General features: G+C 61.1%; 37 protein-coding genes and 2 pseudogenes. 23 read left to right on the top strand and 16 right to left on the bottom strand.

All coding sequences use genetic code 11. The features are described from left to right. The 15 genes from CBB63_RS13100 to CBB63_RS13170 form a co-directional block, all read left to right on the top strand. On the top strand, positions 1-550 hold a 550-nt coding region (locus CBB63_RS13100; RefSeq protein WP_502695934.1), incomplete at its 5' end, for an aldehyde dehydrogenase family protein. Between the two features lie 167 nt (positions 551-717). Then, positions 718-1,710, top strand: a complete 993-nt coding sequence (locus CBB63_RS13105) for a TRAP transporter substrate-binding protein (RefSeq protein WP_286699465.1) — start codon at positions 718-720, stop codon at positions 1,708-1,710. Between the two features lie 135 nt (positions 1,711-1,845). Beyond that, the gene (locus CBB63_RS13110; protein ID WP_502695935.1) at positions 1,846-2,280 is read left to right on the top strand and encodes a TRAP transporter small permease; all 435 of its coding nucleotides are present in this window, start codon (positions 1,846-1,848) and stop codon (positions 2,278-2,280) included. Further along, positions 2,277-3,629: a TRAP transporter large permease gene (locus CBB63_RS13115; protein WP_286699466.1), complete on the top strand. Its 1,353-nt coding sequence runs from the start codon at positions 2,277-2,279 to the stop codon at positions 3,627-3,629. Before CBB63_RS13110 ends, CBB63_RS13115 begins: the two co-directional genes overlap by 4 nt. Further along, positions 3,626-4,816 (top strand): mannonate dehydratase, encoded by a 1,191-nt coding sequence (gene uxuA, locus CBB63_RS13120; RefSeq protein WP_286699467.1) that lies wholly within the window; start codon positions 3,626-3,628, stop codon positions 4,814-4,816. Before CBB63_RS13115 ends, uxuA begins: the two co-directional genes overlap by 4 nt. A gap of 26 nt (positions 4,817-4,842) precedes the next feature. Then, entirely contained in the window at positions 4,843-5,724 is an 882-nt protein-coding gene (locus CBB63_RS13125; protein WP_502695936.1) for a sugar kinase, read from the top strand. A gap of 130 nt (positions 5,725-5,854) precedes the next feature. After that, a complete protein-coding gene (gene ccoN, locus CBB63_RS13130) occupies positions 5,855-7,465 on the top strand; it encodes a cytochrome-c oxidase, cbb3-type subunit I (protein ID WP_005848932.1) in 1,611 nt (536 codons plus the stop codon). Positions 7,466-7,470: 5 nt separating this feature from the next. Then, positions 7,471-8,307 (top strand): cytochrome-c oxidase, cbb3-type subunit II, encoded by an 837-nt coding sequence (ccoO, locus tag CBB63_RS13135; protein ID WP_286699469.1) that lies wholly within the window; start codon positions 7,471-7,473, stop codon positions 8,305-8,307. Between the two features lie 10 nt (positions 8,308-8,317). Then, positions 8,318-8,506, top strand: coding sequence for a CcoQ/FixQ family Cbb3-type cytochrome c oxidase assembly chaperone (locus CBB63_RS13140; protein ID WP_005848929.1), 189 nt, complete (start codon positions 8,318-8,320; stop codon positions 8,504-8,506). Beyond that, the gene (ccoP, locus tag CBB63_RS13145; RefSeq protein ID WP_286699470.1) at positions 8,503-9,408 is read left to right on the top strand and encodes a cytochrome-c oxidase, cbb3-type subunit III; all 906 of its coding nucleotides are present in this window, start codon (positions 8,503-8,505) and stop codon (positions 9,406-9,408) included. The genes CBB63_RS13140 and ccoP overlap by 4 nt, the downstream gene beginning before the upstream one ends. Positions 9,409-9,504: 96 nt before the next feature. Then, positions 9,505-11,112 carry a cytochrome c oxidase accessory protein CcoG gene (gene ccoG, locus CBB63_RS13150; RefSeq protein ID WP_286699471.1) on the top strand — a complete coding sequence of 536 codons (1,608 nt, stop codon included), beginning with the start codon at positions 9,505-9,507 and terminating at the stop codon, positions 11,110-11,112. Then, positions 11,093-11,563, top strand: coding sequence for a FixH family protein (locus CBB63_RS13155; protein ID WP_286699472.1), 471 nt, complete (start codon positions 11,093-11,095; stop codon positions 11,561-11,563). The genes ccoG and CBB63_RS13155 overlap by 20 nt, the downstream gene beginning before the upstream one ends. Further along, entirely contained in the window at positions 11,560-13,680 is a 2,121-nt protein-coding gene (locus CBB63_RS13160; protein WP_286699473.1) for a heavy metal translocating P-type ATPase, read from the top strand. The genes CBB63_RS13155 and CBB63_RS13160 overlap by 4 nt, the downstream gene beginning before the upstream one ends. Beyond that, on the top strand, positions 13,677-13,841 hold the full coding sequence (gene ccoS / locus CBB63_RS13165) for a cbb3-type cytochrome oxidase assembly protein CcoS (RefSeq protein WP_286699474.1): 165 nt from the start codon (positions 13,677-13,679) through the stop codon (positions 13,839-13,841). Before CBB63_RS13160 ends, ccoS begins: the two co-directional genes overlap by 4 nt. A 190-nt stretch (positions 13,842-14,031) precedes the next feature. After that, positions 14,032-14,817, top strand: a complete 786-nt coding sequence (locus tag CBB63_RS13170) for a glycosyltransferase family 25 protein (protein WP_286699495.1) — start codon at positions 14,032-14,034, stop codon at positions 14,815-14,817. Between the two features lie 759 nt (positions 14,818-15,576). On the opposite strand, the gene CBB63_RS13180 is transcribed toward CBB63_RS13170, so the two are convergent. Then, positions 15,577-16,422: a glycosyltransferase family 25 protein gene (locus CBB63_RS13180; protein WP_286699476.1), complete on the bottom strand. Its 846-nt coding sequence runs from the start codon at positions 16,420-16,422 to the stop codon at positions 15,577-15,579. A 309-nt stretch (positions 16,423-16,731) separates the two neighbouring features. Next, a complete protein-coding gene (locus CBB63_RS13185) occupies positions 16,732-17,787 on the bottom strand; it encodes a glycosyltransferase (RefSeq protein WP_286699477.1) in 1,056 nt (351 codons plus the stop codon). 288 nt (positions 17,788-18,075) lie between these two features. Between CBB63_RS13185 and hmgA the strand changes: the two genes are divergently transcribed. The 4 genes from hmgA to CBB63_RS13205 all read left to right on the top strand — a co-directional run bounded on the left by hmgA (position 18,076) and on the right by CBB63_RS13205 (position 22,360). Then, positions 18,076-19,437 carry a homogentisate 1,2-dioxygenase gene (gene hmgA, locus CBB63_RS13190; protein ID WP_353744270.1) on the top strand — a complete coding sequence of 454 codons (1,362 nt, stop codon included), beginning with the start codon at positions 18,076-18,078 and terminating at the stop codon, positions 19,435-19,437. 138 nt (positions 19,438-19,575) lie between these two features. After that, the gene (locus CBB63_RS13195) at positions 19,576-20,526 is read left to right on the top strand and encodes an MBL fold metallo-hydrolase (protein ID WP_005848911.1); all 951 of its coding nucleotides are present in this window, start codon (positions 19,576-19,578) and stop codon (positions 20,524-20,526) included. 23 nt (positions 20,527-20,549) lie between these two features. After that, positions 20,550-22,175, top strand: coding sequence for an FAD-dependent oxidoreductase (locus CBB63_RS13200; protein WP_286699478.1), 1,626 nt, complete (start codon positions 20,550-20,552; stop codon positions 22,173-22,175). A gap of 2 nt (positions 22,176-22,177) precedes the next feature. Beyond that, on the top strand, positions 22,178-22,360 hold the full coding sequence (locus tag CBB63_RS13205; protein WP_286699479.1) for a DUF2783 domain-containing protein: 183 nt from the start codon (positions 22,178-22,180) through the stop codon (positions 22,358-22,360). A gap of 149 nt (positions 22,361-22,509) precedes the next feature. On the opposite strand, the pseudogene CBB63_RS13210 reads toward CBB63_RS13205, so the two are convergent. Together CBB63_RS13210 and CBB63_RS13215 are read right to left on the bottom strand one after the other, a co-directional pair. Next, positions 22,510-23,501: pseudogene (locus tag CBB63_RS13210) on the bottom strand (IS30 family transposase). A gap of 403 nt (positions 23,502-23,904) precedes the next feature. Beyond that, a complete protein-coding gene (locus CBB63_RS13215; RefSeq protein ID WP_286699481.1) occupies positions 23,905-25,083 on the bottom strand; it encodes a multidrug effflux MFS transporter in 1,179 nt (392 codons plus the stop codon). Positions 25,084-25,225: 142 nt separating this feature from the next. Here CBB63_RS13215 and CBB63_RS13220 point away from each other — a divergent pair, with 142 nt between their 5' ends. Beyond that, complete coding sequence (locus tag CBB63_RS13220; RefSeq protein WP_286699482.1) at positions 25,226-25,798, top strand: TetR/AcrR family transcriptional regulator; 573 nt, start codon at positions 25,226-25,228, stop codon at positions 25,796-25,798. A 28-nt stretch (positions 25,799-25,826) separates the two neighbouring features. Here CBB63_RS13220 and CBB63_RS13225 read toward each other — a convergent pair whose 3' ends face one another. The 5 genes from CBB63_RS13225 to CBB63_RS13245 all read right to left on the bottom strand — a co-directional run bounded on the left by CBB63_RS13225 (position 25,827) and on the right by CBB63_RS13245 (position 31,572). Next, positions 25,827-26,528 carry an ABC transporter ATP-binding protein gene (locus CBB63_RS13225; RefSeq protein WP_286699483.1) on the bottom strand — a complete coding sequence of 234 codons (702 nt, stop codon included), beginning with the start codon at positions 26,526-26,528 and terminating at the stop codon, positions 25,827-25,829. Further along, complete coding sequence (locus tag CBB63_RS13230; protein ID WP_286699484.1) at positions 26,521-27,297, bottom strand: ABC transporter ATP-binding protein; 777 nt, start codon at positions 27,295-27,297, stop codon at positions 26,521-26,523. The genes CBB63_RS13225 and CBB63_RS13230 overlap by 8 nt, the downstream gene beginning before the upstream one ends. After that, positions 27,294-29,156 (bottom strand): ABC transporter permease, encoded by a 1,863-nt coding sequence (locus CBB63_RS13235; RefSeq protein WP_286699485.1) that lies wholly within the window; start codon positions 29,154-29,156, stop codon positions 27,294-27,296. The genes CBB63_RS13230 and CBB63_RS13235 overlap by 4 nt, the downstream gene beginning before the upstream one ends. A gap of 74 nt (positions 29,157-29,230) precedes the next feature. Then, a complete protein-coding gene (locus CBB63_RS13240; protein ID WP_286699486.1) occupies positions 29,231-30,448 on the bottom strand; it encodes an ABC transporter substrate-binding protein in 1,218 nt (405 codons plus the stop codon). A 56-nt stretch (positions 30,449-30,504) separates the two neighbouring features. Continuing rightward, positions 30,505-31,572 carry an aromatic ring-hydroxylating dioxygenase subunit alpha gene (locus CBB63_RS13245; RefSeq protein WP_286699487.1) on the bottom strand — a complete coding sequence of 356 codons (1,068 nt, stop codon included), beginning with the start codon at positions 31,570-31,572 and terminating at the stop codon, positions 30,505-30,507. A gap of 272 nt (positions 31,573-31,844) precedes the next feature. On the opposite strand from CBB63_RS13245, the gene CBB63_RS13250 reads away from it, so the two are divergent. Further along, positions 31,845-32,168 (top strand): MarR family winged helix-turn-helix transcriptional regulator, encoded by a 324-nt coding sequence (locus CBB63_RS13250; RefSeq protein WP_502695937.1) that lies wholly within the window; start codon positions 31,845-31,847, stop codon positions 32,166-32,168. Between the two features lie 3 nt (positions 32,169-32,171). Here CBB63_RS13250 and CBB63_RS13255 read toward each other — a convergent pair whose 3' ends face one another. The 7 genes from CBB63_RS13255 to CBB63_RS13285 all read right to left on the bottom strand — a co-directional run bounded on the left by CBB63_RS13255 (position 32,172) and on the right by CBB63_RS13285 (position 40,134). After that, positions 32,172-32,756, bottom strand: a complete 585-nt coding sequence (locus CBB63_RS13255; RefSeq protein WP_286699489.1) for an amino acid synthesis family protein — start codon at positions 32,754-32,756, stop codon at positions 32,172-32,174. Then, positions 32,753-33,337 carry an amino acid synthesis family protein gene (locus tag CBB63_RS13260; protein WP_286699490.1) on the bottom strand — a complete coding sequence of 195 codons (585 nt, stop codon included), beginning with the start codon at positions 33,335-33,337 and terminating at the stop codon, positions 32,753-32,755. Before CBB63_RS13260 ends, CBB63_RS13255 begins: the two co-directional genes overlap by 4 nt. Then, positions 33,330-34,178 (bottom strand): UPF0280 family protein, encoded by an 849-nt coding sequence (locus CBB63_RS13265; RefSeq protein WP_286699491.1) that lies wholly within the window; start codon positions 34,176-34,178, stop codon positions 33,330-33,332. The genes CBB63_RS13260 and CBB63_RS13265 overlap by 8 nt, the downstream gene beginning before the upstream one ends. Then, the gene (locus tag CBB63_RS13270; RefSeq protein WP_286699492.1) at positions 34,175-35,662 is read right to left on the bottom strand and encodes a 6-hydroxynicotinate reductase; all 1,488 of its coding nucleotides are present in this window, start codon (positions 35,660-35,662) and stop codon (positions 34,175-34,177) included. The genes CBB63_RS13265 and CBB63_RS13270 overlap by 4 nt, the downstream gene beginning before the upstream one ends. Continuing rightward, on the bottom strand, positions 35,655-38,402 hold the full coding sequence (locus tag CBB63_RS13275) for a molybdopterin-dependent oxidoreductase (protein WP_286699493.1): 2,748 nt from the start codon (positions 38,400-38,402) through the stop codon (positions 35,655-35,657). Before CBB63_RS13275 ends, CBB63_RS13270 begins: the two co-directional genes overlap by 8 nt. Then, positions 38,402-39,238, bottom strand: coding sequence for an FAD binding domain-containing protein (locus CBB63_RS13280; protein WP_286699494.1), 837 nt, complete (start codon positions 39,236-39,238; stop codon positions 38,402-38,404). The genes CBB63_RS13275 and CBB63_RS13280 overlap by 1 nt, the downstream gene beginning before the upstream one ends. Positions 39,239-39,327: 89 nt before the next feature. Next, positions 39,328-40,134, bottom strand: a complete 807-nt coding sequence (locus CBB63_RS13285; RefSeq protein ID WP_074636797.1) for a ferredoxin--NADP reductase — start codon at positions 40,132-40,134, stop codon at positions 39,328-39,330. A gap of 133 nt (positions 40,135-40,267) precedes the next feature. Here CBB63_RS13285 and CBB63_RS13290 point away from each other — a divergent pair, with 133 nt between their 5' ends. Both CBB63_RS13290 and CBB63_RS13295 read left to right on the top strand, forming a co-directional pair. After that, positions 40,268-41,458, top strand: a complete 1,191-nt coding sequence (locus tag CBB63_RS13290) for an amidohydrolase family protein (protein ID WP_009824287.1) — start codon at positions 40,268-40,270, stop codon at positions 41,456-41,458. 377 nt (positions 41,459-41,835) lie between these two features. Further along, positions 41,836-42,079, top strand: a pseudogene (locus CBB63_RS13295) (class I adenylate-forming enzyme family protein); the annotation flags it as partial.

The raw sequence follows: 42,079 nt of genomic DNA on the forward strand, positions 1-42,079 counted from the left end.
GGTCGCCGCGTTGCACGAAAGCCCTGTCCAAACAACGCTGACGGCGGGGATCGCCGATGCCTATTTCGACGGCCGTGATCGTATCGCGCGCGCGGGGTGTACGCGCACGCTCGTCTCTTCCGATCGGGGCGAGGCGCGCCGTGTCACCCCCGCTGTCTTCGAGGTCTCTGGCACCGATTGGCTGAACAGCGACGCGCTGGCGCATGAGGTCTTCGGGCCGCTTGGCATTATCGTGCGTGTGGCCGATGCGGATGAGATGGCCGCGGTTGCCAAAGGTCTGGACGGGCAGCTGACCTGCACGTTGCAAATGGATGCAGGCGATACTGCTGCCGCCAAGGCCCTGATGCCGGTGCTAGAGCGTAAGGCGGGGCGGATATTGGCCAACGGCTTTCCCACGGGCGTGGAAGTCAGCGGCGCGATGGTCCACGGCGGGCCCTATCCCGCGTCGACCAACTTTGGCGCGACCTCGGTCGGGACGCTGGCGATCCGCCGTTTCCTGCGCCCTGTCTGCTACCAAGACCTGCCGGCAGAGCTGCTGCCGGTCGTTTGACCCTGTGCGGGGCAGCGGCGCTTGGGGGGGTAAGCCGCTGATAAACTTGAGGTATACAAATAATTACAAATAAACTTGACGCATTACAAATACTAACGACATATTTCACGTCAGGGAGAATCTGGTCAGGCACGTATCTGGTCAGGCAACAATCAGGGAGGACTACCATGTCATTTTTTACCAAGACAGCACAGCTTGTTTCGGGTGCCGCCGTTGCTGCGACGCTCTTTACAGCCACCGCGCAGGCCGAGACGGTTCTGCGGGGGGCCAGCATGTTCGACGAGGAACATGCCTTTACCAAAACCCTGCGTAAATTCGAGGAACTGGTCGACGAGAAATATGACGGCGATGTGACGTTTGACTTACGTCTGAACGGCGAGCTTGGCGTCGAAAGCGATTACGTCACCTTCCTGAACCAGGGTGTGGCGATTGACTATACGATCCTTGCGCCGTCCAATATGGCCAAGTTCGCCCCGTCCATTCCGCTGATGGACATGCCGTTCCTGTTCCGCGATCTGGACCACTGGAATGCGGTCCTGTCCAGCGATGTGCTTGCGCCGCTGGAGGACGAGCTGCTGGAGAAAGCCGATATCAAGATCGTGGGCTACACCGGCGGGGGCACGCGCAATCTGCTGTCCAAAAACCCTGTCGTGACCTTTGATGATCTAAAGGGCCACAAGATGCGGGTCATGGGCGCGCCGATCCAGGCGCAGATCTTCCAGGCGTTGACAGCGGCCCCGTCGGCGATTGCCTATAACGAGGTTTACAACGCCATCCAGACCGGCGTCATCGCAGGGTTCGAGAACGAGGCCGCGAGCATTCAGAACCTCAAGTTCTACGAGGTGGCCCCGAACCTGACGTTGACGCGCCATTCGATCACCGTGCGCCCCATCGTGATGAGCGGCAAGACCTTCAACAGCCTGCCAGCAGACCTGCAGGCCGTCGTGCTTGAAGCGGGCGAAGAGGCAGGGGCCTATGGCCGCGAGCTGGAATCGCGCGAGGACGGCGTAAAACTGCAAGAGATGGTCGATGCGGGTCAGCTGACCGTGTCCGAATTCGAAAACCGCGACAAGATGCTGGAAATGGTCAAGCCGGTGCAGGATGCCTATGCCGCCGAGATCGGTGCATCGGAGCTGCTTGAAGCGGTTCGCGCCAAGTAATCCCTGCGGATGCCCCCCTTGGGTTCTTGTGACCCGAGGGGGATTTTATTTTCACTCAAGTTGATCGGTAAGCACATGATCCTGCGTGGTCTGGAACTGCTCGCATCCTTGCTCCGCTTCGTTGTGGGGGTGCTGATGTTTTCACTGGCGATCCCCGTCGGCCTGCAGGTCATTGCGCGCTACACCGGGGTGATCCCCGTCTACCTATGGACCGAAGAGCTGGCCACGTTCATCTTTGTATGGGTTGTGATGCTCGGGTCTGCCCTGGCGGTGTGGGAGGGGACGCATTTCGATGTTCAGGTCATCCCCGGCGCCAAGCATCCGCTGCTGGCGTTCTTGCAGCAAGCGCTAGTGCTTGGGCTGGTCGCGGGGTTTGCGCTGTTGTTCGCATGGTACGGCATTGATTACGCCAAATTCGGGGGCAACCAGACGTCGGTCATGATGCGGGCAAATCTGATGTTCACGCATATCTCTGTCCCGATCGCCGGNGTGCTTTGGGCGGTCTTTGCCCTTTACCGTTTGTATCAAGCATTTGCGGTCTACCGCACAGAGGGGCGGGCCGTATCATGATCGTTTCAACGGGCCTTGCCTGTCTTATTCTTGTGGGCGGGTTCATCCTGCTGGTGGCGTTGCGGGTGCCGGTCGCCTTTGCCTTGGGTATCGCGACTATCCCGATTGTGATGCTGGATATCCGGCTGACGCCCTTCATCGTCATCGACCGGATGTTCCAGTCGTATAACTCGTTCATCCTGCTTGCCGTGCCGTTCTTTCTGTTGGCGGCGAACCTGATGAATTCGGGGTTGATCACGCAAAAGCTGATTGATTTTGCCCGCGTGCTGACCGGCTGGATGCCCGGNGGNTTGGGGCATGTGAATGTCGCCGTGTCGATGCTGTTTGCCGGTATCTCGGGGTCGTCCACGGCAGATGCGGCGGGCTGCGGCAAGATCCTGATCCCCGCGATGGTCAAAGAAGGCTATGACACCCGTTTTGCCATCGCGATCACGGCCTGTTCGTCCGTGATGGGGGTGATCATTCCNCCCAGTATCCTCATGGTGGTCTGGGGCGGGGTCATGCAGATTTCGGTCGGCGCGCTGTTTCTGGCGGGGGCCATTCCCGGCTTGCTGATCGGTTTTGCCCTGATGGCGACGGTCTATGGCTATGCCAAGAAATACGACTACCCCGTCACCCTGCGGCCCACATTCGCGCANTTCTGGTCGGCGTTCAAAGGCGCGGCNCTGGCGATGCTGACCCCGGTTCTGGTGATCGGCGGCATCGTGGGGGGCATTGTGACCCCCACCGAAAGCGCGATCATNGCGGCGGGCTATGCGTTGATCCTTGGGGTTTTCGTCTATCGTACCGTGTCGGTGCGNGATCTTGGCGGCATCTTCTATGACACGGGCCGTTTTGCGTCGATCTCGCTTTTTGCGATCGGAACGGCTTCGGCTTTTGGCTGGATGCTGGCGTTCTACAACGTGCCGCGTTTGATCGTGGACGTGCTGACCGCGCATGAGCTTGGCGTNATNGGCACGTCGCTGATCATCGCGGCGCTGTTCCTGTTTTTCGGTCTGTTCATCGATGCCATCCCGACCATTATCATTCTGGGTACGGTGCTTTTGCCCGTGGCGCGNGCGGCGGGGATTGATCCGGTGGCCTTTGCGATNATCGGGATCATCTCGCTGGCCTTTGGTNTGGTNACGCCGCCTTACGGCTTGTGTCTGCTGATCTCTGCGTCGATCGGGGGGATGAATGTGGTCAAGGTGCTGCGGGATGTCTGCATCATTCTGGCCCCGATGCTGGTGATCTTGTTGCTGGTCATTCTCTTNCCGCAGATCGCNNTGTGGNTGCCNCGCACGCTNATGCCGATGTCNTTCCAATNACCCTGNCGGCNCAGNCNTCTGANNGAANAGGATANCCNATGAAAGAAACATGGCGCTGGTTTGGCCCCACTGATCCGGTCACGCTTACCCATATCAAGCAGGCCGGCGCGTCGGGCATTGTGACCGCTTTGCACGACTACGNCCCCGGCGAGGTCTGGCCGCTAAGGGATATCACCGCCCTTCAGGCGCGGATCGAGGAGGCGGGCCTGAGCTGGGATGTATGCGAGTCGATCTGGATGCCGGATGCGATCAAGCTGAAGGGTGCCGGTGCCACGGCAGAGATCGCGGCATGGATCGAGACGATGCGCAATCTGGCGCGCGCGGGCGTCCAGACGATCTGCTACAACTTCATGCCGCTGCTGGACTGGACCCGCACCGATCTGCGCTTCGAGATCGACGGGCAGGGGCAGGCCNTGCGNTTTGACATGGTGGATTTCGTGGTGTTCGACGTGCATATTCTTGCGCGCCCGAACGCTCAGGCCGACCACGCCCCCGATCTGCTGGCCGCAGCGCAGATGCGGTGGGGNCATATGACAAAGNCCGAGATCGCCGCGTTAGAGGCGAATATCATCGCCGGGCTCCCCGGNAGCGCGAAAGGGTTTACGCGGGCGGATCTGCTGGCGGGCATNGAAAGTTTCGCNTCCCTGTCGCACCGCGACCTTCAAGCCAATCTGGCCGCGTTCCTGAGCGTCGTCGTGCCAGAGGCAGAGGCCTTGGGGGNGCGGCTTGCCATCCATCCCGATGATCCGCCGTTCCCGCTTTTCGGTTTGCCGCGCTGCGTTTCGACCGCGCAGGATCTGGCGTTTATTCTTGATGCGGTGCCGAGNGCTGCGAACGGGCTGACNTTNTGNACNGGNTCACTNGGGGCCCGTGCGGATAATGATCTGCCGGACATGGCCCGCCGCTTTGGCGCGCATATCCACTTTGCCCATTTGCGCAATGTGCAGCGCGAGGGGGATGGNAGCTTTCATGAAGCCGCAGCGCTTGGGGGGAGCACCGATATGATTGCGGTCCTCGCGGCNNTGCGCGCGGCAGAACAGGGGCAGCCCGCCCGCGCTATCCCCATGCGNCCGGATCACGGTCACCTGCTGGCATTCGAACAGCAGCAGAAAACAAATCCGGGCTATTCCTATCTGGGGCGGCTCAAAGGATTGGCGGAGCTCAGAGGNGCCTTGGCCGCGCTGGANCATTCAGACACCGGATCAAAACACGCAAGGCAGGTGCAATGACCTCACTTCTTGGCATCGGCGAATGTATGATCGAANTGTCGTCGGCGGGCGANGANCTTTGGCGGCAACGATTTTCCGGCGATGTGTTCAACGCCCTGTGGTACGCGCGGGCGCATTCCGCCGATGATGCGGATGTCGCCTTNCACACCGCTGTTGGCACGGACCCTATGTCGGACCAGATGCTGGCCTTTATCCGGTCGGGCGGNATCCGCTGNGCGCAGACGCCGCGCATCGCCGANCGGCGCCCCGGTCTGTATACGATCCAGCTGAACGGGGCAGAGCGCAGNTTTACNTATTGGCGCGATACATCGGCGGCGCAGATGATGGTGCGCCNCCCCGGCCCGCTTTGGGGCGATGTGGCAGGGGCGGATGTGGTCTATTTCTCGGGCATCACGCTGGCGATCCTGCCGCCCGACGACCTAGAGACACTCCTGGCCGGTTTGGTAGAGCATAAAAAGCAAGGCGGGCTTTTGGCGTTTGATCCGAATATCCGGCCTCACCTCTGGGCGGATAAAGACCGGATGCTTGATGTCATATCGCGTGCCGCGGGGCTGAGCGATCTTGTACTGCCAAGTTTCGACGATGAAACAACGGCCTTTGGTGACCGGACCCCGCAGGACAGCGCGAAACGTTATGCCGATCTGGGGGCCGGGCATGTTGTGGTCAAGAACGGGCCTGCGGATACGATCCACCTGCAGGACGGCCAGTTGACGGCTTTCCCCGTGGCGCCGGTCACCGACATTATCGATACAACCGCCGCCGGAGATTCCTTTAACGGTGCCTATATTGCGTGCCTTCTGCGCGGCTTGCCCACCGAGGACGCCATATCGGCCGCGCAGAGATGTGCGGGGCAGGTGATCAGGCATAAGGGTGCCATTATCTCGCGCAATGATCTGGGGCTGGTCTGACAGAGCGCGCGCACCCGCCGATAGATTGATCCGCAGAATTGCCGCCAAGCCCGTGCCGCATTTGATCTAGATCAAGGCGCCGCCCCTGCCGCCATGAGAACCGTGTCCCGAAATAAAGGGGATTCGGGATATGTTCGATACGCTCAAGTTGGTCGTGCTTGCGCTCATTGTGTTTTTCGCAGCTTTGGCGGCCGATTGGGCGCGGGATCCGGCCTATATGGTCCATGCGCTGCTGATCATGGTGATCGCCGCCGGTCTGTTCTTCTGGCAACTGCGCAATATGCCGGTCGACGGTGTCGCCGCGCCCCACGCGCCTGCGCCGCAGGGCTATATGGACGGGCCGATCCGCTATGGCGTGATTGCCACGGCGTTCTGGGGTGTTGTCGGGTTCCTTGCGGGGACATACATCGCCTTTCAACTCGCGTTTCCCGCGCTGAATATCGAATGGGCGCAACCCTATGCCAACTTTGGCCGTCTGCGTCCGCTGCACACCAGCGCGGTGATCTTCGCCTTCGGCGGCAATGCCCTGATCGCCTCTTCTTTTTACATCGTGCAACGCACGTCGGCGGCACGGCTTTGGGGCGGCAACGCCGCTTGGTTTGTTTTCTGGGGCTATCAGTTGTTCATCGTGCTGGCAGCGACGGGCTATCTGCTGGGGGCGACCCAATCGAAGGAATATGCCGAGCCAGAATGGTATGTCGACATCTGGCTGACCATCGTCTGGCTGACCTACCTCGCCGTGTTCTTCGGTACGATCCTGAACCGGCGCGAGCGGCATATCTATGTGGCGAACTGGTTCTTTCTGGCCTTCATCATCACCGTGGCCATGCTGCATGTGGTCAACAACCTCGCCATTCCGGTGTCGATCTGGGGCTCCAAATCGGTGCAGGTCTTTGCGGGCGTGCAGGATGCGATGACTCAGTGGTGGTACGGGCATAACGCCGTGGGCTTCTTCCTGACCGCCGGTTTTCTGGGCATGATGTACTACTTTGTGCCGAAACAGGCGGGCCGTCCGGTCTATAGCTACAAACTGTCGATCATCCACTTCTGGGCGCTGATCTTTCTGTATATCTGGGCGGGTCCGCACCACCTGCACTATACCGCCTTGCCCGATTGGGCGGCGACGCTGGGGATGGTGTTCTCGATCATCCTGTGGATGCCCAGTTGGGGCGGCATGATCAACGGTCTGATGACGCTCGAAGGCGCATGGGACAAGATCCGCACCGATCCGATCATCCGCATGTTTGTCGCCTCGCTCGCCTTCTACGGGATGTCGACCTTCGAGGGGCCGATGATGTCGATCCGCGCGGTGAACAGCCTTAGCCACTACACCGACTGGACCATCGGGCACGTGCATTCCGGTGCGCTTGGCTGGAACGGGCTGATCACCTTCGGCGCGCTGTACTTCCTGACACCGCGGCTTTGGGGGCGGGCGCAGATGCATTCGCTGTCGGCGATCAACCTGCACTTCTGGCTCGCGACCGTGGGCATCGTTCTTTACGCGGCGTCGATGTGGGTTTCGGGCATTATGGAGGGGCTGATGTGGCGCGAGGTCGATGCCAACGGCTTCCTCGTCAACAGCTTTGCCGACACCGTCGAAGCCAAATTCCTGATGTATGTGGTCCGTGGTCTGGGCGGGGTGCTCTACCTCGCGGGGGGTGCGGTGATGGTCTGGAACATGTGGATGACCATCCGCGCCCCGCAAGCCCGCCCCGTCACCGTCGCCCTGCCAGCGGAGTAAGATCAATGGCCAAGAACCCCCAAAGCCCCAACTATGACCCCGCTGACGATCCCAAGGTGGTGACCACCAGCGAAGGGATGAAAAAGGGCAAAATCCCCAACGAGCTGCCGCCCGAGACGCAGACGATCACCTTTCACCAGCGGTTTGAACGCAATGCGACGCTGCTGCTGATCGCCTCTCTCGGGGTGGTGAGCATTGGCGGCATCATCGAAATCGCGCCGCTGTTCTGGCTGGAAAACACGATCGAGAAGGTCGAAGGCATGCGCCCCTATTCGCCGCTGGAACTGGCGGGGCGCGAGATCTACGTGCGCGAGGGCTGCTATGTCTGCCACAGCCAGATGATCCGCCCCATGCGCGACGAGACGGAGCGTTATGGCCATTACAGCCTCGCCGCCGAATCCATGTATGACCACCCGTTTCAATGGGGCTCCAAGCGCACGGGGCCGGATCTGGCGCGGGTCGGTGGGCGCTATTCGGACGAGTGGCACGTGGATCACCTGATGGACCCGCAGTCGGTCGTGCCCGAAAGCGTGATGCCGAAATACGCCTTTCTGATGGAAGCCAAGCTGGAAAGCGAGGATGTGACCGATCTGCTGGCAACCCACCGCATGGTTGGCGTGCCCTACACCGACGAGATGATCGCCAGCGCGAGCGGAGATTTCCGCATGCAGGTTGACCCGATGGGGGATTATGACGCGCTGCTTGACCGCTACCCCGGTGCGCAGGTGCGCGACTTTGACGGGCAGCCCGGTGTCAGCGAGATGGACGCCCTGATCGCCTATCTGCAAATGCTCGGGACGTTGGTCGATTTCTCGACCTTTGTGCCCGATGCCACCCGCTGAGGAGCCCGCCATGGACACCTATTCCTTCCTGCGTGAACTGGCCGACAGCTGGGCCTTGCTGATCCTGACGCTGATCTTTCTGGGGGTCATTGCTTGGGCCTATCGCCCCGGATCGCGCGCGCTGCATGATGACGCGGCGGATGTGCCGTTTCGCAACGATGACCCCGACCAAGCCCGCCAAGACGGAGCCCGCCAATGACCGACAACCGCAAGATCGACCCCACCACCGGCACCGAAACCACGGGCCACAGCTGGGATGGTATTGAAGAGCTGAACACACCCCTGCCGCGGTGGTGGCTTTGGACATTCTACGCCACCATCGTTTGGGGCGTGATCTATACCATCCTCTATCCCGCGTGGCCGATGGTTTCGGGGGCGACGGCGGGGCTGTTGGGCTATTCCACCCGTGGCGAGGTCGCGGCCGAGATCGCGCGTGTCGATCTGTCGAATGCCGATCTGACGGAAAGCCTGATCAACGTCGATATGGGGGTTCTGAAAGACAACGAAGAACTGCACCGTTTCGCCGTGCAGGCGGGGCGTTCGGTCTTTGCGGCGAATTGTTCGCAATGTCATGGCGCGGGGGCAGGGGGTGTGGTGGCCTCGGGCTACCCGAACCTTCTGGACGACGACTGGCTTTGGGGCGGTACGATGGCCGAGATCGCCTATACCGTGCGCCACGGCATCCGCAACGAGGATGACGCCGACGCGCGGGTGTCGCAGATGCCGTCCTTTGACTGGCTGGGCGCTGCGGAACTGGACGCCACGGCCCATTTCGTGCGCAGCCTTTCGGGGCTCGCGCATGACGAGGTAGCGGCCCAAGCGGGTGCGGATATCTTCGCCACGAATTGCAGCGCGTGCCACGGTGAAACGGGCCTTGGGGATCGCGAGATCGGCGCGCCAAACCTTGCCGATGCGATCTGGCTGCGCGGCGGCAGTCACGAGGCGATCATCCAACAGCTGAAAACGCCGCGCATGGGGGTCATGCCGCCGTGGCAGGCGCGTTTGGGCGAAGCCGATGTGCGCGCTGTAACGGCCTACGTGCACGGTCTGGGCGGGGGGGAGGCCGCGATGGACACCGCCCAAGATACGCCTGCTGACTGAGCCGCCGCACGACAAGACCTGTTGTTTGATGCAGATCAAAGCGGCCTGCGCCCCACGGGTGTAGGCCGCAAGACGTAACCCCGGAGCCCCCCGCCCATGTCCAACGCCGCCCCCCCGCTTTTCGCCGCGCGCGAGCCGATCTTCCCCCGCCGGGTCAACGGGTTCTTTCGCCGGCTGAAATGGGTGATCCTGATCCTCACGCTGGGGGTCTATTACGTCACCCCGTGGCTCCGTTGGGACCGCGGGCCGAACCTGCCGGATCAAGCGGTTCTGGTCGATCTTGCGAACCGCCGTTTCCATTTCTTCTGGATCGAGATCTGGCCGCATGAGTTCTATTTCGTCGCCGGGTTGCTGATCATGGCGGGGCTGGGGCTGTTCCTGTTTACCTCTGCCTTGGGGCGGGTCTGGTGTGGCTATGCCTGCCCGCAAACCGTCTGGTCTGACCTCTTCATGACTGTGGAGCGCTGGATCGAGGGCGACCGTAACGCGCGTATCCGCCTGCACAATGCGCCGTGGAGCCTGCGCAAGGCGCGGTTGCGGGGGGCGAAATGGGCGGTCTGGCTGCTGATCGCGGTGGCGACGGGCGGGGCTTGGGTCTTTTACTTTGCCGATGCGCCCACACTGGCGCGCGACCTCGTAACCCTGCAAGCCGCGCCCGTGGCCTATGCCACCGTCGCCGTACTGACGGCCACGACCTTTATCTTTGGCGGCTTCATGCGCGAACAGATCTGCATTTACATGTGCCCCTGGCCCCGCATCCAAGGCGCGATGATGGACCCCGGCACGCTGACGGTCGGCTACCGCAAATGGCGGGGGGAGCCGCGCGGGAAGGGTGGAGTGAAACGCCAGCAAGCCGCCGCCGCCGCGATTGGGAGCGGCGATGCCGTGGCGCGCTATGGTGCCGCGCTGGATATAAACTCTGCCGGAGACCGCCAGTCGCGCAGCGGCGACATGCTGGGGGATTGTATCGATTGCAACGCCTGTGTCGCCGTCTGCCCGATGGGGATCGATATCCGCGAGGGTCAACAGATGGAGTGTATTACCTGCGCCCTCTGCATCGACGCCTGTGACGATGTGATGGCCAAGATCGGGCGGCCACGGGGGCTGATCGACTATCTCGCACTGGATGACGAACCGCCAACCGCCCCGCAACAAAGCGCCGTAGTCGCGGGGTATGCCGAAGCCCCCGCCGGTGACGTTGCTGGTGCCACGTTGCCCCCGTGGCAGCCCAAGCCGCTTTGGCAGCATATATTTCGACTCCGCACGATTGTGTACACGACGGCATGGGCCGCCATCGGTGTGGCGCTGGTCGTAGCACTTTTCATCCGGCCCGAAATCGACATGACCATCGCGCCGGTGCGCAACCCGACCTTTGTCACCCTGTCGGACGGGTCCATCCGCAACGCCTATGACATCCGCCTGCGCAACAAACACACCGAAGCGCGGGATTTCAGAGTGTCGCTGGTGGCCGACAGCCCCTTGGAACTGGCGGTAGAGGGCGCAAGTAACGCCGTGGTCAACGTGCCCGCTGACACCAGCCGGTTGCAACGCGTCTATGTGATCGCCCCTCCGCAGACCCCCGCCGCCCGCGCGCAGCGCAGTGATCTGCGCCTTTGGGTCGAAGATGTCACCTCGGGCGAGCGGGCCTACGGCAATACAATTTTCAACGGAAAGGAAGGATCTGATGAGCGCAGTACAGACTGAACGCCCGCTAACCGGCTGGCACGTGCTGGCGATGTTTATCGGCGGCTTTTCTATTATCATCTCGGTGAACCTGGCGCTGGCGTTCAACGCGGTGCGGACTTTCCCCGGCAAAGAGACCGAGTCGAGCTATGTCGCCTCGCAGAACTTCGACACCGACCGCGCTGCACAGGAAGCTTTGGGCTGGACCGTGCGGACGGAGCTGACCGACACGACGCTTACGCTCTCTGTGACAGATGCGGGCAATCGCGTGGTAAGGCCCGAGATCATCTTTGCCACATTGGGACGCGCAACAACGGTAGCGGATGACATCACGCCGGAATTCAGCTGGGACGGCACCGCATGGGTCGCCCCCGTCACGTCGGGCCCCGGCAACTGGAACCTCCGGATAGAGATGCGGGCCGCTGACGGCACGCTCTTTCGGCGCCGCATCCCGCTGCGGGGCCTGCGATGACTGTCGCTGCCTGTCCGGGCTGTATCGCGCTGGCCCCATCGGTCGACACCGCGAGGAAGGGCGTGCCCGATACCGAGGCGGCAGTCTACCTTGCGCTGCCGCAGATCCGCTGTGCCGCCTGTATTGCTGGGGTCGAAGGGGTTTTGGCCAAGCTGCCGTCTGTGAAAGCGGCCAGAGTAAACCTGAGCGCCAAGCGGGTTCGCCTTGTGCTCGCCCCCGGGTGTGACGCCAGCACCGCCCTTCAGGCCTTGAACGACGCAGGCTTTGACGCGCATGAACTGGACGCGACCGCCCTGCGCCCCGCCAATGACGACGCGGGGCGGCGCCTGCTGGCCCGTGCTGCGGTGGCGGGCTTTGCGATGATGAATGTGATGGCGATCTCTGTCGCGGTCTGGTCGGGGGCCGGAGATGTGACACGGGTGATGTTCCACTGGGTCTCGGCCGCGATAGCACTGCCCGCCCTCGCGTTTTCTGCAGTGCCTTTCTTTGCCTCGGCATGGGGGGCCTTGCGGGCGGGGCGGATGAACATGGATGTCCCCATTGCGCTGGCGATCCTGCTGGCCGCTGCGACATCGCTTTATGAAACCTTTGCGGCCCGCGGGGCGCATACGTGGTTTGATGCCGCGCTGTCTTTGACGTTTTTCTTGCTGGTGGGGCGGTATCTTGAACACCGCGCGCGGGCGACGGCGCGTTCTGCCGCAGCAGAGCTGACGGCGCTGGAGCTGCCGCGCGCCACCCGACTGACCGCGACAGGGCGCGAAACCGTGGATGTCGCCGTGCTGATGCCAGACGACCGGATCGCGCTGGCCGCAGGGGCTCGTGCGCCTGTGGACGGCATAGCTGAAACCGCCGCAATGGTGGACCGCTCTGCCCTGACCGGAGAGGCGGACCCCGTCGCTTTGGCGGCAGGGGATCTGGTTTGCGCGGGCGAAGTGATCCTTGGCGCACCGCTGACATTGCGGGCCACGCATCGTGCCGAAGACAGCACCCTGCGCCGTTTGGCGGCGCTCGTCGAGGTCGCAGAGACCGGCAAGCACCGCTACAGCGGGATCGCGGACCGCGCCGCACGGCTTTATGCGCCGGTGGTGCATGGTTTGGCCGCGGTGGCTTTCGCGATCTGGTGGGCACTGACGGGGGATCTGCATCACGCCATTGCGGTGGCCACCGCAACGTTGATCATTACCTGCCCCTGCGCCTTGGCGCTTGCCATTCCGGCAGTGACGGCGGCGATGACGGGGCGGCTGTTCCGCGCGGGCGTGCTGCTGAAATCGCCCACGGCGCTGGAACGGCTGGCTGACATCGACACGGTCGTTTTTGACAAAACCGGCACGCTGACCGAAGGGGTGGCTGTTCTTCCCGCGCTTGATCCCGACGCCGCGTCAGTTGCCTTGAGCTTGGCCCAAGCGTCGCACCACCCCGCGTCCCGTGCGCTGGCGGCGTCCCTTGCGGGGCAGGCTCCTGCCGACTTGCGCGACGTGGTCGAGGTCGCAGGGAAGGGGGTCACCGCCCTTTGGAATGGTATGCCCGTGGGGCTGGTGCGCGGAGAGGACGGGCCCGAGCTTCATCTGCCCGATCGGTGCATCCCCCTGCCGCTGACCGAGACGCCGCGCCCCGGCACCGCCGCGTTGATCGCCGCGCTTCGCGCCGGCGGGTGGCAGGTCGCGATGGTCACCGGAGACACACCGGCCCGCGCCGCCACCCTTGCCGCAAAGCTTGGGATTGATCAGATACATGCCGGTGTCTTGCCGCACGAGAAAGTCGATCTGGTGCGTGGCATGTCCGAACAGGGCAGGCGGGTGCTGATGGTGGGTGACGGGCTGAATGACACCGCAGCGCTTGCCGCCGCATATGCATCGCTCGCCCCCGGTTCAGCGCTGGACGCGGCAAGGGTCGCCTCGGACGGTGTCATTCTGGAGGGCACTCTCGGCACGGTCGCGCAGACCCTGAGGCTGGCACGTCGGGCGCGCAACCGCATCAAGCAGAACCTCGCNCTCGCCGNCGCCTATAACTGCGTGGCGATCCCGGTCGCGGTCATGGGCTTTGCCACACCGCTGATGGCGGCGGCGGTCATGTCTTCGTCCTCCATCCTTGTCGTCCTGAATGCGCTGCGNCGATGAATATTCTGATTGTCCTCATCCCCGTTTCCGTATGCCTCGGCGCAGTAGGGCTGATCGCCTGTCTGTGGACNTTACGCAGTGGTCAGTACGAAGACCTGGAAGGCGATGCCGCGCGTATCTTGCTGGAGGATGACATAAGTGTTGAAGGTGAAGAGGGGTAGAGCTGGGCTTAGGACGCGCGTCACAGCCTACCACGCCGCAGCGGATCTGATGGCCGCTCCCGCCCTCGGCCCCATAAGGATCACGAGGGGCGAGAATAATCATCTTAGATTGCCGTGTGAGGTGACTGTTGATAGAAGCCGGTAGTCGCACGCNATCTGTCCGGAGGGGCTCCTCATACTGTCGATCATCATCAACGTCGCTTCGGCTCGGGACCGTATGGCCTTTATGGCGCAACAGATGGATGCGCTAGGTCTACCCTATCAACGGCTCGAAGCCGTTACCCCCGATGCGCAGAGCGGATCGCATANCGCGGCCTATTGGGCCAGTTGGCAACGCCCCCTTAAGGAAACCGAGAAAGCNTGTTTTCTGAGCCACGTCGCNGCATGGGAACGTGTTGCGGCTTTGGAGGANCCTGCGTTGATCCTTGAGGANGATGTCGTGCTTTCTCGTGCGACGCAGGNATTGCTCAAGTCCTGTCGCGGGTTGGTGGATGTCGACCATCTGACGCTTGAGGTACGCCAGCGTCGGAAGATTGTCGCCAAAGACGCACAACCGCTGACAGACGACCACGTTATGCGCCGTCTCTANCAGGATCGCAGCGGNGCCGCCGCATATGTGCTATGGCCGTCAGGGGCGGCAAAACTGTTGCAGCGTGCAAAGACACAGGCAGCACTTGCCGATGCGATGATCTGTGGTGCTTACGAGCTTAAGAGCTATCAGGTCGAACCGGCCTGCGCGATCCAGATCGACCAAGCGGAGGCTTACGGCGTTGCTGTCGGGCTTAAGACACATTCGCTGATCGGGGCCGGTGTGCCGACACGGCAGCCAACCACCGCGAGGTTCAAGCTGCGCCGCATCGCCGCCCAACTTCGCATGGGCATGCAAGCCTTGNTGCANGCCNTGGATGCCGAACGCCGCGAGATATCGTTGTCACCCGCCGAGTTTTATACGGCCCCNCAAGAGCCGCGGCGCTAAGCCTCGTCCCACCAGCTTGTTTTATCGCGTTTGTGCTGTGCCTTGAAGCGCGCAAATGCGGTGTCATTGATCTGAAGCCGCGCCCAGATTTCCTGGAAAATGGGCCCGACGGGATCAAGNGCCATAAACGGTTCCATCCTCCAGACCATATTGCGCAGGGTGTCATCCGTTCCGACGGTAAAGCAGGACATGCCTTCGAAAAGCGGAATGAGCCGGTGTTGAACATCCTCGACATGCGTAGGAGTCATCGTGGTGNCCAAGGTATCCGTNAGATACCGTTCACTTTCGTACATTTTAACTGTGTTGACGACCGCGCTTGTCATCATGGCAACCGCGCGCACCGCCATATCGCTNTCATGGGNCGCAAATGTGTCGGTGGCTGAGACAAGCCAGCGGATATTCAGTTTCTCCCGCAGGAAGTCCCCTTCGGCCATCCACAGGGTGCGGAATTTTTGGTAGGTTTCAGCCAGGTTGTGGTCGCGCCGGATCAGCACGATCAACTCTGCATGATAAAGCAGCAGCGCAGACTGCCCCGAAAATTCCGTCCTTAGATTTTGCAGATGCAGGTCGATGGATTTCGCTGACCCTCGCGTCTGAACCGGATCGCCCGCGTCAATCATCGTCGCCTTGAGCTCGGCTAGATCATGTTCCGCCGTCGCATGCCTGCGCGCCCCCCAGCGTTTGCGATGCTGGTTGAGGGATAAAAACCGTCTAAGCCGTCCGGGTTTNTTTCGCATTGGTCTCGCTTTTCCTATCGGGTTAGTGGCGCAACACTCCGTAAAGACGCAGTACATCAAACCGCCGACGTAGTCTTCGGCTTTTTAGGAAGGGTCTGAGAAGCCGGTATTTCAGCGCCATCTTNCCTTGGTCAAAGCGCCCCGGAATATCGGNGTCCTTNTCAGTTTGCGTCACAATAGGTCGGGCTAAAAAGCCCTGCCGCAGCATGCCCGGGGCNTGCCGCCAAACGAGATCGATCGGAAAGAAGAGGTGCTCGGTGGTCTGCAGAAACGCCTCTGCCGCACGACGNGAAACGATGTANCCGCTTCCCAGTNNCGGTGCCGGATCACATTCACACGCCACATGGCCGTTGGGGAGCGGATGAAGGTGNAAAATCCGCCAACGNCTACGCCATTCAAGCCTGCGCCATAGGCGACGCCGTGACCGTTCAANCACCGTTGGGCGTGNTCTAACTGCGTCGTTCGCAANTTGACTGAGTGTCTNTTCNTCCAGCGTGNANGTGTAAGGCGCGTTAGAGGAGAGATTCAAGAAATCCAGGCCAAGGCCGGGCATTTGCTTCTGAACCATCTCCAAATCCGGTGCGATATCAATATCATCTTCAAGGATCAGTGCATATTCTTCGTCTGTTTCAAGAAACTGCCGCCAAACGGCGATGTGCGAGGCTGCGCAAGCAATTTCACCGCGCACGGGCTGCTTTTTCTGATTGATCACAAATAGATGTCTATTCAAATCTGGGAGCTTAGCATCATCGTCATGGCCATCGACGGCGCGGAAGATTTTGAATGGCAACCCTAGTTCAGCCATCTTTCGCGAAACCTCCGACAGTCGGTCAGGGCGCCGCTCTAGGTTGATCAGGTAAGTATCCACAGAGTTCCTCGTTATTTACAACTGGACAGTATCCAGTACCTCTACTTGTTCCAGTTTGCNCTTGTGTGGCCAAAACCTTGANCGGACCAGATATTGTTANGTACNCCTTAGGATACGACTTCAGGTTGTTGGTCAAGATCACTCTTTGAGTCCAAATATCTAGTGTTCACGAGGCATTCCCCACTTTCAGGCGCAACAACTTGTGACCGGGCTATGAAAGCTATGTATCGCCTGATCATGTTGAGTGCCGAACATTGCGCCTCAAGGTCATCAGTACATCTTGTCGTCGAATATTTCCGGGCATATCCATCAAGCGCTCAGGCTCATATAAGCGCGGGTCACGGCCTTGGCATCGAACTTTTCGGGGAAATCGATCCTGAAACGCTCCGGGTTGTCTGANGCTTCCGTCATTCGGGCTGAAAGCGCTTCGATATTGTCGGGTGGTGACACGAGATTTGGTGTGGGCAGTATTTCAGCCGGCCCCGAGGGGCAATCCGTGCTGATGACGGGGACACCAAGGACAATCGCTTCGAGGATNGTCATGTTCAGCCCTTCATATTCCGACGATACAACCATGAATTTTGCCGCNTTGATCAACGGGAACGGGTTTTTCTGGAAGCCCACAAAATGCACGCGGTCCGCGATGCCCAAAGACTGCGCCAACGCCTTGGTGTCTTCCAGCAAGGGGCCGGTCCCGACGAGCAGCAGGTCATACGGGGTCTTAGCCTGCGCATATGCATTTAGCAGACGGTCGTGGCGCTTGGCTTTTTTGAACTTGCCTACGTTGACGATATAGTCCTTCCGGGGCGGCACCGGTTCACCGGCCTGCCGTTGGATCAACGCCGGTTCAACCGGGTTATAGATTGTGCGCGTCTCGATCGACTGCCCAAACAGCGCCTGCATGTCCTCTTCGACGCCCTTGCTAACGCAGATACATTTTTTTCCGCTGTAGATGCGGCGCAGTTTTTCCAGCTCCGCGTCTTGCTGGCCCCCCAGTGCATATTCATGTGACGCAGTGCTGTGCATGACAAAGTGAACATTCGGCAGTTGGCTGTGCGAGAGGACAAGATCAACTGGGAACAGATTAGAGAGAACGAGGTCAGGCACACCTATATGTTTTTTGACAAATCTGTCGAAAGCCATGGCCGCGACTTTTCCCCGGATTTTGCGTGGCAGTGAACGCCAAAGCCGATATGGAAACCTGTGAATTGGCACCTCAGGGTCGAGATCGTGATCGATGTCGTCTTTAAAAACAACGATATGTGCTTGGTGGCCCATGGCATTCATAGTGCGGGCCAAGGTCTGAACAACGCGCTCTGCACCACCGCCCTGTAGGCTGAAAACAGCGAGAACTATCGTTTTCATATATTCTTCTCCAATATGCGCTTTGGGCGTTGCATAGACCAAACGGTAGATAATGCGCACAGGCGTTGTGAAGTCCAGAACGGTTTTCGCAAGGATGCCGTGCTAAGGTGCCGTTATCTGTTCGGGACGTGTCCGGCGGTTGTAGTGGGGCCGACATTGGCGCGGCGGAACTGACGCCAGATGTTTTACCCATCCCCCAAACCACCTCACACCGCCCCCCAAAAAAACCAGTTGTTAGTTACAAATGCAACCTTTAGGCAATCGCTAGTGGAACGCGAGGAGCCGAGTATGACTGTCGAAAAACATCCGACCCGTATGACCCAAGCCCCGTCTCTTCCCGGGGCCAACGCCGGATATATGCCGGGCTTCGGGAATGATTTCGAGACAGAGGCGCTGCCGGATGCCTTGCCGCAAGGGATGAACAGCCCGCAAAAATGCAACTACGGGCTTTATGGTGAGCAGCTTAGCGGGACCGCCTTTACGGCGCCAAGCCATCAGAACGAACGTACCTGGTGCTACCGCATTCGCCCGTCGGTCAAACACTCGCACCGGTATCACAAGATCGATCTGCCCCTTTGGAAATCCGCGCCCAACATCGTCGCGGACGTCACGAGCCTTGGGCAATATCGCTGGGATCCGCTGCCGCACACAGAGACGCCGCTGACATGGCTGACGGGGATGCGCACGATGACGACGGCGGGGGATGTCCATACGCAGGTCGGCATGGCGACCCATGTGTATCTTGTGAATGCCTCCATGGTTGATGCGTATTTCTACTCTGCCGACAGCGAGATGCTGATCGTCCCGCAGGAAGGGCGTCTTCGGTTTTCCACTGAACTGGGGATCATAGATATCGCGCCGCAGGAAATCGCGATCATCCCGCGGGGGCTGGTCTACCGTGTCGAAGTGCTTGAAGGGCCGTGCCGTGGGTTCGTCTGCGAGAACTACGGCCAAAAGTTCGAGCTGCCTAATCGTGGGCCGATCGGGGCCAACTGCATGGCCAACCCGCGCGATTTCAAAGCACCCGTTGCCGCGTTTGAAGACCGCGAAGTCCCCTCTACCGTGACGGTGAAATGGTGTGGGGAGTTTCATGAAACCAAGATCGGGCAGTCACCGCTTGATGTGGTGGCATGGCACGGGAACTACGCGCCGGTGAAATATGACCTGCGCACCTATTGCCCCGTGGGGGCGGTGCTGTTCGACCATCCTGACCCGTCGATCTTTACCGTTCTCACCGCGCCCTCCGGTGTCGAAGGGACGGCGAATATCGACTTTGTCTTGTTCCGGGAACGCTGGATGGTGGCGGAAGATACGTTCCGCCCGCCGTGGTATCACAAGAATATCATGTCCGAATTGATGGGTAATATCTACGGCCAGTATGACGCGAAGCCCAAAGGCTTTATTCCCGGCGGAATCAGCTTGCACAATATGATGCTGCCGCACGGGCCTGATCGTAATGCCTTCGAGGGGGCCTCCAACGCAGAGCTGACGGCCCAAAAGCTCGACAATACCATGTCGTTCATGTTCGAGACCCGCTTCCCGCAGCAACTCACGAAATTTGCCGGACAGGAAGCCCCCTTGCAGGATGATTACATCGATTGCTGGGCGGACATCGAAAAGAAATTCGACGGGACACCGGGCAAGAAATGAAGCGGACTCCGGCCGGTGAAAGCACAACGTTGACCCGGCGCGGTGCCGCAGGGCGTGACGGGTATCAGATGAGGTTGGGCAGGTGCCAAAGCACCGTTCGATCCGCAACAAATTCCCCAAAGTAAAAGGACCAGAACCATGGCAAAAGCATTCGCATCCCAAGGGGATATGACAGAAAAGAAAGTCACCTTCGACGAAGTCGGCGAGGGCCTGTGGGCCTTCACCGCGGAAGGCGACCCGAATTCGGGCGTGATCATTGGCGATGACAGCGTCATGATTGTAGAGGCACAGGCGACGCCGCGTCTGGCCAATAAGGTCATCGAGAAGGTGCGCGAAGTCACCGACAAGCCGATCAGCCACGTGGTGCTGACCCACTACCACGCGGTGCGCGTGTTGGGGGCCTCTGCCTATGGGGCACAGCAGATCATCATGTCCGACGTTGCCCGCGCGATGGTCGAGGAACGCGGACAGGAAGATTGGGACAGCGAATTCCAACGCTTTCCCCGATTGTTCGAGGGGCATGAATCAATTCCCGGTCTGACTTACCCGACCACCACATTCAGCGACAGCATGACCGTCTATCTGGGCAAACGTCGTGTTGATATCAAACACATCGGCCGCGCCCATACGGCGGGTGATGCGGTGATCCATGTGCCGGATCAGAACGTCATGTTCACGGGCGATATCGTTGAGGACCATTCGGCCTGCTATTGCGGCGACGGATACTTCGGCGACTGGGGGCAAACGCTCGATAACATCAAGGCCTATGACGTGGATGCGATCGCACCGGGTCGGGGGGGCGCCTTGATCGGCAAGGACGCCGTTGAGCGTGCGATTGAAAGCACGCGTGATTTCGTCGAAAGCACCTTCAAGCCAGCGCAGCGGGTCGCCATGAAAGGCGGCACGTTGAAAGAGGCATGGGATGCGGTGCGCGCGGAATGCGACCCGAAGTTCAAGGATTACGCGATCTACGAGCACTGCCTGCCGTTCAACGTCAGCCGCGCCTTCGACGAGGCCCGCGGCATCTGGCATCCGCGTATCTGGACCGACAAGCGCGATCTGGAAATGTGGGCGCAGTTGCAGGGCTAAGGCCGGGTCTGGGAGGGCAAACCATGGTCGACGTCCGGTATGACATCGCGTTCAAACTATACCCTTACGAAAAGGGTGCGGATCAGGATCTTGCCCCCCGGCGTCACCCTGTGGTGATCGTCGGGGGCGGGCCCATCGGGATGGCGCTGGCGCTTGATCTTGGGCGCAAGGGCACGCCTGTTGTGGTATTGGATGATCATGAAGGTGTCGGGCAGGGCAGTCGCGCCATCTGTTTTGCCAAACGCACGCTCGAGATCTGCGACCGCCTTGGCGCGGGCAAAGCGATGATCGACAAGGGCGTTCAGTGGAACGTCGGCAAGGTGTTTCATGGCGATGAAAGGGTGTTCGAATTCAACCTGCAACCCGAAGACGGCCATAAGGCTCCGGCGTTTATCAACCTGCAACAGCCCTATTTCGAGAAATACCTCGTGGATGAAATCCGTGTGGCGCAATGTGACGGCGCGCCCATTGAAATCCGCGGGCGCAACGCGGTCACGGGGGTGACACCGCGGGGCGATCACGTGGTGCTGGATATCAACACACCCGACGGCCCCTACCAGCTTGAGGCCGACTGGCTGGTCGCTTGCGATGGCGCACGGTCTCCCACGCGCGAGATGCTGGGCCTGAGCTTTGAGGGTCGCGTGTTCGAGGATAATTTCCTGATCGCTGATGTGAAGATGAAGGCCGATTTCCCGACCGAACGCTGGTTCTGGTTCGAGCCGCCCTTCAAAGACAGCGGCGCGTCGGCGCTTTTACACAAGCAGCCCGACGATATCTGGCGGATCGATTTCCAACTGGGGTGGGACATTGACCGCGCCAAGGAACTGAAGCCCGAGAATATTCGCGCCCGCGTGGATGCCATGTTGGGCGAGGGGGCGGAATACGAGCTCGAATGGACCTCGATCTACACGTTCCAATGTCGGCGTATGGAAAAGTTTCGACACGGCAGGGTGCTCTTTGCGGGCGACAGCGCGCATCAGGTATCCCCCTTTGGGGCGCGGGGGGCCAACTCTGGCGTGCAGGACGCGGACAATCTAGCGTGGAAACTTGATCTGGTGATCAAGGGCTTGGCACCCGACCGCCTGCTCGACAGCTATTCGCAAGAGCGGGTCCACGGCGCTGACGAGAATATCCTGAATTCCACCCGCGCAACGGATTTCCTTACCCCCAAAACAGAGATGAGCAAGATTTTCCGCAATGCGGTATTGAACCTCGCACACCGTCACCCCTTTGCACGGCCCCTGGTGAATTCCGGTCGTTTGTCCGTGCCATGTGTCTATGACGGGCTGTCACTGAACGGCCCCGATGCGCTGAATGGCCCCGCGACAAGCCGTGTTGGCGCCACCTGCAGCGACGCGCCCTTGAGGGACGGCTTCTTGCTGGATGTGGTGGGCGGCGTATTCACCGTTCTGGCGATCAATACCGACCCGCCCGCGCTGGCCGAGGTTGGCGGGGTCACGGTAAACACCGTCACGCTGAACACGCAAACCGACGATCCCAACGGAGCCATTGCGGCACGCTACCTCGGCGACGCGCCCTGCGGCATCTACCTGATCCGCCCGGACCAGCATGTCGCCGCACGGTGGGCCCGCGCAAGCGCCGCAGACATCCGGTCAGCCGTAGGCATCGCAACAGGAAAGGGGCAGTAACGATGGGTCTCAACCTTCAACCGAACATCAAGGATCCGGACGGGTTCTATGATGAATTGCTTCGCGCACATGAAGGGCGAAGCGAGGATGAAAGCGACGCATTCAACGCACGCCTGATCCTCATCCTCGCGAACCATATCGGTGACAGAGAAACCCTGCGCGCAGCATTGGCCGCCGCCAAATAGGGGCATCTGGCGTCTGAAGCCGCGTTGAGGTTTGGGATGCTATCACTAATGTTCGTTATCGCCGGCGAGAGCAAAGATAGTTCTCGTCCAATGAGGCGCGTTCCCTGTCGCGCCTTTTGGATTCTCAAGGGTCGTTGCGACGGTTTCCGCTATCTCAGTTTCATCAGTTCTTCCTGAATGCTTCTGTTGGCGTTCGCCAACCCAGACACTTTCTGGGGGTGCCGTTCAAGCGGTCACAAATCGACTTCATATCTCGATTTGAGAGCGCGGCCACAGGCGCATCTCTGGGCAAATAACGCCGCGCACGTTTGTTCAGGTTTTCGACGGAACCCTTTTGCCACGGAGCCTGTGGATCACAAAACCAGGCCTCTGTGCCGATACCAGGCTTCAACTTACGCCAATTCCTGAACTCGATCCCACGGTCAAAGGTGATGGATTTGCGGGCCGGTTGCGGCAGGGGTTCCATCACACCCACCAAGCGGTTCATCAGGTGCGTTGTGCTGCGGTCGTTGTTGCGGAACAGGACGGCGAAGCGGGTCTTGCGCTCGATGAGCGAGGCGACGTTCATCTTACCCTGAGCACGCTCGAAAATCATCAAATCGCCTTCCCACTCGCCGAAAGTCTCGCGGCTATCAACGTAGTCAGGGCGTTCGTGAATTGAGCGATCCGGCGGGAACACAAGGCCTCGTGGCCTGCGCGCGTGATGCGGACGCCGTTTTTTCCGGCGGTTGGGCAGGTAGCGTGCGAGTTCTGCAGATTGACCATCTGGGCCGTAAACATAGGCGTAGATCGTTTCATGACTTACGCGGGTTGTTTGGCCTTCATATTGCAATCGGCCCGCGATCTGCTCTGGTGACCAACCTTCCTTGAGCTGCCTGATTACGGCTTTTCTCAAGCCGACAAGGCGCACCAGTTTGCGCCGCCGCGCACGTCTTTCGGTCGCCGCTTTTTGAGCAATCACACCGTAGTATCCGTTCAGTTCCGGCAACTCTTTGTCGAAATAGTGATTGCGCTTGATCTCGCGATACACCGTGGAAACATGCCTGCCGATCTCTGCTGCAATCTCGCGCACAGCAATCTTGGCGTTCAACATGTCTTCTATCGCGCGTCGTTCACGCAGGTTAAGCTCTTTATGCGCCATCTTCCATTCTCCTTGCTTTCCAGCAAGATAGGGGAAATGTCGCAACCCAGTTTAGAATGTGCCCTCCTACGGAAACTGTAACTGATAATTAGGATTATGTAAAAACGTGTTCAACCCAGCGGCCAGCCCACACACATATCCCGGCTCATATATGCGGTGCCAGTAACGCCTGGATGTCGCTGTCGGGGGGCGCGTTTCAGCGGTTTCGGATTGGCGAAGCCGTGTCGGCCCGCGGCACCCACGCCGTGATTTATGACGCGCTGCGCTTGGTGAAAAGCGTGTAGGCCGCCTTGATCAAGAAGAGACCACTCTAGCCCCGCGCAGGCAGTCCGCTTTACCGCAGACCGTCTGCGCGGGGGCTAGAGTGGGCGGGTGCCACTGCCCACCTCAACACGCATGGAGCTTAGGAGATCAGTCGCGATGACGAGGGCACGGTGAAGCGCCCTGCCGCGAAGAACAATACCGTTGCCAATCCCGCGGGGACCACAAGCCCGAGGGACATGGGGAGCGCCGTACCCGCCCCGCCAATCGCGACAGAGGTAGAGACGGCAAAGGCAAGGGCGAACTGGATCGCCCCCAGCAACGCCGATCCCATGCCGGCAGCTTTCTCTGTCAGCGACATCGCGATGGACATCGCATTCGCCGATAGCAGCCCGACGCAGCCAATCGATATCCACAGCGGGATGGCGAATACCAGAAGCGAGCTTGTCTGCGACAGCAGCGCCAGCACCAAAGTAGCGGCGAAAAACAGCGGCAAGACGGCGGTGAGGATCTGTTCGGGGCTATAGCGGTTCAACAGCATGCCATTGATGCGGCCAAAGATGATAAGCGCGGTCGCAATAGCCGCGAACATCATGCCAAAGCCGATTGGACTCAGCCCGTAGATCCCTTGGAACACCCCAGAGGAACCCGTGATAAACGCGAACATGCCGCTTTGAATAAGCCCCGCGACCAGCGCCATGATGAGAAATCCGCGCTCGGACAGGAGCCGCTTGGCGGTTTTTGCACCCGTGCGGAAGGGGTGAGGCTGGCGGCCTTCGGCGGGCAATGTCTCGGGCAAGGTGATCACGGACAAGACCAGCGCGACAAGGCTGATAAGGGCCATCGTCGCAAAGATGGAACGCCAGCCAAACGCTTCAAGCAACAGGCTGCCCAACGTGGGCGAGGCGATGGGGCCAAGCGTCAGCAACATGACAAGTACCGTCATGACTTTCGCCGCCTTTCGTCCTTCGTACAGGTCTTTGACCATGGCGCGCCCCACGACCATGCCCGCGCTCGCCCCGATGGCCTGTATGAAACGAAGTGCGTTGAACCACGCGATGTCGCTGAGCAACGGCAGAATAACAGAGGTCACGGTGAAAAGGACGGTGCCGATCAAAAGCGGCCCCTTGCGCCCGTAGGTATCGGTCAACGGGCCGATCAGGATTTGCCCGAAACAGAGCCCCAGAAAAAAGAGAGAGAGCGACAGCTCGGCCGCCGTATGGGTGGCGTTCATCGACGTCGCGAGATCCCCGAGGGCGGCCAGATACATGTCGGTTGCCAAGGGCGGAAAAAGGGAGAGCAGGCCTAGGGTTGCGGTCACAGCGAACGCGCGGCTTGAGGACAAGGAAATTTGAGACATCTTCGCTCCAACGAGATAATAGACTACGGTCTACTTGCGTTTAGTAGATCGCAGTCTAACAATCAATGTCATACCACGCTGCATCGATGAACAGGAGCTGTGCATGTCGGTAAAGAAGTCGGGCGGACGCCCCGCGAGTGAGGAAGCCAGCGCCGCTTTGAAAGCCGCCGCACTGCGGCTTGTGCGGGAAACGGGGTACGAAAAAGTCTCTATCGCGGCGATTATTGCCGAGGCGGGCGTCGCACGCCAAACGCTCTACAACCGCTGGGACACAAAGGCGGACCTCATCCTCGAAGCGATTTTCGAGGCGACGAATTCTTATGCCGCTGAACCGCCTTTGGATCGCGCGCAAGACTATAGGGCGCAGCTTGAAGACTTCCTGATCAAGGTTTTCGAACACCTGAAGGTCGACGGCGGAACGATCCGGTCGCTGATTGCATCGTCACAGCAAGACGCAAAATTTCACGCGTCGTTCCATGCTAAATTCGTTCTGCCGCGCGAGCAGATGATGACGCTGATGCTGCGTCAGGCGCAGGACCACGGGGCACTTTCACCCGCGCGCAACGTCGAGGTATTGTCGACCATGATCCACGGTGCATTCTGGTATCGCTTGTTGAACCGCGGCGTATTGGATGCGACTTTCGCGAAAGAGCTCGTGGCAGAGACCTTTGTCTGAACCCGCCTTGTGATCGCGGGCACCGCCCCTAAACCGACAGATATTGATCCCGAATTTCCGGCTGCGATTGCAGCGCGGCGAGCGTGCCGACGAATTTCTGTGTGCCGTGTTCGATGATCACCACGCCATCGGCGACCGCTTGCGCGAAATGCAGGTTCTGTTCGGACAGTAGCACCGTCAGCCCCTCTGCCTTGAGTTGCAGGATCACGCGGGCCATCTGTTCGACGATCACCGGCGCGATACCTTCGGAGGGTTCGTCCAGCAGGATGAATGCGGGGTTGCCCATCAGTGTGCGGGCGATGGTCAGCATCTGCTGTTCGCCCCCCGACAGCGCCTTGCCGCGGTTGTGACGGCGTTCGGCGAGGTTGGGGAACAGATCGAACACCATATCCTCGGTCCAGGTGGTGCAGCCGTCGCGGGGGGGCTGGCGGCCGACCTCAAGGTTTTCCAGCACGGTAAGCTGGGTGAAAATCCGGCGTTCCTCGGGGACGTAGCCCAGACCGTTGCGCGCGACCTTGTGGCTGGGCCAGCCAGTGATGTCCTGGCCCTGATAGACGATCTTGCCCTGCCGTGGCCGCACCAGCTGCATGATGGATTTCATCGTCGTGGTCTTGCCCGCACCATTGCGCCCCAGCAGGGCGACGACAGTGCCGCGATCCACGGTAAAGTTCAGGTCATTCAGCACCTGCGCCTTGCCGTAGAATGAATTGACGCCGTTCACCTCAAGCATGGGCACCCTCCTGCGCTTTGAACAGCGTGCCGCCGCCCAGATAGACCTCTTGCACCTGCGGGTTGTTGCGGATCTCGTCCACAGTGCCGTCGGCGATGAGCTGGCCACGGTTCAGCACCATGATGCGGTGCGAATGGGCAAAGACCACGTCCATGTCATGTTCGGTAAACAAAACGCTGATGCCCCGTTGCTCTAGTATATCGGCGGTCAGCTGCATCAGCGCGATCCGTTCGCGCGGTGCCATGCCTGCGGTGGGTTCATCCATCAGCAGCAGGATCGGATCATTGGCCAGCGCCACGGCGAGCTCCAGCCGCTTGAGGTCGCCATAGGCCAGCACCGCGCAGTGGCGTTCGGACTGGTCGGCCATCCCCACGGTATCAAGCAGCGCCAGCGCCTCGTCGCGGTAGAGTTTATAGGCGAAGGTGGTCAGGGAATAGAGCCGCTTGTGATGCGACATCAGCGCCATCTGCACGTTTTCGACCACGGTCATCGAGGCATAGGTCGCGGTGATCTGGAACGTCCGCCCCACCCCCATGCGCCAGATCTTGCGCGGCTGCATGCCCGCGATGTTCTTGCCCATCAGCTGCACGGTGCCCGACGACGGCTTGAGCTGTCCCATCAGCATGTTGAAACAGGNGCTTTTGCCCGCGCCATTGGGGCCGATCAGCGCCAGCAGCTCTCCCTTGGCAAGATCAAAGCTCACGTCATCCACNGCNTTGATNGCNCCNAAATTGCGGGACAGGTTGCGCACAGACAGGATCGGGCTCATTTCGCGTCCTCCGGTGTTTTCAGCAGGCCAATGCGTTCGCCCGCCTTGCGCAGCGATCCGACGATGCCTTCGGGGCCAAGGATCACGACAAAGATGATCAGCAGNCCCAAGGCGAGGCGCCAGTATTCGAAACGGGTCAGNTAGTCTTTGACGCCNTCAAAGAAGGCNCCGCCGACCCAGCCGCCCGACAGGGTCTTCACCCCGCCCAGAAACACCACGATCAGCGCGTCGAAACTGCGNGCGGTTTCAAGCTCGTTNGGGAAGATGCTGCCCTTGGAGAAGACGAACANCCCGCCCGCGAGCCCCGCCATGATGCCCGCAAAGGTAAAGGCGACCCATTGGATGCGTTTGGTGTTGATCCCCATCGCCTCGGCTTGNCGCGCACTGTCGCGGGCCGCGCGCANGGCATAGCCNAAGGGCGCATGNGCNGCTTGGCGCAGCAGCAGGATGCCCCCGATGCAGAAGACAAAAGCGAGGTAGTAATAGACNTCATTGTCNGANGCCCAATCGGACGGCCAGATGTTGACCAGCCCGTCNTCGCCCCCCGTCACATCNCCCCANTGGAANGCNAGGCTCCAGAGCAGTTGCCCGAAGGCGAGCGTNAGCATGGCGAAGTAGACACCGGTGGACCGCAGGCANACCCAGCCGATCACCACGGCGGCCAGCCCCGCGCAGATCGGNGCCAGCACCAGCGCCAGCTCCATCGGGGTGTCGGCATAGGTCACAAACAGCGCCGCGGCATAGGCCCCCCCGCCAAAGAAGGCCGCATGGCCAAAGCTGACCAACCCGCCCTGCCCCAGCATGAAATGCAGCGAGGCGGCGAAGAGACAGAAGATCATGATGTCGGTCACCAGCACCACGGCGAAATTCCCGCCGTAGAACGGCAGCAGCGCAAGGATGAACAGCCCCGCCATCACCAGCAAGCGCATNCGATTGCCCGCGGGCTTGATCGGGCGCTCCGGCTCTCCGGTCTGGCCATGCTCGCCCGCGATCTCCTCTTTCCCGAGCAGGCCGAAGGGGCGGAACATCAGGACGATCACCATGACGACAAACATCAGCACAAGCGTCGANTGCGGCGCATAGGTCACGCCAAACACATTCAGGACCGAGATGATCACCGCCGCCAGATAGGCCCCCGGNAGNGACCCCATGCCGCCGATGACCACGACCACAAAGACCGACCCGATAATGCTGAAATCCATCAACAGATCGGCACCCCCCTTGGGCAGTTGCAACGCGCCGCCAAGACCGGCAAGCGCACAGCCCAGAAAGAACACGCCCGTGAACAGCCACGCCTGATTGACCCCAAGGGCACCGACCATCTCGCGGTCCTGGGTGGCGGCGCGCACCAAGGTGCCGACACGGGTTTTCGTGATCAGATACCACAGGGCGATGGCNACGAAGGGCGTGATGATGATCAGCGCGATGTCATATTGCGGCACGGGTTCCCCCATGATGCGGATCACCCCTTTCAGCCCCGGCGCGCGCGGGCCCAGCAGATCTTGCGGGCCCCAGATCATCANCGCCAGNTCCTGAATGACAAGGATCACGCCAAAGGTCGCGACCAGNTGGAACAGTTCAGGCGCGCTATAGACAGGNCGCAGCACNCAGATCTCGACGATCACCCCGATCAGCCCGACNATCAGCCCCGCCAGCAGGATCGCCCCCCAGAANCCGACCATGCCCGGCAGCACCTGCATCAGCGAATAGNCGACATAAGCCCCCAGCATATAGAACGACCCATGGGCAAAATTCACCACCCGCGTGACGCCAAAGATCAGCGACAGCCCAGAGGCAACCATGAAGAGCGCACCCGCATTGGCAAGCCCAGTCAGAATCTGTGCGATGAAAAGGCCCATGGGCACCTCTTGATGTTGGGGNTGGGGTCAGATGCAGCCAAGGGGGCCTCCCCCCCCTTGGCTGCGGGTCCGGNTTATTCTGCCGGACGCAGTTTCGACACCTCTTCGTCAGACGGCAGGTAGTCGGCGCCGTCCAGATAGGTCCAGTCGGTCATGACGCCCGCACCGTCCTTGAGCATGGTCTTCCCGACAAAGGCCCCCATGGTGGCCTGATTGTCGATCTCGCGGAANGTGATGTCGCCCACGGGCGTCGCCACATCCAGCCCTTCGAAGGCCATACGGATCGCGTCGCCTTCGGTCGATCCCGCCTTGCTGATCGCGGCGGCGATGCTTTGCGCGGTCATATACCCGACGAGNGANCCGAGCTTTGGNGTTTCNTCGAATTTCGCCTGATAGGCATCAACGAAAGGCTTGTTCGCGCCNTCCTCATCCGAGAAGTCATACCAGGGATAACCGGTCACGACCCAGCCTTCGGGGGCTTCGTCGGCCAGNGGTTCAAGGTATTCCGGTTCGCCCGAAAGCAGGCCATAGACCGTGCGCCCGTCGAACAGACCACGGGTGGTACCTTCGCGGACGAACTTGGCAAGGTCGGGGCCGAAGGTCACGTTATAGATCGCGTCCGGCTTGGACCGCTCCAGCGCCTGAACCTCGGCGCCGGCGTCGATCTTGAACAGGGCGGGCCATTGCTCTCCGACGAATTCGACCTCGGGCTTCAGTTCGGTCAGCACTTCCTTAAAGGCGGCCACCGCGTCTTTGCCATAGGCGTAGTTNGGNGCGATGGTCGCGTATTTCACGGCATCGGTCTTGGCNGCCTGTTCNGCCAGCATNGCGGCCTGCATATAGGTCGAGGTCCGCAGGCGGAAGGTCCAGGGGTTGCCTTGGCTCCAGGTCAGGGCATCGGCCAGCGGTTCGGCGGCGAGGTACACCCAGCCCTTTTCCGCCGCGACCGAGGAGATCGCCAGACCGACGTTCGACAGGATCGAACCGGTGATCATCACGGTGCCTTCGCTGGTCATCAGCTCNTCGGCGATTTTGATCGCTNCACCGGGGTCGCCCTGATCGTCGCGGAAGATGAATTCGAGCGGGCGATCCAGCACACCGCCATCGGCGTTGATTTCCTCNAGCGCCAGTTCGATGCCCTGTTTATACGGCTCGGCAAAGGCGGCGAGACGTTTGTAGTGGTTGATCTCTCCGACTTTGATCGGGTCGCCCGACTGCGCCGNTGCGGCAAAGCCGGTGACGCCAAGGGCAAAGGCCCCTATGACGCTGTTCAGGAATGTCTTTCTGTTCATGTGATGGTCCTCTCGTGTTGGGGTGTGCCGTCTGCTGCGGCTTTGCTTTTTATGGATCAATCATGCTGGACAAAGACCGGTGCGACGGGGTCGCCCAGATCGTCCGTCGCCTCTGCCTCGATCCGGTCGCGGATGCGTTTGCGGTAGACGTTGGGCGCTTTGTCGATAGCGATGCGGATGGGNTTGCGTTTTTGGGGGCGCTGTTCTTCTTGGTGGACGGCTTCCAAAATCGCCTTGTCCTCGGCAAATGCTACGCGGAACATCGCGTCCATTTGGTCCGACGCGGCGTCATCGCCTAGGGCGGTGTTGCGCAGGTGCATCCAGTGGTCGATCGTATAGTCCTCTGTCACGGGTGTGACGAAATGGAGCGCAAAGATACGCACGCCTTTGTTGCGCTGATCTTCGGGAAGTTCAAGCTTTGCATCAGACGACCCAAAGTCAATCACGGCGGTCGAGGGCATGTGCAGATAGTAATAATGCCAGCGGTCCACATTGCCGCTAAAGCCGCCGAATGCCTTGAAAAAGCCGATGGGTTCCGCGTCTCTGATCCAGCGCCATGCCACGATCACCTCNTCTGCGGTTTTGACGTGCACGGGTACGTTTTCNGAGGCCGCATTNCCCAATGTCGTCGGATGGACAAAGCTGACATGCGCCGGATCCACAAGGTTTTCGGCAACGTTGAGGTAATTTGCGCGGATATGCAGCTTGTCCCCGTGGTGGACGTGCCACCCCTCCTGACCCAGCTCGGGCAAGTCAAAGGCCAGCGCGGGGTCGGCCTTGTCGGCGTCGCCCATCCAGATGAACACAATGNCGTGGCGTTCCAGCACCGGATAGCTGTCAACATAGGCGGATNTGGGCAGGTTCGATTGCCCCGGCACCCGCACGCAGGCCCCGTCCGCGCCAAAGGTCATACCGTGATAGCCGCATTGAATGGTGTCGCCGATGCGCTTGCCCTTGGACAGCGGNAGCAGCCGGTGCGGGCAGCGATCTTCGAGCACGGCGATCTGGCCATCGCTGGTGCGGTANGCTACTAGGTTCTGCGCAAGCAATGTCAGCGGCACCAGCTCATCGCCAAAGTCGGTAGACCAACCCGCAACGTACCAAGCGTTTCTGACAAAGGACATCGGTTCACTCCTTGCTCTGCACAGCTTCATGAAGGACCAAAAAATTGTTAGCTGTCAAACAATTTCTNGCGCCCCATCTGATATAGACCCCAGATGGAAACCGTGGGATGATAGTGCCTAATCTATACGCATTGACCCAAGAGCACTGGATAAGAACCTTGGTTGAAACCACACAAGACCTGACCCTGACCGCAGACTATGCGTTGGAACAACAGATCGGGTTCAAGCTGCGCCTCGCGAACCAGCGCCACCTTGAAATCTTNAACCGGCGGATGCCGGATATCACGCCNACACAATTCGCCGTGCTGGCCAAGCTGCGCGACGAGGCGCGGATCAGCCAGAACCATCTGGGGCGTCTGGTCGGGATGGACGCGGCGACCACCAAAGGCGTGATCGACCGGTTGCGCAAAAAGGGGCTGGTCCATTCCACCCCGTCAAAGACCGACATGCGGCGGCTGGAGATTTCGCTGACCGACGAAGGCATCGCGGTGACCGCCAAGGCGATTGCCACCGCGCAGGAAATCTCGGCCGAGACGGTCGGCAACCTCACCCCGCGCGAGGTCGACCGGCTACTGGCCCTGCTTGAGAAACTATAGGCTCTAACGCAGGCCGTCCTTGCCTTCGGCGTCTGCGTGGGTCAGCCCACCGACACGGGGCAAGGGGCGCCCGCTATCGGTCACGGCCACGGCCACCAGTATCTCGCCCGCGCGCGGCGCGTCGTTCAACCGCACCTCGATCCCGTCGAAATGGCTGCGCACATAGGCGGCGTCCTTGTGCCCCAAAGGCACGTCAAGCACCTGCCCCGGCCCGCCCATCTTTTTCGACGACGGCACCAGTGCGGCCCCCTTTTCAACCGCGACCCGCAGCGGTGCGCCCAGTTTCGGGTGCAGGATCGCGGCGGCATGTTCCAGCTCTCCCCCCTCGCCCACCATCGCGGCCTTGCCATAGCTTTCGGCCTGCGCGGGGGTGATCCCAAGGGCCGCAACACATTTATCGCCCAGCAATCCCCCCAGCTCTGCGCCGATGTCCATCAGTGTGGTCAGGTCTTCCGTATAAGAGCCTACAAAGGGGTTTTTGATCACGGCCACAGCAACGGCCTTGCGCGTGGGGGGCGATATCTGCTGCCCAATCTCGCGGTGGGTCTCTTCGATCCAAGTGGCGACTTTGCGGATTTCGGCGCTCATCTCAGGCCATCCTTTCCTTCGATTTCCTTTGCATCCAACCCGCCCGCGCGGTTGTGGATACGTGCCCCTGTGGTCATCACAAGGATCACCGCCATTTCTTCGGCGCGGGGGCTGTCATTCAAGCCGACCTCGATTGAATCGAAATGGCTGCGCACATAAGAGGCATCGACATGGGTCACAGGCACATCCAGCCGCACCCCCGCCGCGCCGACCTTTTTCGTCGATGGCACAATCGCCTTCGACCCCCCAAGCACGTCGCGCATCGCATAGCCGCCGGGGGCGTGCCAGAGCGCACCGTGCTCCAACTCTCCGCCCGTGCCGACGATGCTGCCTTTGCCGTAGCCTTCGATCTGTGCCGCCTCGACCCCGAGCGCCGCCAGCAGCTTTTGCGCCATCGCGACCCCCAGCGGTTTGAGGTCTTCCATAAAGGGCTGGATGTCCTCGATATAAGAGCCTGCATAGGGGTTTTGGATCACAGCCATAACCGACCCGCGTTTCAGCGGCGTATTGGCGCGGGGGCCGCCTTCGTGGAAAATCTCTTCGACGCTGGTGACAATTTTGCGGGTCATAACCTCAGGCATATTCGGGGGCTTTCACTAGGGATTTCAGGGTTTCGGGCAAGCCGATAACAGTATGTTGGTCGCGCAGAAAAAGCGCCGCGCCAGAGATGAGGCCACGGTCGCGCAAACCCTGCGCCGCTGTCGCGCCNGCCTTGAGGGCGTGGNTAACATCGGCAGGGGAGAGCGGCCCNACATGGGTAACCACCGTTGCCGCACCAAGGTCACTGTCGTCGTGCAGCAGGTTGGCGGGGCTACGCCGGATCGCGGGATGNGCGGGCAGATCGACGGCGTTGCCAAGTTTGGTCGCCGCCGCNTCGGCCATCGCGGCGGATCGGGCCAGCACGGTGACACTGTCGGCAATGCCCAAGGACTGGCTGCGCCCGCCCTGCCCGCTGGTGGCGATGCCGCGAATGNGATCACTGCTGCGGATCGTGACGGTGCCAAGCGACCGCCCGTCCAGCCCCGCGATGCCCACGTCAAANCGCGCGCCNTCGGTCAGATGCAGCGCGATATCGCCACCGTTGTTNACATAGGCGCGGGTCAGATCGGCGGCATCCACCATGGCCGACAATACCTCTGCCGCGACGGCACCGGCNACGNAGATCATCGGCGTGGTCAGCCCGTCGGCATGGGGCAAGGCGGCGCGGTACATGGCGCGGGCGATCTTGCCGTTTGGTTTGGTGCCCACAGGGCGGCGCAGCAGGGGCAGTTCTGCCGTCAGTTCAGACAGGATCGTGCCAAAGCGATCGAAACCCGCGCGAAACGCCAGATCTCGCGCGCCATCCGCCCCGATGACCAGATCNATCGGGCCGTGGGACAGATGCAGCCTGCCACCNGGGAGNAGAGCCGCCTGTGCCGTCATGTCTTGTCCTTCGACCAGCCGTAGTTTTCCCGCGCGTTCGGGTCGGGTTGCAGCAGTTGCTGCGCCACCCGTCGCACATCATCGGTGACCACATCACGCACGGGCTGGATATGCTCCATATGCCCGCCAAGCGTGCCGTAATCCTCGCGCCGCAGGGTGAATTCNATCGGTGCCACCAGCGCGGGGGTGGGTACATAACCGAAAGAGTTCGTGGGCATATCCATGACATCCACCATGACGGTTATNCCGCCNCCCGGCCAGACATAGGCCTCGGCCCCGCCGCAGGACACATGNGTCAGCGATTCCTTGACCGACCGCGTCAGCCGCACGGGGTTCTCTGTCACGCCGGCNCGCANACTGCCGCCCGCCCCCCCCATGAACAGCACNGAACAAAGCGAGGGTTCGCAATTCTCGGCGATGCGGTCCGCGACGACCAGCAGCTCGGGCGTGATCTCGGCTGGTTGCGGGATCAGGTCATCATCCAGCGTGAAATAGGCCCATTGCTCTCCGGTGGTAGAGATCATCAGCAGCCGCAGCCCCGGCCAGGCACGCTTCGGGTCGGCGTCACGCAGGATGGTCAGCGGGTCTTCAACATCGGTGCCGCCCCATCCGGTGCCGGGGTCCGCCACCTGAAAATACCGTCCCGGCGTTGACCGCCGCCCGTTCACGCGGATGCCCGACGGGGTCATATCCAGCCCCTTGCCCGCCTCGTGTTCTGTCAGCACGCCGGTGATGTGATCATCGACAACGACGACCTCGTCCACATGCCCGTGCCATTGTTTGGCGAACATNCCGATGGTCGCTGACCCACAGCCCACGCGCATCAGCTTTTCCGGNACGCCGTTGATGATCGGCGCTTTGCCCGCCTCGACCACCATGGTGACGCCGCCGTCGATGGTGACCTCGACCGGTTCACGGTTACATAGGCGCAGCAGCGCGTCACAGGTCACGCGGCCCTCTTTCTTGGAGCCGCCGGTCAGATGCTCGACCCCGCCCAAAGACAGCATCTTGGACCCGTATTCCGAGGTCATCACGTNTCCGATCGCCTCTCCGTCAACGCGCACCACNGCGCGCTCGTCGCCGATGTGGCGGTCGGTGTCGATCTTCACCTTGACCCCGCAATACGAAAAAATGCCCTCGGTCACGACCGTGATCATATCCACGCCCTCGACCTCTTGGCTGACGATGAAGGGCGCGGGTTTGTAGTCGGGATAGGTGGTCCCCGCCCCNACGGCGGTGACGAAATCGCGCCCGCCCTGAATNACGTCGCCGTCCCAATCTTGCGCNTTNTCGCCCTGATCCAGAAAAGCGACGGCCTTGGCCCCCGACTGGATCACGGTCAGCGGGTCCAGCCGTACCAATTCGCCCGCGTGGTTGGCATAGCGGTCGCAGGCTCCGGATTTGCCGTCGGCGATGAAACACATCACCGGGCAGGCATCGCAGCGGATTTTCACAGGCTTGGGGTCGCGCAGGTCGTCAGGCATGTCCGGCCTCCTTCAGGGCGGCGCGCAGGCGCGTCGGCGTGGCCGGTGTCTGCGTCACGCGNGCACCGGTGGCATGGTAGATAGCGTTGAGGATCGCGGGGGCGGTGGGGATCAGCACATGTTCGCCCAGACCTTTCGCGCCGTAGGGNCCATGGGCATCGGCNACCTCNAGGATCAGCGTCTCGATCGGGGGAACGTCGCCGATGGTCGGCACCAGATAGTCATGCAGGTTCTCGGTGCGCCCGGGGATATANTCCTCCATCAGCGCCATACCAAGCCCTTGGGCGATGCCNCCCTGNACCTGCCCCTCGACCAGCAACGGGTTGATCGCACGACCCACGTCATGGGCGGCGACAAAGCGCAGCGGGCGGCANAGGCCAAGGGCGATATCCACCTCGACCACCACCAGATGCGCGGCATAGCCGAACTGCGCATAGGGCACGCCCTGCCCGTTTTCATCCAGCGGTTTGACNGGCGGATCATAGCTTTCCTGCGCCTGCAGCACATAGCCCTGCGCATCGACCGGCAGCCGCGTCAGATCAAGGCGCTGCGTGCGCCCGCCGTCGGTCACCGTGAGCTGCCCGTCTTGGGAGCCGATCTGCGCGGCGGGGCCCGCATTGACNTGCCGCAGGATCTGCGCCCGCAGCGCCTCTCCGGTCTTCAGCGCGGCATTGCCCGACACAAAGGTCTGCCGCGAGGCAGAGGTTTTGCCCGCGTCCGGCGTGATATCGGTGTCACCGCCTAGGATCTTGATCCCCTCGACAGACAGCCCAAGCGCTTGGGCAAAGATCTGCGGGATCACCGTATTGGCCCCCTGCCCGATGTCCATCGCGCCTTGGTGCAGCACAACCGTGCCATCCGCCCGCACGCCCGCCAGAATGGTTGACGGGTTCGGCAGCGAGGTATTGCCGCAGCCGTACCACGCCCCCGCGATCCCGACACCGCGTTTCACCGTGTCATTCTTTGCATTGAACCGGGCGCATTCGGCTTTCGCCTCCTCCCACGCGGGGCGCAACGCCTCTAGACAGGGAGCGATGCCGACGCCCTGATCGAACACCTGCCCGCAGACCGTGGGCACCCCGTCCGTCAGGGCGTTCTTCAAACGGAACTCCAGCGGATCAAGCCCCAGCTTTTCGGCCAGCAGGTCAAAGGCGGTTTCTTGTGCGATGGCCGATTGCGGAACGCCGAAGCCGCGGAAGGCGCCGGCGGGGGGGCAATGGGTATGCACGGCACGGCTGCGTGCGCGATAGTCAGGGATGTGGTAGGGGCCAGAGGCATGCACCGGCACGCGATTGGCGACCGTCGGCCCCCAGCTGGCATAGGCACCGGTGTTGAAATCCCCGTCAAACCGCAGCCCCGACAGCGTCCCATCCGCCTTGGCCCCGACCTTGATCATGATCTGCGCGGGGTGGCGTTTGGTGGTCGATTGCATCGTCTCGGCGCGCGCATAGGTCATGCGCACGGGCCGCGCCGTCTTGAGCGCGGCAAGCGCGATGAAGGGCTGCAACGACAGGTCGATCTTGGATCCGAAGCCGCCCCCGACCGCCGTCGGCACAATGCGGATGTCGGCCATGGGACGGTCAAGGATCGCGGCCAGTGCTTCGCGGTCCATACCTGGCGCCTGGGTGCAGGCATGCACATGGATGCGCCCGTCGATCACTTGGGCAAAGCCTGCCTCTGGCTCGATATAGCCATGTTCGACAAAACTGGTGGTATACTGCGCCTCGACCGTGACGTCGGCGGCGTCGAGCGCGGCCTCCACATCGCCGCATTGCACGAAGCCGCCGCACATGATGTTCCCTTTGCGGTCCTCGAACAGCTGCGGCGCGTCGGGGGTGGTCGCGGCATCGGTATCGGCAAGCGCAGTTTGTGGCGACCAATGGACAGGAAAGCTTTCCAGATCAAGGGCGATCATCGCCTCCGCCTCTCCCACGACGCAAGCCACCGCCTCCCCCCGGAACCGGATATGGTTCACAGCGAAAACCGGCTGGTCGATGAAGCCGGGGATCACGCCAAAGGCGTTGAGGCCGGGCACGTCATCTGCGGTCAGGATGCAATGGATCCCGGGCTGCGCGCTGCGCCATGCCTCAAGATCGCCGAAGGAAAATCCGGCCGAGGCATGGGGCGAGCGGACGACCCGCGCGATCAAAGCACCGGCCGGGGCAACGTCATCGCCAAACGCCTCTGACCCGTCGACCTTGGCCTGCCCGTCCAGCCGCCGCGCAGGTTGACCAAGCGCGGTAGAGGCGACAGTCAGCCCGTCGGCAGCATGGGCCCCGACCACCGCGTCGATGATCTTGCGATAGCCGGTGCAGCGACACAGCACGCCGCCAAGGGCATCCTGCACCTGCGCCGCGCTCGGCTGCGGCACCTCGCGCAACAGCGCCACGGCAGAGACCATCATCCCCGGTGTGCAAATCCCGCATTGCGCGGCCTGATGGTGCTGAAAGCTTTGCATCAACGCCTGCGCGTCGTGGTCGGTTTTCACCAGCCCCGCCAGCGTCTCCACCTGCCGCCCCACTGCCTGCTGCACGGGCATCAGGCAGGCGCAGACCGGCGCGCCATCGACCAGCACAGTGCAGGCCCCGCAATCGCCCGCGTTGCAGCCGATCTTTACATCCTTGCGGTCCAGCCGCTCGCGCAGCGCGTAAGATAAGCGTTCACCGGGCAGCGGTTCAACCTGTGCAATGCTGCCGTTCAGGGTGAAAGAGGTCACTTCTGTCGTGGTCGGCCTATCCATCACAGAGCCCCTTTCAAGGCGCGCATCACAGCGCGGCGGACCAAAGTGACGCTGGCGGCAAGGCGGTAGTCGGCGCTGGCGCGCGCATCCGTAATGGGGCTTAGCGATTGCACCAGATCAGCAGTCATGCGGTTTTCTACATCGCCAAGGGCGCTACCGCGAAGCTGATCCTCAAGCGCGGTGAGCCGCTGCGCGACGGGGGATGCGGCACCGATGGCGATGCGGATATCGGTGAGTCTGCCGCTCTCGATCTTTGCCAGCACCGCGACCATGCAGATCGAGATCACCAGATACTTCCGCGCACCGAGTTTGACAAAGCTGCTGTGACTATCAGCCGGGGGCGCGGGGATATGGATGGCGGTGACAAGCTCGTTCTGGGCGCGGACGGTCTGGCGCACGCCTTGCAGGAACTGCGACAAGGGCAGCACGCGCGACCCGTTTGCGCTGCAAAGCTCTACCTCGGCATTCAGGGTCAGCAGCGGCGGCACCCCGTCGGCGGCAGGAGAAGCGTTGCACAGATTACCCGCGATGGTGCCTGCGTTCTGGATCTGGATCGACCCGACCTCGCGCGCCGCCAGCTTGAGCCCGTCGAAAGCGGCGGGCAGATCAGCGCGGATGATGTCTGTCCATGTGGTGGCCGCCCCGATACGCCAGCCTTGGTCTGTTTGGCTGATGCCGCGCAGCTCTGGCAAGCGGGTGATATCCAACAGGTCGCCCGTCACAGGACGGTCGCCGCGTGCGGGGAACCAATCGGTCCCCCCCGCGATGATCGACACCGGCCCCGCGGCCAATGTGGTTAGCGCTTGATCCAATGTCGTCGCGGTCAGGTAGCTCATCGGGTCACCTTTTGCTGCGGGCGTAAAACTTGTTGGTATACGAATAGAAGTGCGTCGGGTGCCTTCGTGTCAAATCAATTCGCATGTCGTCAGCCGACAAAGGCTTTTTCGACCACAAAACTGGCAGGGCGATTATTTGCCCCCTCCACCAGCCCAAAGGATTCGAGCGCGGCTTTGGTGTCGTTCAACATGGCCATCGACCCGCAGATCATCGCGCGGTCGCGATCAGGAGAGATCGGCGGCACGTCCAAATCGCGGAACATCTTGCCCGACGCCATCAGGTCGGTTTGCCGCCCTTCGCGCGGCCACGGCGCGCGGGTCAGCGTGTCGTATAGGGTCAGCCTTTGCGCCAATTCCCCCACCAGCGGATCGGCCTTGAGGCTGGCGACCAGATCACGGCCATAGGTCAGCTCTTTGGCGGTGCGACAGGTGTGGCACAGGATCAGATCGTCGAACTTCTCATAGGTCTCGGGGTCACGGATGACCGACGCGAAAGGCGCGATGCCGGTCCCCGTGGCGAACATCCACAGCCGTTTGCCGGGCAGCAAGGCATCATTCACCAATGTCCCCGTCGGCTTGCGGCGCATCAGCACGGTATCACCGACCTTGAGCTTTTGGAGGTGCTGCGTCAGCGGCCCGTCAGGTACTTTGATAGAGTAGAACTCGACCCCCTCGTCCCACGACGGAGACGCGATGGAATAGGCACGAAACACCGGCTTTTCGGCATTGGGCAGCCCGATCATCACGAACTCCCCCGACCGGAAGCGGAAGGACGGGTCGCGGGTGATGCGGAAGCGGAACAGGCTGTCGGTATAATGCTGCACCTCCGTCACCGTTTCGGCAAAGACACCTGCGGGGATCGGGAAGCTGGGGCGAGAGAGAGAAGCGGCGTCCATGGAAAGTCCTTATCGACTGCGTATGTATTATTGTTTGTATGCGAATGATTATCTGTCAAGCGTTTCATCTTGATCGGTTGAATTTTTCTGTTAGCGTTCAAATGAAACTGATGTTGCTTGAAAGGCGTGCCCCATGTCAGACACCTCTGCAAAACTCGTGATCCGGAACATCGGGATGATCCTGACCGGCAAGATGGAAGACCCCATTGCCGACGGGGATTGCCTGATCGCGATGGATGGGAAGATCACGGAATGGGGCTATGCCAAGGATATGGATTGTGACGGGGCCACGACAGAAGTCGACGCCCATGGCGCGACGCTGGCACCGGGGTTGATCGACAGCCATGTGCACCCGGTGGTGGGCGACTATACCCCGCGCCAGCAGCAGTTGGGGTGGATCGATTCAACGCTGCACGGCGGGGTGACCACGCTGATCTCTGCCGGCGAAGTGCATATGCCGGGCCGCCCGAAGGATATCGTCGGCCTCAAGGCGATGGCGATCGCGTCACAGCGTTGGTACGAAAACTTCCGCCCCTCGGGCGTCAAGGTTCACGCGGGCGCGCCGGTGATCGAACAGGGCATGGTAGAGGAAGACTTTGCCGAGATGGCCAAGGCCGGCGTGACCCTGCTGGGCGAGGTCGGACTGGGCACGGTCAAGGATGGCAAGACCGCCGCGCAGATGGTCGGATGGGCACGCAAATACGGCATGCAAAGCACGATCCACACCGGCGGCCCGTCGATCCCCGGATCAGGGCTGATCGATGCGGATATGGTGCTTGAGACAGGAACGGATGTGGTCGGGCATATCAACGGCGGGCACTCTGCCCTGCCCGACGATCAGATCATCTGCCTCTGCGAGGGCTGCAAGGCCGCGCTTGAGATCGTGCACAACGGGAACGAACGCGCCGCCTTGCTGACGCTGAACACAGCGCGCGAGTTGGGCAAGCTTGATCAGTTGATCCTGGGCACCGACGGTCCGGCGGGATCTGGCGTGCAGCCTTTGGGGATCATGCGCATGGTTGCGATGCTGTCGTCGCTTGGCGATGTACCTGCCGAGATCGCCTTTTGCTTTGCCAACGGCAACACCGCACGGCAACGCAAGCTGGACACCGGATTGATCGAGGTCGGCAAATGCGCCGATTTCGTCCTGATGGATCAGGCACAGCATGCGCCCGGCAAAAATATGCTTGAATCTGTGCAACTGGGAAATCTGCCCGGTGTTGGCATGACGGTGATTGATGGCGTGGTACGCAGCCTGCGCAGCCGGAATACGCCCCCTGCCACGCGGCTCCCCGAGCTGATTTGCGGCACCGTCGGCGCCTGAACGCCGACATAAGCGGCAGCGGCGGGGGATCTGCCGCCCCCCAAGTGACGCGATGTTTCAATGACATCGCAGGTGCCATTGGCCGCTTTCCCCGGTTTCGGGGAAAGTAGGGCTTTCCTTACCTTTATATTCATGGTCAATTTTCGCCGAGATATGGGGCCGCAGGTGCGGAGGGCCTTGGTGCGCGTAAAATCCTGTCAAACGTCAGCTTGCGGAACATCGTTCCATCATGCGGTATTGGCAGTTTGAATTTTAGCGCTTAGGCTGCAGAAATCAGAGTCGCGGACAATCGTGGAGGAGTGTCCGGCAACAGACTCGATAAGGGAGGACGAAATGGCCACACTATCTGTATCTATGCTGTCTGCGGGCGGGTGCATATGACCGCAATGACCCCCGAAGAAGCCATTCGCCACGTGGTTTCAACGAACCCGACGTTCGAAGTAACCGAAAGTAATATCCGTGGCGTCACCTATAAAACATTCAAGAATATCCCGAAAACCCTGGGCGGGCTGATCCAGGCGAGCCGCGAAATTCAGGGCAATGGCGCGGCGGAGTTCCTGGTCTATCAGGATGAACGCTGGACCTATGATGCGTTCACCGCCGATGTGAACCGCATCGCCA

Source organism: Sulfitobacter sp. TMED3 (genome assembly GCF_002167505.1).
GTDB lineage: Bacteria > Pseudomonadota > Alphaproteobacteria > Rhodobacterales > Rhodobacteraceae > Sulfitobacter > Sulfitobacter pontiacus.

Coding starts and splice junctions, on each gene's coding strand:
- CBB63_RS13105 (WP_286699465.1), top strand. CDS start 718: ATGTCATTTTTTACCAAGACAGCACAGCTTGTTTCGGGTGCCGCCGTT.
- ccoN (WP_005848932.1), top strand. CDS start 5,855: ATGTTCGATACGCTCAAGTTGGTCGTGCTTGCGCTCATTGTGTTTTTC.
- ccoO (WP_286699469.1), top strand. CDS start 7,471: ATGGCCAAGAACCCCCAAAGCCCCAACTATGACCCCGCTGACGATCCC.
- CBB63_RS13140 (WP_005848929.1), top strand. CDS start 8,318: ATGGACACCTATTCCTTCCTGCGTGAACTGGCCGACAGCTGGGCCTTG.
- ccoP (WP_286699470.1), top strand. CDS start 8,503: ATGACCGACAACCGCAAGATCGACCCCACCACCGGCACCGAAACCACG.
- ccoG (WP_286699471.1), top strand. CDS start 9,505: ATGTCCAACGCCGCCCCCCCGCTTTTCGCCGCGCGCGAGCCGATCTTC.
- CBB63_RS13155 (WP_286699472.1), top strand. CDS start 11,093: ATGAGCGCAGTACAGACTGAACGCCCGCTAACCGGCTGGCACGTGCTG.
- hmgA (WP_353744270.1), top strand. CDS start 18,076: ATGACTGTCGAAAAACATCCGACCCGTATGACCCAAGCCCCGTCTCTT.
- CBB63_RS13195 (WP_005848911.1), top strand. CDS start 19,576: ATGGCAAAAGCATTCGCATCCCAAGGGGATATGACAGAAAAGAAAGTC.
- CBB63_RS13200 (WP_286699478.1), top strand. CDS start 20,550: ATGGTCGACGTCCGGTATGACATCGCGTTCAAACTATACCCTTACGAA.
- CBB63_RS13205 (WP_286699479.1), top strand. CDS start 22,178: ATGGGTCTCAACCTTCAACCGAACATCAAGGATCCGGACGGGTTCTAT.
- CBB63_RS13220 (WP_286699482.1), top strand. CDS start 25,226: ATGTCGGTAAAGAAGTCGGGCGGACGCCCCGCGAGTGAGGAAGCCAGC.
- CBB63_RS13225 (WP_286699483.1), bottom strand. CDS start 26,528: ATGCTTGAGGTGAACGGCGTCAATTCATTCTACGGCAAGGCGCAGGTG.
- CBB63_RS13255 (WP_286699489.1), bottom strand. CDS start 32,756: ATGAGCGCCGAAATCCGCAAAGTCGCCACTTGGATCGAAGAGACCCAC.
- CBB63_RS13260 (WP_286699490.1), bottom strand. CDS start 33,337: ATGCCTGAGGTTATGACCCGCAAAATTGTCACCAGCGTCGAAGAGATT.
- CBB63_RS13280 (WP_286699494.1), bottom strand. CDS start 39,238: ATGAGCTACCTGACCGCGACGACATTGGATCAAGCGCTAACCACATTG.
- CBB63_RS13285 (WP_074636797.1), bottom strand. CDS start 40,134: ATGGACGCCGCTTCTCTCTCTCGCCCCAGCTTCCCGATCCCCGCAGGT.
- CBB63_RS13290 (WP_009824287.1), top strand. CDS start 40,268: ATGTCAGACACCTCTGCAAAACTCGTGATCCGGAACATCGGGATGATC.